General features: G+C 72.3%; 39 protein-coding genes, 1 rRNA gene and 1 pseudogene. 10 read left to right on the top strand and 31 right to left on the bottom strand.

Annotated elements, in window-relative coordinates; all coding sequences use genetic code 11:
* Positions 1-864: MaoC/PaaZ C-terminal domain-containing protein (locus GV126_RS19070; protein ID WP_438947854.1), on the top strand; the 864-nt coding region annotated here is incomplete at its 5' end.
* A 29-nt stretch (positions 865-893) separates the two neighbouring features.
* Here GV126_RS19070 and GV126_RS19065 read toward each other — a convergent pair.
* The 8 genes from GV126_RS19065 to GV126_RS19030 form a co-directional block, all read right to left on the bottom strand.
* A complete protein-coding gene (locus GV126_RS19065) occupies positions 894-1,199 on the bottom strand; it encodes a DUF4229 domain-containing protein (RefSeq protein ID WP_159668297.1) in 306 nt (101 codons plus the stop codon).
* A 254-nt stretch (positions 1,200-1,453) separates the two neighbouring features.
* Positions 1,454-1,978 (bottom strand): GNAT family N-acetyltransferase, encoded by a 525-nt coding sequence (locus GV126_RS19060; RefSeq protein ID WP_159668294.1) that lies wholly within the window; start codon positions 1,976-1,978, stop codon positions 1,454-1,456.
* 51 nt (positions 1,979-2,029) lie between these two features.
* A complete protein-coding gene (locus GV126_RS19055) occupies positions 2,030-2,710 on the bottom strand; it encodes a UdgX family uracil-DNA binding protein (protein WP_159668292.1) in 681 nt (226 codons plus the stop codon).
* Between the two features lie 48 nt (positions 2,711-2,758).
* Positions 2,759-3,922 carry an aminofutalosine synthase MqnE gene (mqnE, locus tag GV126_RS19050; RefSeq protein ID WP_159668289.1) on the bottom strand — a complete coding sequence of 388 codons (1,164 nt, stop codon included), beginning with the start codon at positions 3,920-3,922 and terminating at the stop codon, positions 2,759-2,761.
* A gap of 49 nt (positions 3,923-3,971) precedes the next feature.
* Positions 3,972-4,427: an Lrp/AsnC family transcriptional regulator gene (locus GV126_RS19045; protein ID WP_028420874.1), complete on the bottom strand. Its 456-nt coding sequence runs from the start codon at positions 4,425-4,427 to the stop codon at positions 3,972-3,974.
* A 70-nt stretch (positions 4,428-4,497) separates the two neighbouring features.
* On the bottom strand, positions 4,498-5,169 hold the full coding sequence (locus GV126_RS19040; RefSeq protein ID WP_185946736.1) for a UbiX family flavin prenyltransferase: 672 nt from the start codon (positions 5,167-5,169) through the stop codon (positions 4,498-4,500).
* A 73-nt stretch (positions 5,170-5,242) separates the two neighbouring features.
* The gene (mqnP, locus tag GV126_RS19035; protein ID WP_159668286.1) at positions 5,243-6,136 is read right to left on the bottom strand and encodes a menaquinone biosynthesis prenyltransferase MqnP; all 894 of its coding nucleotides are present in this window, start codon (positions 6,134-6,136) and stop codon (positions 5,243-5,245) included.
* Positions 6,133-7,584 (bottom strand): menaquinone biosynthesis decarboxylase, encoded by a 1,452-nt coding sequence (locus tag GV126_RS19030; RefSeq protein ID WP_159668283.1) that lies wholly within the window; start codon positions 7,582-7,584, stop codon positions 6,133-6,135. Before GV126_RS19030 ends, mqnP begins: the two co-directional genes overlap by 4 nt.
* 198 nt (positions 7,585-7,782) lie before the next feature.
* Here GV126_RS19030 and GV126_RS19025 point away from each other — a divergent pair, with 198 nt between their 5' ends.
* From GV126_RS19025 to GV126_RS19015, 3 genes are all read left to right on the top strand, one after another.
* The gene (locus GV126_RS19025; RefSeq protein WP_159668280.1) at positions 7,783-8,388 is read left to right on the top strand and encodes a DUF6232 family protein; all 606 of its coding nucleotides are present in this window, start codon (positions 7,783-7,785) and stop codon (positions 8,386-8,388) included.
* Positions 8,385-8,738, top strand: a complete 354-nt coding sequence (locus GV126_RS19020) for a hypothetical protein (RefSeq protein WP_159668277.1) — start codon at positions 8,385-8,387, stop codon at positions 8,736-8,738. The genes GV126_RS19025 and GV126_RS19020 overlap by 4 nt, the downstream gene beginning before the upstream one ends.
* 95 nt (positions 8,739-8,833) lie before the next feature.
* Positions 8,834-9,811: an isopenicillin N synthase family dioxygenase gene (locus GV126_RS19015; protein ID WP_159668274.1), complete on the top strand. Its 978-nt coding sequence runs from the start codon at positions 8,834-8,836 to the stop codon at positions 9,809-9,811.
* Positions 9,812-9,826: 15 nt separating this feature from the next.
* Here the strand turns inward: GV126_RS19015 and GV126_RS19010 are convergent, their stop codons facing one another.
* From GV126_RS19010 to hemL, 8 genes are all read right to left on the bottom strand, one after another.
* Complete coding sequence (locus tag GV126_RS19010; protein ID WP_159668271.1) at positions 9,827-10,228, bottom strand: SRPBCC domain-containing protein; 402 nt, start codon at positions 10,226-10,228, stop codon at positions 9,827-9,829.
* A gap of 57 nt (positions 10,229-10,285) precedes the next feature.
* Positions 10,286-11,401 (bottom strand): c-type cytochrome biogenesis protein CcsB, encoded by a 1,116-nt coding sequence (ccsB, locus tag GV126_RS19005; protein ID WP_159668268.1) that lies wholly within the window; start codon positions 11,399-11,401, stop codon positions 10,286-10,288.
* Positions 11,398-13,209, bottom strand: a complete 1,812-nt coding sequence (gene resB / locus GV126_RS19000) for a cytochrome c biogenesis protein ResB (RefSeq protein WP_159668265.1) — start codon at positions 13,207-13,209, stop codon at positions 11,398-11,400. Before resB ends, ccsB begins: the two co-directional genes overlap by 4 nt.
* Positions 13,210-13,212: 3 nt before the next feature.
* Positions 13,213-13,974, bottom strand: a complete 762-nt coding sequence (locus GV126_RS18995; protein ID WP_159668262.1) for a cytochrome c biogenesis CcdA family protein — start codon at positions 13,972-13,974, stop codon at positions 13,213-13,215.
* 6 nt (positions 13,975-13,980) lie between these two features.
* Positions 13,981-14,646, bottom strand: a complete 666-nt coding sequence (locus tag GV126_RS18990; protein ID WP_159668259.1) for a TlpA family protein disulfide reductase — start codon at positions 14,644-14,646, stop codon at positions 13,981-13,983.
* A 66-nt stretch (positions 14,647-14,712) separates the two neighbouring features.
* The gene (locus tag GV126_RS18985) at positions 14,713-16,005 is read right to left on the bottom strand and encodes a polysaccharide deacetylase family protein (RefSeq protein ID WP_159668256.1); all 1,293 of its coding nucleotides are present in this window, start codon (positions 16,003-16,005) and stop codon (positions 14,713-14,715) included.
* Between the two features lie 176 nt (positions 16,006-16,181).
* On the bottom strand, positions 16,182-16,895 hold the full coding sequence (locus GV126_RS18980; protein WP_159668253.1) for a histidine phosphatase family protein: 714 nt from the start codon (positions 16,893-16,895) through the stop codon (positions 16,182-16,184).
* Positions 16,892-18,208, bottom strand: coding sequence for a glutamate-1-semialdehyde 2,1-aminomutase (gene hemL / locus GV126_RS18975; protein WP_159668250.1), 1,317 nt, complete (start codon positions 18,206-18,208; stop codon positions 16,892-16,894). Before hemL ends, GV126_RS18980 begins: the two co-directional genes overlap by 4 nt.
* 629 nt (positions 18,209-18,837) lie before the next feature.
* Here hemL and GV126_RS18970 point away from each other — a divergent pair.
* Together GV126_RS18970 and GV126_RS18965 are read left to right on the top strand one after the other, a co-directional pair.
* Positions 18,838-19,665, top strand: a complete 828-nt coding sequence (locus GV126_RS18970) for an ECF subfamily RNA polymerase sigma factor, BldN family (RefSeq protein ID WP_159668247.1) — start codon at positions 18,838-18,840, stop codon at positions 19,663-19,665.
* Positions 19,666-19,899: 234 nt separating this feature from the next.
* Positions 19,900-21,144, top strand: coding sequence for a DUF5667 domain-containing protein (locus GV126_RS18965; protein WP_159668244.1), 1,245 nt, complete (start codon positions 19,900-19,902; stop codon positions 21,142-21,144).
* A 127-nt stretch (positions 21,145-21,271) separates the two neighbouring features.
* On the opposite strand, the gene GV126_RS18960 is transcribed toward GV126_RS18965, so the two are convergent.
* The 10 genes and pseudogenes from GV126_RS18960 to rrf all read right to left on the bottom strand — a co-directional run bounded on the left by GV126_RS18960 (position 21,272) and on the right by rrf (position 29,693).
* Positions 21,272-22,360 (bottom strand): lysophospholipid acyltransferase family protein, encoded by a 1,089-nt coding sequence (locus GV126_RS18960; RefSeq protein ID WP_159668241.1) that lies wholly within the window; start codon positions 22,358-22,360, stop codon positions 21,272-21,274.
* An 11-nt stretch (positions 22,361-22,371) separates the two neighbouring features.
* Positions 22,372-23,433 carry an NAD-dependent epimerase/dehydratase family protein gene (locus tag GV126_RS18955; protein WP_159668239.1) on the bottom strand — a complete coding sequence of 354 codons (1,062 nt, stop codon included), beginning with the start codon at positions 23,431-23,433 and terminating at the stop codon, positions 22,372-22,374.
* Positions 23,434-23,702: 269 nt separating this feature from the next.
* Complete coding sequence (locus GV126_RS18950) at positions 23,703-23,801, bottom strand: 30S ribosomal protein bS22 (RefSeq protein WP_003948845.1); 99 nt, start codon at positions 23,799-23,801, stop codon at positions 23,703-23,705.
* A gap of 164 nt (positions 23,802-23,965) precedes the next feature.
* Positions 23,966-24,178, bottom strand: a complete 213-nt coding sequence (locus GV126_RS18945; protein WP_004984898.1) for a helix-turn-helix domain-containing protein — start codon at positions 24,176-24,178, stop codon at positions 23,966-23,968.
* Between the two features lie 129 nt (positions 24,179-24,307).
* Positions 24,308-25,123, bottom strand: a complete 816-nt coding sequence (locus GV126_RS18940; RefSeq protein ID WP_159668236.1) for a phosphatase — start codon at positions 25,121-25,123, stop codon at positions 24,308-24,310.
* Positions 25,124-25,446: 323 nt separating this feature from the next.
* Complete coding sequence (locus GV126_RS18935) at positions 25,447-26,619, bottom strand: acetoin utilization protein AcuC (RefSeq protein ID WP_159668233.1); 1,173 nt, start codon at positions 26,617-26,619, stop codon at positions 25,447-25,449.
* A pseudogene (locus tag GV126_RS37695) lies at positions 26,570-28,010 on the bottom strand (MFS transporter). Before GV126_RS37695 ends, GV126_RS18935 begins: the two are co-directional and overlap by 50 nt.
* Positions 28,011-28,076: 66 nt before the next feature.
* Positions 28,077-28,766 carry a VC0807 family protein gene (locus tag GV126_RS18920; RefSeq protein WP_159668230.1) on the bottom strand — a complete coding sequence of 230 codons (690 nt, stop codon included), beginning with the start codon at positions 28,764-28,766 and terminating at the stop codon, positions 28,077-28,079.
* A 105-nt stretch (positions 28,767-28,871) separates the two neighbouring features.
* Positions 28,872-29,516 carry an HAD family hydrolase gene (locus tag GV126_RS18915; RefSeq protein ID WP_159668227.1) on the bottom strand — a complete coding sequence of 215 codons (645 nt, stop codon included), beginning with the start codon at positions 29,514-29,516 and terminating at the stop codon, positions 28,872-28,874.
* A gap of 60 nt (positions 29,517-29,576) precedes the next feature.
* Positions 29,577-29,693, bottom strand: a 5S ribosomal RNA gene (rrf, locus tag GV126_RS18910).
* Between rrf and GV126_RS18905 the strand changes: the two genes are divergently transcribed.
* Positions 29,682-30,923, top strand: coding sequence for an outer membrane protein assembly factor BamB family protein (locus GV126_RS18905; RefSeq protein WP_159668224.1), 1,242 nt, complete (start codon positions 29,682-29,684; stop codon positions 30,921-30,923). The genes rrf and GV126_RS18905 overlap by 12 nt on opposite strands.
* A 91-nt stretch (positions 30,924-31,014) precedes the next feature.
* On the opposite strand, the gene ilvD is transcribed toward GV126_RS18905, so the two are convergent.
* The 3 genes from ilvD to GV126_RS18890 all read right to left on the bottom strand — a co-directional run bounded on the left by ilvD (position 31,015) and on the right by GV126_RS18890 (position 35,098).
* Positions 31,015-32,868, bottom strand: a complete 1,854-nt coding sequence (ilvD, locus tag GV126_RS18900) for a dihydroxy-acid dehydratase (protein ID WP_159668221.1) — start codon at positions 32,866-32,868, stop codon at positions 31,015-31,017.
* A 133-nt stretch (positions 32,869-33,001) separates the two neighbouring features.
* Positions 33,002-33,826, bottom strand: coding sequence for a sugar phosphate isomerase/epimerase family protein (locus tag GV126_RS18895; protein ID WP_159668218.1), 825 nt, complete (start codon positions 33,824-33,826; stop codon positions 33,002-33,004).
* A 339-nt stretch (positions 33,827-34,165) separates the two neighbouring features.
* Complete coding sequence (locus GV126_RS18890) at positions 34,166-35,098, bottom strand: Ppx/GppA family phosphatase (protein ID WP_159668215.1); 933 nt, start codon at positions 35,096-35,098, stop codon at positions 34,166-34,168.
* A 247-nt stretch (positions 35,099-35,345) separates the two neighbouring features.
* Here GV126_RS18890 and GV126_RS18885 point away from each other — a divergent pair, with 247 nt between their 5' ends.
* Positions 35,346-36,263 carry a DUF3109 family protein gene (locus GV126_RS18885; RefSeq protein ID WP_159668212.1) on the top strand — a complete coding sequence of 306 codons (918 nt, stop codon included), beginning with the start codon at positions 35,346-35,348 and terminating at the stop codon, positions 36,261-36,263.
* A gap of 328 nt (positions 36,264-36,591) precedes the next feature.
* Here the strand turns inward: GV126_RS18885 and GV126_RS18880 are convergent, their stop codons facing one another.
* Positions 36,592-38,187 (bottom strand): BACON domain-containing protein, encoded by a 1,596-nt coding sequence (locus GV126_RS18880; protein WP_438947853.1) that lies wholly within the window; start codon positions 38,185-38,187, stop codon positions 36,592-36,594.
* A 311-nt stretch (positions 38,188-38,498) separates the two neighbouring features.
* Here GV126_RS18880 and radA point away from each other — a divergent pair, with 311 nt between their 5' ends.
* Both radA and disA read left to right on the top strand, forming a co-directional pair.
* Positions 38,499-39,908, top strand: a complete 1,410-nt coding sequence (gene radA, locus GV126_RS18875) for a DNA repair protein RadA (protein WP_159668210.1) — start codon at positions 38,499-38,501, stop codon at positions 39,906-39,908.
* A gap of 126 nt (positions 39,909-40,034) precedes the next feature.
* On the top strand, positions 40,035-41,159 hold the full coding sequence (disA, locus tag GV126_RS18870) for a DNA integrity scanning diadenylate cyclase DisA (protein WP_028420945.1): 1,125 nt from the start codon (positions 40,035-40,037) through the stop codon (positions 41,157-41,159).
* A gap of 205 nt (positions 41,160-41,364) precedes the next feature.
* On the opposite strand, the gene GV126_RS18865 is transcribed toward disA, so the two are convergent.
* Entirely contained in the window at positions 41,365-42,180 is an 816-nt protein-coding gene (locus GV126_RS18865) for a hypothetical protein (RefSeq protein WP_159668207.1), read from the bottom strand.
* Between the last annotated feature and the right edge of the window lie 241 nt (positions 42,181-42,421).

Raw genomic sequence — 42,421 nt, 5'->3', positions numbered from 1 at the left:
CCCCCCGCCCGCGCCGCCGCCGCCCCCGCCCTCGCGCCGCTGCTCGCCCGCGGCGCCCTGCGCTCGCCGCTGCGGCGGCCCCGGCCCGACGCGCCCTACCCGCGCACCCGGCTCGTGCTGCCGTCGGTCCGGGCCGACCTCGCGCGGCTCGCCGCCTACGAGCGCATCTGCGGCTTCGCCGCCGAGGACGGCACGCTGCCGGTCACGTCCCCGCACGTGCTCGGATTCCCGCTGGCCATGCGGCTGATGAGCGGCCGGGACTTCCCGCTGCCGCTGCTCGGCCTGGTGCACACCGCGATCGAGATCACCCGGCACGCCGCCCTGCCCGCCACGGACGCCTACGACCTGAGCGTGCACGTGGCCTCTCTGGCCGCGCACCGGCGCGGCACGCAGGCCACCGTCGTCACCGAACTGCGTGCGGACGGCACCGTGGTGTGGGAGTCGACGAGCAGCTACCTGGCCCGCCATCGCACCGAGGACCCCGGCCGGGCCCCCGCCGCGTCACGGGACCGCGGCCGGGAGGAGCCGCCGCCGCCCGCCGTGGACCGGTGGCGGCTCGCCGGGGACGTGGGGCGGCGCTACGGCGCCGCGTCCGGGGACCGCAACCCGATCCACCTCTCCCCGCTGACCGCCCGTCTGTTCGGCTTCCCGCGCGCGATCGCGCACGGCATGTGGAGCGCGGCCCGCTGCCTGGCGGCCCACGGCACGCCACAAGCCGCCGTCGTCCGGGCGGAGTTCAGGGCGCCGGTGCTGCTGCCCGCCACGGTCGTCTACGCCGCCGACGGCACCGGCCGCTTCGCGCTGCGCTCGGCCGACGAGCGGCGGACCCATGTGGTGGGCGAGGTGCGCCCGCGGCCGGCCTGAGCGCGGGACGTGCCGGCCGGTTCAGGCGGTCAGGACGCCTGGGACTGCGCCTCGGCGCGCGCCCGGTCGTCCGCCAGGTCCTCGACGCCGGCGCTGGCCTGCATGTTCGCCTTCATCCGCTCCACCCGGCGGGCGACCTGCACCGATGCCCGGTCGCGCTCCTTGCGCAGCACGACGAAGCTGATCGGGGCGGAGATCACCAGGGCGAGCAGGGGGATCCACAGGGCGTTGGAGCCGTTGCGGCCGCTCGGGAAGACACCGGAATAGACGAGTCCCCAGACCACCACGAGGCAGCCCAAGAAGATCCCGAGGCGCATCAGCGTGTAGCGGAGCATCTCTATCCACTCTTCCGTTCCGTGGGGGCGGCCCCCTGCGCGTTCGCGGGCGGCGGGAGGTCCCGAAGGGCACTGTCCAGTGAAGCACGCCCGCCGCCCGCACCCGCAGCGGGGTGGCGAAAGTCGCATCAAGGGACACAAAGCCTCAGGTCAGCGGCGAACCCGGGCGGGGCCGACCGCGGCCTCGGCTCAGCGGCGACCCCGGGCGCGGGGGCCTCGACTCAGCGGCGACCCCGGGGGCGGGGGCCGCGGCATCAGGAAAGCGGCAGCAGCATCAGCACGTCGTCCCGGTCGTCGCCCGGCGCCACGCGGATCGCGCCGGGCACCCGGCCGACCTCCTTGTAGCCGCAGGAGGCGTAGAACCGCTCCAGGCCGAGTCCGCCCCGGCAGCTCAGCCGGATCGCCTCGATGCCGTCGAAGCCGCGGGCCGCGTCGGCCGCCGCCGCGAGCAGGTCCCGGCCGTAGCCCTTGCCCTGGTGGCGGGGGTGCACCATCACCGTGTACAGCCAGAGCCAGTGCTTCATCAGCCGGTGGCTGTTGAAGGTGAGGAAGGCGGTGGCGGCGACGCGTCCCTCCTCGTCGTGGCCGACCAGCAGCCGGGCGCGGCCCTCGGCCATCGCCACGAAGTGCCGCACCAGCTCGGGACGTATCTCCTCGCGGGTCACCGGGGCCACGAAACCGACCGCGCCGCCCGCGTTCGTCACGTCGGTCCACAGGTCGAGGATGCCGTCGCGCAGCTCGCGGTCCACGGAGGGGTCCAGCGTAAAGGTAAGGGGCATGGCGCGAGTGTATCCATTACCCCTTCGGTGGCGGAGCCCCGGCCGCCCTCCTTACGACAGAACCCCGGCCGCCACCTTCAGATCCGCCACCAGACCCCGGTACGCCGCTTCGCGGTCCTCGTCCCGCGCCCGCAGCACCGCCGACGGGTGCACCGTCGGCACCAGCAGCTCGCCGCGCCCGTGGATCTCCCGCTCCAGCACCGTCCCGCGCACCTCGGTCACCCGGAACGACGAGCCCAGCAGCGCCTTGCCGGCGGTCGCGCCCAGCACGACGATCAGCTCGGGTTCGACCAGGGCCAGCTCGGCCGCCAGCCACGGTCCGCACGCGGTCATCTCCCGCAGGGTGGGCGCCTTGTGGATGCGGCGCTTGCGCGGCTCGGCCCGCGTGAACTTGAAGTGCTTGACCGCGTTGGTGACGTAGGTCTCGCCGGGGTCGATGCCCGCCTCGGCCAGCGCCCGGTCCAGCAGCTTGCCGGCCGGTCCGACGAACGGCGTGCCCTGCCGGTCCTCCTGGTCGCCGGGCTGCTCGCCGACGAGCATCACCCGGGCGTCCGCGTCGCCCGCGCCGAACACGGTCTGCGTGGCGTCGCGGTGCAGCGGGCAGCCCCGGCAGCCGGCCGCGGCCCGCCGCAGTCCGTCCAGGTCGGCGCCCTCGGGGACGAACGGCGCGGCGGTGTAGGCGTCCTCGGGCGCCCGCGCGCCCGCCGCCGTCTTCGCCTTCGTGGTGGCCATGCCGGGCGGGTACCCGCCCGGCGGCCGGCCTCACCGTGCGTGCGCCAGTCACACCCGCATGGGCTGGGGCGCCTCGCGGCGCTCGGGGTCCGGGCCGTCGTACTCCCGGATGATCTCGTAGCGGGTGTTGCGCTCCACCGGGCGGAAACCGGCGTCGCGGATCAGCTCCAGCAGGTCCTCGCGGGTCAGCTTGTTCGGGGTGCCGAAGTTGTCCGCGTCGTGGGTGATCTTGTACTCGACGACCGAGCCGTCCATGTCGTCCGCGCCGTGCTGGAGGGCCAGCTGGGCGGTCTGCACGCCGTGCATCACCCAGAACACCTTCACGTGCGGGACGTTGTCGAACAGCAGCCGGGAGACCGCGAAGGTCTTCAGGGCCTCCGCGCCGGTCGCCATCGTCGTGCGGGCCTGGAGGCGGTTGCGGACCTTGCCGTCCTTCATGTCGACGAAGTCGTGCTGGTAGCGCAGCGGGATGAACACCTGGAACCCGCCGGTCTCGTCCTGGAGTTCACGCAGCCGCAGCACGTGGTCCACGCGGTGGCGGGGCTCCTCGATGTGCCCGTACAGCATGGTGCACGGGGTCTTCAGGCCCTTCTCGTGCGCCAGCCGGTGGATGCGGGACCAGTCCTCCCAGTGGGTGTCGTGGTCCACGATGTGCTGCCGGACCTCCCAGTCGAAGATCTCCGCGCCGCCGCCGGTCAGCGACTCCAGGCCGGCGTCGATCAGCTCGTCGAGGATCTCGCTCGCGCTCAGCCCGGAGATCTTCTCGAAGTGGTGGATCTCGGTGGCGGTGAACGCCTTCAGCGACACGTTCGGCAGGGCCTTCTTCAGCTCCCTGAGCGAGCGCGGGTAGTAGCGCCACGGCAGGTTCGGGTGCAGGCCGTTGACGATGTGCAGCTCGGTGAGGTTCTCCCCCTCCATCGCCTTGGCCAGCTTCACGGCCTCCTCGATGCGCATCGTGTACGCGTCCTTCTCGCCCGGCTTGCGCTGGAAGGAGCAGTACGCGCAGGACGCCGTGCACACGTTGGTCATGTTGAGGTGACGGTTGACGTTGAAGTGCACGACGTCGCCGTTCATCCGCGTGCGCACCTCGTGCGCGAGGCCGCCCAGCCACGCCAGGTCGTCCGACTCGTACAGCGCGATGCCGTCCTCACGGGTCAGCCGCTCACCGGAGCGGACCTTCTCCTCCAGCTCGCGCTTGAGCCCGACGTCCATGCGAACACCTCTCTTCGATACAGACTGGGACAACCGTACGCCTGACGTGTCAGACCTCTTCGGGCAGCTCGCCCACCCGGTTCTCCCACTTCGTGGACAGCACGATCGTGGTGCGGGTCCGCGAGACGCCCTTGGTGCCCGACAGCCGGCGGATGATCCGCTCCAGTCCGTCGACGTCGGTCGCGCGGACCTTGAGCATGTAGGAGTCGTCACCGGCGATGAACCAGCAGTCCTCGATCTCGGGCAGGTCCTTCAGCCGCTGGGCCACGTCCTCGTGGTCGGCGGCGTCCGAGAGCGAGATGCCCACCAGGGCGGTGACGCCCAGGCCGAGCGAGGCGGCGTTCACGGTCGCCCGGTAGCCGGTGATGACACCGGCCGCCTCCAGCCGGTTGATGCGGTCGGTGACGCTCGGTCCCGACAGGCCGACGAGACGCCCCAGCTCCGCGTAGGAGGCCCGGCCGTTCTCCCTCAGGGCCTGGATGAGCTGCCTGTCCACCGCGTCCATGCGATCGAAGCCTTCCGCTGAGAGATCCGATGAGAGATCTGAGAGATGTTGTTCGAAGGTGTGGGGGGTGTCAGTCCGTGCGGGCGCCGCCCAGTTCACCCTCCCAGCGGTGGTAGAGGCGGTGGGGCACGCCCACCGCGTCCAGCGCGCGGCCGGCGACGAAGTCCACCAGGTGCTGGATGTGCGTCGCGCCGGCGTAGAAGGCGGGCGAGGCGGGCAGGACGGTGGCGCCCGCGTCGTCCAGGGCGACCAGCTGCCGCAGCGTCTGCCCGGTCAGCGGGGTCTCGCGAACGGCCACCACCAGCGGCCGGCCCTCCTTCAGCGTCACGCTCGCCGCCCGCTGCAGCAGGTCCTTCGACAGCCCGAGGGCGACCCCCGCCACGCAGGCCGTCGAGGCCGGCACGATCAGCATGCCCTTCGCCGGGTACGACCCGGAGGACGGCCCGGCCGCCAGGTCACCGGCGCTCCAGTGCCGTACGCCCGTGATGTCCGTGTCGAAGGTGCCGGGCTTGCCGTCGGCGCCGAGGGACAGCCATGCCCGCAGGTCGTCCCGCCAGTGGGCGTCCCGGAAGGAGATGCCGGTCTCGTCCAGCAGGGTGAGCCGCGAGGCGCGGCTGACGACCAGGTCGACGCTCTCCCCCGCCGCCAGCAGCGCGCGCAGCACAGCAGCCGCATACGGGGTGCCGGACGCGCCGGACACCCCCACGATCCAAGGCTTGCGCTGCGTTTCCCCTGCGTTCACATCTTGAGCGTACCGGTGCGGGCCACCGGCCTCAGGACCGGCCGGACACCGCCGCACCGGTGGGGCACGGTACTCAGACGCTCAGCCCGCGCACCAGCAGATCGAGCAGCGCGCACACGAAAAGAGCGATGCCGATGAAACCGTTGACGCTGAAGAACGCCCGGTTGAGGCGGGAGAGGTCGTGCGGGCGGACGATGGAGTGCTCGTAGACGAACGCGCCCGCGACGACGACCAGGCCCAGCCAGAAGAACGCGCCGGCGCCGGTGGCCAGCGCGTACCAGACGAACAGCGCCGTGGTGATCGTGTGGCAGGCGCGGGCGCCCCAGATCGCCGCCGGGATGCCGAAGCGAGCCGGGACCGACTTCACGCCGATGCGGCGGTCGGTCTCGACGTCCTGGCAGGCGTAGATCAGGTCGAAGCCGCCGATCCAGATGCCCACGGCCAGCCCGAGGACCACCGCCTTCCACGACCACGTGCCGCTGATCGCCAGCCAGCCGCCGACCGGGCCCATCGCCTGGGCCAGGCCCAGGATGGCCTGCGGGAAGTTCGTGAACCGCTTGCCGTAGGGGTAGACCACCATCGGGATCACCGCGACGGGGGCGAGGGCCAGGCAGAGGGGGTTGAGCAGGGCCGCCGCGCCGAGGAACACCACCAGGGCGATCAGCGCGCCGGTCCAGGCGTGGCGGACCGACATCGCGCCCGTGACCAGTTCGCGGTGCGCGGTGCGCGGGTTGCGGGCGTCGATCTCCCGGTCGATGATCCGGTTGACCGCCATGGCGAACGTGCGCAGGCCCACCATGCAGACGGTGACCAGCAGCAGCCGGCCCCAGTGGATGTTCCGGTCCCACTCGTACATCGCGGTCAGGGAGGCGATGTAGGCGAAGGGCAGCGCGAACACCGAGTGCTCGATCATGACCAGGCGCAGGAAGGCCCGGGTCCTGCCGGGCTGGATGACTGCGGTCGTCACAGGCCGTACTCCTTCCACCGGCGGTCGACCTTCGCCGCCGTCTCCGGGTCGGAGACCACCATCTCCGGCCAGCCGCCGTCGCGGGTGTAGCCCTCCTCGGGCAGCTTCCTCGTCGCGTCGATGCCCGCCTTGCCGCCCCAGAACTGCTGGTAGGAGGCGTGGTCGAGGTGGTCGACGGGGCCTTCGACGACCGTGAGGTCGCGGGCGTAGTCGGTGTTGCCCAGGGCCCGCCAGGCGACCTCGTGCAGGTCGTGCACGTCGCAGTCGGCGTCGACGACCACGATCAGCTTGGTCAGCGACATCATGTGCGCGCCCCAGATGGCGTGCATGACCTTCTGGGCGTGCTTGGGGTACTTCTTGTCGATGGAGACGATCGCGCAGTTGTGGAAGCCGCCCGCCTCGGGCAGGTGGTAGTCCACGATGTCCGGCACGATGATCTTCAGCAGGGGCAGGAAGAAACGCTCCGTCGCCCGGCCCAGCGGGCCGTCCTCCGTCGGCGGTCGGCCGACCACGATCGACTGCAGCAGCGGGCGCCGGCGCATCGTCACGCAGTCGATGGTCAGGGCGGGGAAGGGCTCCTGCGGGGTGTAGAAGCCGGTGTGGTCGCCGAAGGGGCCCTCCGGCAGCGTCTTGCCGGGCTCCAGCCAGCCCTCCAGGACGACCTCGGCGTTCGCCGGGACCTGCAGCGGGACGGTCTTGCAGTCCACCATCTCGATCCGCCTGCCCGCGACGAACCCGGCGAACAGGTACTCGTCGATGTCCCCGGGCAGCGGCGCGGTCGCGGCGTACGTCACCGCCGGCGGGCAGCCGAAGGCGATGGCGACCGGCAGCCGCTCGCCGCGCCGCGCGGCCACCTGGTAGTGGTTGCGGCTGTCCTTGTGGATCTGCCAGTGCATGCCGATGGTGCGCCGGTCGTGGCGCTGCAGCCGGTACAGCCCGAGGTTGCGGATGCCCGTCTCGGGGTCCTTGGTGTGGGTCAGGCCCAGGTTGAAGAAGGAGCCGCCGTCCTTGGGCCAGGTGAACAGCGCGGGCAGGGCGTGGAGGTCGACGTCGTCGCCGCGCAGGACGACCTCCTGGACGGGGGCCTCCTTGACCTTCTTCGGCGGCACGTGCGCCATCGAGCCGAGCTTGCCGAAGGCATCCCGCACGCCGACGAACCCGTGCGGCAGCTCGGGCCGCAGCAGTCCACCGATCTTCTCGCCGATCTCGTCGTACGACGTCAGGCCGAGCGCCTTCAGCAGGCGCCGGTCGGTGCCGAAGACGTTCATGGCGAGCGGCATGGCCGAGCCCTTGACGTTCTCGAACAGCAGGGCCGGTCCGCCGGACTTCTGCACCCGGTCGACGATCTCACCGACCTCCAGGTAGGGGTCGACCTCCACCTTGACGCGCTTGAGGTCGCCGTCGCGCTCCAGTGCCCTGAGCAGCGAGCGAAGATCGTCGTAAGCCATGCGTCCCAGTATCGGCCACGCCCCGCGCCCGCCGCGGCACCGGGGCCCCGCCCCGCCGCGGCGGTGTCGCGCGGCCAACGCCCCACCGCCGTACCGGGTTTCACATGGTCACCGGACTTGCACGCACGGCGACGAGTGGGGTTAATGAGGGTCACTCAGTGACGGGCATCACCAAGAACCCAGACCTCAGGGGGACCTGTGGAAAGAACCGAACCACCAGGGCACTACGACATCCCGCCGCCGCCCCCGGTCCCGCCGCAGGCCGCCCGCGGCATCGACCTGCGGGTGGACAAGCGACTGCTGTGGGTCGACGGCGCGGCCTATCCGCTGCGGAACATCACCCGGGTGTACACGTTCACCCTCACACCCCGCCGCAAGGACGCCGCCCTGCTCTTCCTCAAGCGCCTCGGGATCATCCTGTCCGTGGCGTTCGCCCTCACGATCCTGGGCGGCGTCACCGGCCTCGCGAGTCAGGACATGGCCGGCACGATCATCACGCTGGTCTGGCTGGGGTCCGCGGCGGCGATCGTCTTCAGCGTGGTGGAGCTGGTGAGCGTCCTCGGGGCTCCCACGCAGTACGTCCTGGCCGTGGAGACGTCCGGACCGTCCATCGCCATGGTGACCAGCCCGCAGCCCCAGTACCTGGACCAGCTCGTGGGGACCATCGTCCACGCGATCGAGCACCCGGACACCCAGTTCCAGGTGCGGGTGGACCGCCTCCTGGTCAATCCCCGCAACTACTACTTCGGCGACAACGTGAACATGTACGGCGGCACGGGCAACGTGGGGGTGGCGAGCGCATGAGCGGCGACAACTACTACTTCGGCGACACGGTGAACATGCACGGCGGTCGCGGCAACACCGGCATCGTCAAGCACCAGGCGGCCCCGGCGGATGCCGCCGCCTCCCCCGCCCTGCAGCAGGCGGTGGCGGAACTGCTGCGGCTGGTGCGGGAGCTGCGCGCCAGTGTCCCGCCGGCCAGTGCGCAGGCCCTCGACGACTCCCTGCCGGACATCACCGCCGACGCCGCGGTGCCCCCGCAGCAGCGGCACCGCGCCCTGCTGGCCGTCGCGGGCATCGCCGCGACAGTCGGGGCGGTGGGCCAGCCGGTGGTGGAGGCGGTCAACAGGATCCTCGCCCTGCTCGGCCCCTGACGGCCCGCACCGCCCGACCCCGGGCGCCGGACACGCTCCCGCGCGCCCGGTGCGGGCCCGTTGCCGCCGCGTCCCGGCGCCCGCACAGTAGGGGCATGGACCAGGCACCGGCCCGTGCGCCCATCCCCACCGTCGACCTCGGACCCTGGCTTCGCGGCGGCCCCGAGCAGCGCCGCCGGATCGCCCGCACCGTCGACGAGGCCTTGCAGGTCGCGGGGTTCCTGCTGGTCACCGGGCACGGGATCGACACGGCCCTGCGGTCGCGGATCCGGGCGGCGGCCCGGGAGTTCTTCACGCTGCCCGTCGCGGTGAAGCGGCGTTACGAGGCCGAGGTGGGCGGGCGCGGCTGGCTCGGCCCGGGCGCGGAGGCCAACGGGTACGCGGAGGGCACCTGGACGCCGCCGGACCTGAAGGAGTCGCTGACGTTCGCCACGCGGGAGCCGTTCGGCGATCCGGCGATCGACGCCGAGTGGTACGCGCCGAACGTCTGGCCGGCGGAGGTGCCCGGGCTGCGCCCGCTGTGCGAGGAGTACCTGGATGGGATGGCCGGGCTGGAGAAGCGGCTGCTGGCGCTGCTCGGCGCGGCCCTCGGGCTGGGGCCGGACTTCTTCACCCGGCACATGACCCGGCCGACGTACGGGTTCAACATCAACTGGTATCCGGGGACGGACGTCGTCGGCCCGGCCGAGCCGGGGCAGTTCCGCATCGGGCCGCACACCGACTTCGGGACGGTGACAATCCTGGACCGGCAGGCCGGCAAGGGCGGACTGCAGGTGTTCACCGACGCGTGCGGCTGGGCCGACGCGCCCTACGACCCCGAGGCCCTGACCGTCAACATCGGTGACCTGATGGCCCGGTGGACCGGCGACCGGTGGCGGTCGGGACGGCACCGGGTGCTGCCGCCGCCCGCGGACGCGCCGGCCGAGGAGCTGATGTCGCTGGTGTACTTCGGGGAGTGCACGCCGGGCACGCGGGTGGAGTCGGTGCCCGCGCCGGTGGGCCGGGTGGCGTACGAGCCGGTGGACTCGCACGTGTACCTGCGGCGGAAGCTGGACGAGATCACCGTGGAGTGAGCGCGATCGCCGCTCCTAGGAGCCGGCCAGCTGCTCGATCAGCCGTTCGAAGCGGGCCCGCCAGCCCGCCTCCGACTCCTGCTCGCCCCGGAACTCGTGGGTGAAGCGCAGCACGCAGGCGCTCTCGCCGTCCCGTTCCAGGTGGAAGCGCAGGCGCCCGCCGTCCTGGAGGGTGTACTCGGCGATCCGGTCCACGTCCCACGCGGTGATCCGGCCGCTGCCCAGGCCGCGCAGGGTGACCGCGCCGCCGAGCCGGGGCTGGAGTTCGTCGGCGGCGGTGAACCATCCCGCGAGCCCGTCGGGGGTGGACAGCGCCGGCCAGACCTTCTCCATGGGCCGGGGAAGCCGCACCAGGAAGTGCAGCAGGTGGGTGTTCCCGTGGGTCTGGCTGATGCCCTGTTCGATGGATCCGGTCATGACACCAGCGTGCCGCGCCGCCGCGCCCGGTGCACCCGTGCCCGGACGGCGGGGCGCTCACACGCCCGCGTAGGAGTGCTTGCCGCCGACGAAGATGTTCACGCCGTAGTAGTTGAACAGCCAGCAGGCGAAGGCGATGAGCGCGATGTACGCGGCCTTGCGGCCCTTCCAGCCGGCCGTCGAGCGGGCGTGCAGGTAGCAGGCGTAGGCGACCCAGGTGATGAAGGCCCAGGTCTCCTTGGGGTCCCAGCCCCAGTACCGGCCCCAGGCGGACTCGGCCCAGATGGCACCGGCGATGATCGTGAACGTCCACAGCGGGAAGACGGCGGCGTTCACGCGGTAGGAGAACTTGTCCAGGGACGCGGAGGCGGGCAGCCGCTCCAGCACCGAGGTCGCGAAGCGCCCGGGCTTGCCGCCCGCGGCGACCTTGCTCTCGTAGGCGTCCTTGAACAGGTACAGCAGGGTGCCGACCGCGCCGACGTAGAAGACCGCGCCGCACAGGATCGCGGTGGAGACGTGGATGTACAGCCAGTACGAGTGCAGCGCGGGGACCAGCTGGTCGCTGGCCGTGTACAGGACGGTGACCGCGAGGCCGAGGTCGAGCAGGACCGTGGTGGTCAGGAACAGGCCGAGCCAGCGCACGTTCTTCTTCAGGGCGAGCAGCGCGAGGTAGACGCCGACCGCGACCGTGGAGAAGGTGATGTTGAACTCGTACATGTTGCCCCACGGCGCCCGCTCCACGGACGCGGCGCGGGTGACGACGCCGCCCAGCTCCACCAGGAAGGCGAGCGCGGTCAGGGAGATGGCGATCCGCCCGTACAGGTCGCCCTGCTCGTCCCCGCCGTGCGCGCCGGGCCCGTCGGGCACGTCACGCGAGCCGGCCGCGGACCGGACGACGACCTTGGGCCGCTCCAGGACGGCGGTGCCGCCCGCGGACTTCACCGTGACCGCCGGGCCCTGGGCCGTGGCGGCCGCCTTCTTCTCGTTCTTCTCGGCGGTCAGCGCGGCGGCGGTGCGGCCCACCTTGCTGCGGCTGCCGAAGAGCCATTCGGCGATGTAGGCGAAGAAGGCCAGGGTGTAGACGGCCATCGCGGAGTAGATCAGCGTGTTGCTGATGTGCGCGAGATGTTCGTTGGTCGCGACGGCCAACTGGATCGGTGCGGCGAGAGTCACTTCTTTGGCTCCCCTTCGGCGGGTACGGGGGTGACGGCGTCCGGCTCCCGGTCGGGGGCGGCGTCGGGATCGGAGTCGGAGTCGGGGTGGGTCGGTGCCGTGTCGTGGACCAGGGCGGCCAGGTCGCCGATCTCCTCGGGGAGCTTGGCGGACTCGCTGCGGCCGAGGCCGGCGACCTCGACGACCGTCAGGCCGTCGGCACCCCGCACGGCGCGCACCCACACGCGGCGGCGCTGGATGAACAGCGAACCGGCCAGTCCGGCGAGGGCGGCGACGGCGCCGGTCAGGGCCCAGCCCTGGCCGGGCTGCTGCACGATCTGGAAGCCGGCCCACTCCTTGATGTCCTTGTCGAAGGTGATGGAGCCGGCGCCGTTCGGCAGCTTCATGGTCTCGCCGGGCAGCAGGCGCGCCTTGAGGATGTTGCCCTTGGCGTCCTTGAACGGCTTCAGGGCGGGGTTCTTGGTGTCCAGCTGGTACACGTTCTGCGGCACGCCCGCGTCCACGCCCAGGTCGCCGTGGTAGGCGCCGAGCGCCAGCACGGGGAAGTCCAGGCCGGGGAACTGGGAGAACATCGAGCCCTGGCCGGCGCCCGCGAAGGTGGGCACGAAGAACGCGGCGAAGCCGAGCTGCTCGCTCTTGCCCTGCGGGTTCGTGTAGCCGTCCATGACCTTGATCGCGCCCTGCGAGGTCTCGTTGGAGTCCAGCGGCAGCAGCGGCACGGCCTGGTGGTAGACGACCTTGCCCTTGCCGTCGCGGACGGTCACGGTCGGGGCGTAGCCGTGGCTGACGAGGTAGACCTTGGCGTCGTCGATCTCCAGCGGGTGGTTGACCTTGATGGTCTTGTGCTTGGTCGCGCCGTCGGCGCCCACGCTGTAGTCGACGGCGGCCTGGAAGGTGCGCGCGGTGCCCCTGTTGGGTCCGCTGCGCTCGTAGGTGGCGGTGAACTTCTTCAGGGTGAAGCTGAACGGCACCAGGTTGTCGTCGTCGAAGAGGTTGCCCGACTTGAAGTCGTCGTACTGGGTGAGGGTGTTCGCGAAGCCGTCGCCCTCGACGATGAGCTTGTCGCCCTCGGTCTTGAACAGCTGGCCCCAGGCGAAGGCGATCAGCATCACGATCAACGCGATGTGGAAGACCAGGTTGCCGGCCTCGCGCAGATAGCCCTTCTCCGCGGCGACGGCGTCCCCGGCGGTGTGGGCGCGGAAGCGCCGCCGCTTGAGGATCTTCAGCGCGGCCTCGCGGACCTCCTCGGGCGCGGCCTCGGTGCGCCAGGTGGCGTAGGCCGGCAGCCGGCTCAGCCGCCGGGGGGCGCCCGGCGGGCGGCCGCGCAGCTGGCCGACGAACTGCCAGGTGCGCGGGACGATGCAGCCGATGAGGGAGACGAACAGCAGGATGTAGATCGCGGAGAACCACACCGAGCTGTAGACGTGGAACAGGCCGAGCTTGTCGTAGATCGGCCCGAGCGTCTTGTGGGACTGCTTGAAGGTCTCGACCTTCATCGCGTCGCTGCCGTTCTGCGGGATCAGCGAGCCCGGGATGGCGCCGAGGGAGAGCAGGAACAGCAGCAGCAGCGCGACCCGCATGGAGGTCAGCTGCCGCCAGAACCAGCGCACCCAGCCGACGGCCTCGCGCACCGTCCAGGTGAGCCAGCCGGTCAGGCCGGGGGCGCGGGTGCCGCCGAAGGAGCCGGGGACGGCCGTCTCGGTGGGGGCGGTGGACAGCTGCGCGCCGGCCGCGCCCAGGTCGTCCGCGCCGGTGGGCGGGGCGGTCCGGGGCGCGTCGGCGCCGGTGTCCGGTGTCGTCTTGCTCATGGATCAGATCCCCACAGTGAAGCCGGTGGACCAGGTCTGCATCTGTTGCACCAGCCGGTCCCAGGCACCGGTCAGCAGCAGCAGGCCGGTGACGATCATCATCGTGCCGCCGATGCGCATCACCCACACATAGTGGCGCTTGACCCAGCCGAAGGCGCCGAGGGCCTTGCGGAAGGCGACGGCGGTGAGCACGAACGGGATGCCGAGGCCGGCGCAGTAGGCGACGGTCAGCAGGGCACCGCGTCCGGCGCTGGCCTGGTTGGAGGACAGGGCCACGACGGAGGCGAGGGTGGGGCCGATGCAGGGGGTCCAGCCGACCCCGAACAGGGCCCCGAGCACGGGCGCGCCGACCAGTCCGGCGGCCGGCCGCTTGTGCAGGCGGAACTCCCGCTGGGTGAGCCAGGGCAGCATCCCCATGAAGAACAGCCCCATGAGGATCATGATCACGCCGAGCACCTTGGACAGGGTGCCCTTGTAGTCCTGCAGGGTCTGCCCGAAGAACCCGAACAGCGCGCCGCCGGAGACGAACACGACCGTGAAGCCGAGCACGAACAGGGTGGCGCCGGTGGCCATCCGGCCGCGCCGGGCCTCGGCCAGGTCGGTGCCGGTGACCCCCGTCACATAGGACAGGTAGCCGGGCACGAGCGGCAGCACGCACGGGGAGAAGAAGGAGACGAGCCCGCCGAGCACGGCGACGGGCAGCGCGAGCAGGAGGGCTCCGCTGAACACCGTCTGGTTGGGGTCAGTGGCTGCGGCCAGTAGCACGACGGCTCACTTCTCCGCGACGACCGGGGCGAGCATCTTGCGCAGCTTCTCCTCGCTGAGCGCCTGCAGGGCGCGGGCGGCGATCTTCCCGTCCCGGTCGATGACCAGCGTGGTCGGGATGAGCTGCGGGTTGAGCGTGCCCTTCTTGAAGCGGAGCATGAGCTTGCCGACGGGGTCGTACAGGCTCGGGTACGGCACGCCGAAGCTCTTCTCGAACTGCTGGGCCGGCTGGGGGCTGGTGTCGCGGGTGTTGATGCCGACGAACTGCACGCCCTGGGGGGCGGTCTCCTTGGCGACCTTCACCAGGTTCGGCGCCTCGGCCCGGCAGGGCGAGCACCACGAGCCCCAGACGTTGAGGACGACGACCTTGCCCTTGTAGGAGGCGAGGTCGAGCTGCTTGCCGTCGATGGTCTTGCCGGACAGGTCGGGGGCGGGCTTGCGCTCGCTCTTCTTCACCGTCGCGATGCCGTCGGAGCCGGTGATGAAGTGGGTGTTGCCCGAGCCGCCGGAGGTGCCGCCGGAGCCGCACGCGGTCAGGACGAGTGCCGCGGCGGCGGTGCCGGCGGTGAGCAGGGCGGCGCGGCCGCGGGCACGGGCGGTGCGCGTGCGGTGCGGACGGGACGTACGGTTCGCCCGGTTCGAGCACTGGGGGGCGCGGCTGGCGGCACTCATGTGAAAAGTTTCGCATGCCTGTTCCGGGGATCTTGCGCACCCCCCTGCTGGGCGGAAAACCGCATTTCAGGCGGCGCTGTGCACCCCTTGCCCGCCGCGCGTGCCGGTGGCCGGTGTCTCCTTCAGGAACTCCTTCCAGCCACCGGCCGGCCGCTGCCCGACCTCCAGGGTGCGCAGCTTGGCGAGGACCTCGGGCTTCTGCACGTCCAGCCAGTCGACGAACTGCCGGAAGGAGACCAGGCGCACGTCCGCGCCCTTCTCCTTCTCCCGCGCGATGTGCTTGAAAGCCTCCTCGACGGAGTCCATGTAGATGCCGCCGTTCCACTGCTCGAAGTGGTTGCCGATGAAGAACGGCGCCCGGTTCGTCTCGTAGGCCCGCTGGAAGCCGGCGATGTAGGCCTGGGCGGACTGGCGGCGCCAGGCGGGGTAGTGGTACGCGGGGGCCTTGGTGGAGTTCACGGACTGGTTGGCCAGCATGTTGTAGTCCATCGAGAGGACCTCGAAGGAACGGCCGGGGAAAGGTATCTGCTGCAGCGGGAGGTCCCATATGCCCTGCCGCTTGACCGGCCACACCTGCCGGCCGCCGGGCGAGGAGGCGTCGTAGCGCCAGCCCAGCTCGCGGGCGGTGGGCAGCAGCTGGTTCTGGCCGAGCAGGCAGGGGGTGCGGCCGCCGACGAGTTCCTTGTCGTAGTCGAACGGCAGGGAGGGCAGCTCGTGCCAGCCGGTGTTGGTCCGCCACTGCTTGACGAACGCCTTCGCCTGCTCGATCTCGCTGCGCCACTGCGCCGGCGTCCAGTTCGCGACCGTGCCGTGGCCGGAGCAGAAGTGGCCGTTGAAGTGGGTGCCGATCTCGTGGCCCTCCAGCCAGGCGCGGCGGACGTTGGCGAGGGTGGCCTTGATGTGCTCGTCGGTCAGGTAGCCGATGTCGGAGGCGCCACGGGGGTTGTTCGGCGGGTCGTACAGGCGCTTCTTCGCCTCCGGCAGCAGGTACAGCCCGGAGAGGAAGAAGGTCATGTGCGCGCCGTGCTCCTTGGCCAGGTCCAAAAAGCGCGGGAAGAGGCCGTTGCCGACCTCGCCGGCGCCGTCCCAGGAGAAGACGACGAACTGCGGCGGGGTCTGCCCCGGCTCCAGCGGCACGGGCGCGGCCGGCTGGTGCGGCTGCTTGCCGGTGAACGCCGTCGAGCCGTCCCCGATGGGCCGGGCGGGCTGCACCGTGCTCCGGCCGTGCGCACCCGCGCCGGAACCGTCGGCGCGATCGGAACCGTCCGAGGAGTGCAGACCGCCGCAGCCGGCCAGTCCGACGGCGGCCGCGGTGCCCGCGCCCAGGCCGAGCATTCCCCTCCGGGAGAAGGTGCGCATGAGATCCCCGATTCGTCACGTCCTCTGATGTGGTCACCCACACAGAGGACGCGACGAAGCCGGAGGTTGCCCGCTGCGGTACGAATATCGCAACGATAGTAAGAAAGGTGTGCGAAGGTGACGGAAGGCTCACCGTTCCCTTACGGTGCGTGGCCGCCGCACCCTCGACGGTGCGGCTACGCCCCGAACGCCTTCCCCTGCCCCTTCACCGGCTTGGCGCCCGCCAGCAGATGCGCCGGCACCAGGTCGCGGGCCGGCTCGGTGTAGCCGACGGAGACGATCCGGTCGCCCCGGTACGTGAACGTCGTCAGCGAGGCCAGCGTGCACTGCCGCTTGCGCGGGTCGTGCCACAGCCGCCGCCGCTCGACGTAGGAGCGCACGATCCAGATCGGCAGCTGGTGGCTGACCACCACCGCCTCGTGCCCGCGCGCGGCGTCCTTCGCCGCGTCCAGCGCGCCCATCATGCGCACCACCTGGTCGACGTACGGCTCGCCCCAGGACGGCTTGAACGGGTTGACCAGGTACTTCCAGTTGGCGGGCTTGCGCAGCGCGCCGTCGCCGACCCCGAAGGTCTTGCCCTGGAAGATGTTCTCCGCCTCGATCAGCCGCTCGTCGGTGGCGAGGTCCAGGCCGTGCGCCTTGGCGATGGGCGTGGCCGTCTCCTGCGCCCGCTCCAGCGGCGAGGCGACGACGTAGGTCACGTCCCGGGAGGCGAGGTGCTCGGCGACCCGCTCGGCCATCCGCCGGCCCAGGTCGGACAGGTGGTAGCCGGGCAGCCGCCCGTACAGGATCCCCTCGGGGTTCTCCACCTCCCCGTGCCGCATCAGGTGGACGACGGTGATGTCGTCCTTCTTCTGCGTCGGCCGGTTCTTCTCCGCGTGCTCGCTCATGCCGTCGCCTCCGCGGCCGCCCGGGCCGCCGCCGGCAGGGCGTCGGCGATCCGCTGCAGGGCCCGCTCGTCGTGCGCGGTGGAGACGAACCAGGACTCGAACGAGGACGGCGGCAGATAGACGCCGTGCGCCAGCATCGCGTGGAAGAACGCGGTGAAGCGGTACGACTCCTGCGCCTTGGCGTCCTCGTAGTTGCGCACCGGCCGGTCGGTGAAGAACACCGAGAACATGTTGGTGGCGTTCTGCAGGGTGTGCGCCACGCCCTCCTTGGTCAGCGCCTCGGACACCATGGCCTGCAACTGCTGCGAGACGTCGTCGATCTTCGCGTAGGCCGCCTCGTCGAGCAGGCGCAGCTGGGCCAGGCCCGCGGCGGTGGCCACCGGGTTCCCCGACAGGGTGCCCGCCTGGTAGACGGGTCCGGCGGGCGCGAGGTGCGCCATGACGTCGGCGCGCCCGCCGAACGCCGCGGCCGGGAACCCGCCGCCCATCACCTTGCCGAAGGTCATCAGGTCCGGCTCCACGCCGTCGACGCCGTACCAGCCGGCCCGGCTGGTACGGAACCCGGTCATGACCTCGTCGGAGATGTACAGCGCGCCGTTGTCCCGGCACAGGTCCTTCAGCCCCTGGTTGAACCCGGGCAGCGGCGGCACGACGCCCATGTTGCCGGGCGAGGCCTCGGTGATCACACAGGCGATCTCGTCCGGGTGCGCGGCGAAGGCGGCGCGCACGGCGTCGAGGTCGTTGTACGGCAGCACGATCGTGTCCGCGGCCTGCGCGCCGGTGACACCGGGCGTGTCCGGCAGCGCGAACGTGGCCACCCCCGACCCCGCGGAGGCCAGGAGGGCGTCGACGTGCCCGTGGTAGCACCCGGCGAACTTGATCACCTTGGTGCGCCGGGTGAACCCGCGGGCCAGCCGGATCGCGGACATGGTGGCCTCGGTCCCGCTGGAGACCAGCCGCACCTGCTCCAGCGGCGCGACGCGCGCGACCATCTCCTCGGCGAGCGCGACCTCGCCCTCACCGGGCGTGCCGAAGGACGTGCCGCGCGCGACCGCCTCCTGCACGGCGGCGATCACCTCCGGGTGGCTGTGCCCGAGGATCATCGGACCCCAGGAGCACACGAGGTCGACGTACTCCCGCCCGTCGGCGTCCGTCAGGTATGCGCCCTTGCCGGACACCATGAACCGGGGCGCACCGCCCACGGCACCAAAGGCACGCACCGGCGAGTTCACGCCACCGGGCGTGACGGCCGCCGCACGGTCGAACAGCGCCTGCGAGACGGGGGCTTCGTATGGATATGGCAGTTCGCTCATGACCTGCGACTTCTCCGATTCCGCGGGGTTTTCTCGGATGACGTGGATCCGGGACGGGCAGTGACCCAGTTCAGGGTAGGCCAGCGGGGACGGAGAGGCGGGGGTGGAGGCCCTGCGAGGGGGCGCGCGCCGGCACCGTCAGTGGTTAAAAGGAGCCGCCCCCCCCCCGCCCCCCGGCGCGCCCCCCCGCCACTGACACCGGGCGACCGACTCCTACGCCAGGGACGGCCGCGCGCCTCCTTGCCGGTGACGGCCGCGCACCCCTTCCCCTCTGACGGCCGCGCGCTTCCCCGCAGAGGACGGCCCGGCGGCACACCCGGATCGACGGTCGAACGACGGAACGTACCCAGACGTCACCCTGGCCACTCCTCTTGGCGGTACACCGCCACAACACGCCCGCGTTCCATACCGACACCGAACCGGATCGATCAGCAATCGGTCACTCTCCGGTGTTCAGCCGTACGTCATTCGGTTACGGAAGCGACGTAATCGATGATTTGAGCAACTCGGTGTAGCAGAGCCTGTACGAAGCGTTATTCTCCTCAGACGCAAACCGGTACCCCTCCGTCGCCACGACGGGTGAACGGTTCCGCACTGCACGTGATGGAAGCTCTGCCTCTGGGAGTCCCGTGTACCCACACGTCGGGGTTGACGCCTCGGGCCTGGCTACGCTCCGCGCAACGGTCCTGGACCTGCTGCGCGGCCTCGTCCCCACCGCGTACGCCGGTCCCGCATTCGCCACCGCCGCCCCCGCAGGCCGCCCCTGCTACGCGCTGGCCGAGAGCATGCGGCAGGTCCCGGCGCGCAGCGCCGTCGTCGACGGGCGGCGGTCGGGCGACGGGCGCGCGGTGGGCAGACGAGGGCGCCCGTCCGCCGCGGCGACCGCCCGCCGCCCGGCGGCGGACAGCGACAGCGCCCGGATGATGGACCTCGTCGAGCGCGCCCAGGCCGGCGAAGCCGATGCCTTCGGCCGCCTCTACGACCAGTACAGCGACACCGTGTACCGGTACATCTACTACCGCGTCGGCGGCAAGGCCACCGCCGAGGACCTGACCAGCGAGACCTTTCTGCGGGCGCTGCGCCGCATCGGCACCTTCACCTGGCAGGGCCGCGACTTCGGCGCCTGGCTCGTCACCATCGCCCGCAACCTGGTGGCCGACCACTTCAAGTCCAGCCGCTTCCGCCTGGAGGTCACCACCGGCGAGATGCTCGACGCCAACGAGGTCGAGCGCTCCCCGGAGGAATCCGTCCTGGAGTCGCTGTCCAACGCCGCGCTGCTGGACGCCGTACGCCGGCTCAACCCCCAGCAGCAGGAGTGCGTCACGCTCCGCTTCCTCCAGGGGCTGTCCGTGGCGGAGACCGCCCGGGTCATGGGCAAGAACGAGGGCGCCATCAAGACCCTCCAGTACCGGGCCGTGCGCACCCTGGCCCGCCTCCTCCCGGACGACGCCCGCTGAGCCGCCCACGCTCCGCGGCATTCAACTCACTGTCCGTACCGGCATGTTGACGCACCGCACGGATCCTTTTCCGTCCGTAACCGAAGTGCCGAGCCGCTCGTTGAGCGGGATACAGGCTCCCTGTGGTCACGCCTTGGCCCACGCTGATCACTCGTCCGGGTGGCAGCGGTCGCGGGCGTGCAACCCTCAGGTCCCCTGGGGAGTCGACCGTCTTGACGAGAGGAGGTGCCGCCAGTGATCGCGAACGTATCGGCGCACCGGCGGGCGAACGCCTTCGCCCAGGCCCTGGAGGAGCTGTCCGACCGGGGCACGGCGGCCGAGCAGTCCGAGGGACCGGCGCCGGCCCCGGCAGCGGCGGACGAGACCGAGCAGGGCCGCCTGGTGGCCCTTGCCGCCGGTCTCGGCGCCCTGCCCAGACCGGAGCTGGACCCCGAGGTCAAGGTCGTCCAGCGGGCCCGCCTCGTGGCCGCGATGGAGGCCATGCTGCAGGAGGGCACCGCGGCGGGCGAGGCGAGTGACCCCACCGTGCCCGGACAGCGGAGGGCCAAGGGCGCCCACCGGGCGAGCAGCCTGGGGAAACTGCGGCCGCGCACACGGCTGACCAAGGGCCTGGCCGCCGGCGGGCTCAGCGTCGGCGTGGCCGCGGGCGCCTTCGGTGGCGTGGCCGCGGCCAGCTCCGACGCCCTCCCCGGTGACTCGCTGTACGGCCTCAAGCGCGGCATCGAGGACTTCAAGGTCACCTACCTGACCGACGGCGCCGACGAGCAGGGCAAGGCCTACCTCGACCTGGCCTCCACCCGGATGAGCGAGGCCCGCCGGCTGCTGGAGCGCGGCCGCAGCGGCCACCTCGACCACGAATCCCTGGGCGAGATCCGCCGCACCCTGACCGGCATGCAGAAGGACGCCGCCGAGGGCCACCGCCTGCTGCACGAGGCCTACGAGCGCGACCCCGACTCCCTGGGCCCCATCCAGACCCTGTCCGCCTTCTCCCGCACCCACCGCCGGGCCTGGGGCGCGCTGCGCGAGAAGCTGCCGGTGCAGCTCGGTGACGTCAGCGAGCAGGTGTCGTCCGTGTTCGACGCCATAGACGAAGAGGTCGCCCCGCTGCAGTCGCTGCTGCCCCAGCCCCCGGCCCACACCGGCGGCGGCACCCGGCAGCACGACGCCGGGCCCGGCTCGCCCTCCGGCTCCTCCTCCGCGGACCACTCCGCCCGGCCGAGCACCGGCAGCGGCACGCCCTCGGCCGGCCACCGGTCCGGCAGCGGCAGCCCCAGCACCTCGGCGGGCTCCGGCGAGGAGAGCGGCGACGGCCTGCTCGGCGGCACCACCGGCGGCCTGCTCGACCCGCCCAAGGCGAGCGACAGCGCCTCGCCGTCCGAGAGCAGGCCGCCCGCCCACGGCGCCCCGGACGTCACGATCCCGCCGCTCCTGCCGGGCCTGCTGCCCGGCCTCGGCATCGACAGCGAGGACGCCAAGTAGCCGTACGAGCGTCGTCCGTACGAGAGCCCTACGTACGAGAGCCGTACGACAGCACGACGGCGGGGGCGCCCCTCTTCCCGAGGGGCGCCCCCGTCGTCCGCCGTCACGGCACGCCTCAGAGAAGCACTCAGAAGAACACGGACCGGCGCTGCACCAGCAGCTTGTACAGCGTGTGCTGGATCTGTTCGCGGACCTGGTCGGTCAGGTTGAACATCAGCATCGGGTCCTCGGCCGCCTCCGGCGGATAGCCGTCCGTCCGGATCGGCTCGCCGAACTGGATCGTCCACTTCGTCGGCAGCGGGACCGCGCCGAGCGGACCCAGCCACGGGAAGGTCGGCGTCAGCGGGAAGTAGGGGAAGCCGAGCAGCCGGGCCAGCGTCTTGGCGTTGCCGATCATCGGGTAGATCTCCTCCGCCCCGACGATCGAGCAGGGGATGATCGGCACGCCCTGCCGCAGCGCCGTGGAGACGAAACCGCCCCGCCCGAAACGCTGCAGCTTGTAGCGCTCGCTGAACGGCTTCCCGATCCCCTTGAAGCCCTCCGGCATCACCCCGACCAGCTCGCCCTGGCCCAGGAGGCGTTCGGCGTCCTCGGTGCAGGCGAGCGTGTGGCCGAGCTTGCGGGCCAGTTCGTTGACCACGGGCAGCACGAAGACCAGATCGGCGGCGAGCAGCCGCAGATGGCGCCCGGCGGGGTGGTGGTCGTGCACGGCGACCTGCATCATCAGGCCGTCCAGCGGCAGCGTGCCCGAGTGGTTGGCGACGATCAGCGCGCCGCCCTCCTTCGGGATGTTCTCGATGCCCTTCACATCCACCCGGAAGTACTTCTCGTACAGCGGCCGCAGCAGCGACATCAGCACCTGGTCGGTCAGCTCGGCGTCGTAACCGAAGTCGTCGACCTCGTACTCCCCGGTCAGGCGGCGGCGCAGGAACGACAGGCCGCTCGCGATGCGCCGCTCCAGCCCGCCGTCGTCCTCGCCGTCGGGCCGCGCCTGCGGCGCCGGCTCCTGCCGCGCGTCCGGCTGCCGGGCCGCCTCCCCCTGCGGGGTCTCGGCCGGTGCGGGCCGGTGGACGGCCGACAGCGGCTGCACCTCCCCGGCCGCCGCGGGCTCGGCCCCGGTGCGCCGGGTGCCCGCACCCCGGCGCCGCGCCTGCCTGGCCCCGGAACCCGACCGGGACCGGTCGTCGTCGAACGGAATGACCTTGGCGTCCGCCATTGCTGCGCTCCTCAGTCGGCGCTCTGCGTCGGGGGGTGACCGCTGCCCCGCAGGGACAGCGCGGCGATCCGGTCGACGGCCCCCGCAAGGGCCTCCGGCGGGAGCAGTCCGGCACCCTGGGCGCGGGCGAAGTCCGCGAACGTCTCCGCGGTGGTGTACCGGGGTGAGAAGCCCAGCGTGCGCCGCATCTCGTCCGTGTCGACCACCCTGCCGTGGGTGAGCAGCCGGATCTGCTCGGGTGAGAAGTCCGTCATCCCCAGCGTACGCACCAGGGAGCCCGCCCACGTGACGGCGGGCAGCAGCAACGGCACCGTGGGGCGGCCCAACCGCCGCGAGCACTGCGAGAGCAGCAGCACGCCGTCCCCGGCGATGTTGAACGTGCCGCTGTTGAGCGTGCCCCGGCGCGGCTCGTGCGCGGCGATGCGCAGCACCTCGATCACGTCGTCCTCGTGCACGAACTGCAGCCGCGGGTCGTAGCCGAACACCGTCGGCAGCACCGGCAGCGAGAAGTAGGAGGCCAGCGGGGTGTCCGCGGTGGGCCCGAGGATGTTGGCGAACCTCAGCACGCACACGGCCACGTCCGGCCGCCGCCGCGCGAAGCCCCGGACGTACCCCTCGACCTCCACGATGTCCTTGGCGAAGCCGCCGCTGGGCAGGGACTTGGCCGGGGTGGTCTCGGTGAACACCGCCGGGTCGCGGGAGGCCGAGCCGTAGACGTTGGTGCTGGACTTGACCACCAGCCGCTGCACGCTCGGGGACTTCTGGCAGGCGCCGAGCAGCTGCATGGTGCCGATGACGTTGGTCTCCTTGACCGTGGCCCGGCTGCCACCGGCCAGCGCGGTGCCGGTGACGTCCATGTGGACGACCGTGTCGGCGCCGGACTCCGCGAGCACCCGGGCGATGGTGGGCTGCCGGATGTCCGCCTGGACGAAGTCCGCGGCGCCCAGATGGTGCTCGGGCGGCACCGCGTCCACGGCGACGACGCGGTCCACCTGCGGATCACGCTGGATCCGCCGGACGAACCGGCCCGCGAGCGAGCGGGCCACCCCGGTGACGAGCACGACCTGTCCCAAGACCAGCGCCCTCCTTCACGTCGCACACCGCGTTCCCCGTGTGCGGCCAACCTATCGGGTCGGCGTCGCGCTGTGATGAGCGTCGACTGCGTGACGTGACGAACACCGCCCGTACGGTGACCGGCCCGGCCACCGCCGCCCGGGACGAATGACCGTCACGCCACCCCCGGGCGGGGCGGGCCGCGGTACGAACGTGGCCCCCCACCTCACGGGTGGGGGGCCACGGACACGCTCTCGCGGTGTCGCGCACTAACGTGCGGCGACCGGCGTCACTTCTTGTTGCGACGCTGGACGCGGGTGCGCTTCAGCAGCTTGCGGTGCTTCTTCTTGGCCATCCGCTTCCGCCGCTTCTTGATAACAGAGCCCACGACTACCCTCGCTCACTTCTCATCACTCGGTGTTTGGGCGCCATGGGCCCACACGACCTTCGAGGGGTCAGCCTACCCGCCCGAGCGCTGAGGTCGTTAATCGAGGCGTCCGGAGGGACCCGAACTGTTCCGTAATGCCCGATACGGATCCCTCCTGATCGTCGTCAGGCGGTTTCCACCCCCACGTAGCTCTCGCGGAGGTACTCGTGAACCGCTTGCTCCGGGACGCGGAAGGACCTTCCCACCCGGATCGCGGGCAGATGACCGCTGTGCACCAGGCGGTACACGGTCATCTTCGACACTCGCATCACCGAGGCGACCTCCGCCACGGTGAGGAACTGAACCTCGTTCAGAGGCCTCTCGCCAGCTGCAGCCATGTCACACCTGCACCTTCCGCACTCGACGGCCACCGGCTTCCCCTTCCGGTGACTCTTCGTCGCTGCGTGCTCACTCCCCAGACTAGGGGCGGGTGATGCGAGTGGGGAAGAGGTGCACCCATCACCGCCCTACCGTGACAGACGCGCTCGATTGAGTACGTAGCGGATGAGCGGACGGTAGGAGGCGGCCCGCACACCGTCATCAAGCGGAACGACCACGGACACGCGCCCCTCCGCCTGCCCCACGAACAGGGCGGGGTCGTCCGTATCACCCAGACCCACGGCCTCGAACCCCAGCTGACCTGCTCCGCAGACCCATCCGTGGTCCCCGATCACCAGCTCCGGCAGCGGCCCGCCGGCGTCCGCGGCCGCCTGCAGCGCCAGCCGAACCGGGAGCGGCGAATGCGTGTGCGCGCCGGGCTCACAACCGGTGCGTTCGGCGCCGGACGGCCGCACGAGGGCCACTCCGCGGACGTAGTCGATGAGGAACGTGCGTAGACCGAACCGGGTCGTTATGTCGACACAGCGACCCTGCGCGGGGGTGAGAACGCTACATCCCGCCGCCGACAACGCGCCCGCCAACGCGGCGTAGAAGCCGAGCAGCCGGTGCGGGTGCCCGGTGCCGAGGAGCACGGGCGCGCCGCTGCGGGCCACCGCACCGAGCCGGTCGGCGAAGGCCGCCAGGGCGGTCAGCGTCAGCTCAGGATCGATCACATCCTGGCCGACAGTGTGACGCGGATCAGCCGAGACCCCGCACTTTCGCGCCATCAACTCGATCACATCCCGCTGCTCCCAGGCCCGTTCGGGATCGATCCCGATCAGCAGCCGGGGGTCCCGGGCCGCGAACAGCCGGTAACTGCGCAGGCTCGTCTCCCGCGTCGTCGCCACGACCCCGGCGAGACGCGCCCGCAGCAGATGCGCGCGCAGCGCGGCGGTGCTCACCACGGTGCGATGGTGACGGACGGCTCACGGCCGAGGGACGGAAACCGGGGAACACCGCTCGGTCGGCGTAACGGGACGGGGCACGACGGCCGTGACGGGTGTGAGGTCCCTGACAGCGGTGATGGCCGTGACGGCGGCCACGGGGGTCCGCGGCGAGGTGCGGCGCGACGTCCCGCGCGGCCTCGGGTGCGGCATCCCGCGGCATCCCGCGGCGTCCGGCGCAGGGCTTGCGCGGCGTCCGGCGTCAGGGCTCGCCCGGCCACGTACGGGCGGCGTCCGGCGACGGGGCCGGCGCGGGGACGTACCGCACGCCTCCCGTCCGCGCTCTACGCCAACAGCCCCCGCAGCGGGAACACCGCCCGCCGCGTCGCCAGGATCGCCTGGTCCAGCCGGTCCGCGGGGTCGTACCCCGCCTCCCACGCGGACCACGGGACCGGCCACCGGCCGTCCGTCATCCGCATCGGCCCCAACTGCCGCGTCCGCGCGTACACCTGCTGCCGCCAGCTCTCCGGGATCACCGTCTCCGGCTCGACCGGCCGCCCCGCGGCGATCCCCACCAGGTGCGTCCACGACCGCGGTACGACGTCCACGACCGCGTACCCGCCGCCGCCGAGCGCGACCCACTTGCCGTCGGCGTACTCGTGGGCCAGGTCGTGGCAGGCCGTCTGCACCGCCCGCTGCGCGTCCAGCGACACCGCAAGATGCGCCAGCGGATCCTCGAAGTGCGTGTCCGCCCCGTGCTGGGTGACCAGCACCTGGGGCCGGAAGTCGGCGACCAGCTCGGGCACCACCGCGTGAAACGCCCGCAGCCACCCCGCGTCCCCGGTGCCGGCGGGCAGCGCCACGTTCACCGCCGACCCCTCCGCACTGTCGGCCCCGGTCTCCTGCGGCCACCCCGTCTGCGGGAACAGCGTCCGGGGGTGCTCGTGCAACGAGATCGTCAGCACCCGCGGGTCCTCCCAGAACGCCGCCTGCACCCCGTCGCCGTGGTGCACGTCGACGTCGACGTACGCGACCCGTTCGGCGCCCAGTTCCAGCAGCCGCGCGATCGCCAGCGCCGCGTCGTTGTAGACGCAGAACCCCGAGGCGGCCCCCGGCATCGCGTGGTGCAGGCCGCCGGCGAAATTCACCGCGTGCAGCGCGTCCCCGCGCCACACCGCCTCCGCCGCGCCCACCGACTGGCCCGCGATCAGCGCGGAGACCTCGTGCATCCCGGCGAACGCCGGATCGTCCAGGGTGCCCAGCCCGTACGACTGGTCGGCCGCCACCGGATCCGCCGACGCCGCCTTTACGGCCTCGATGTAGTCCTCCCGGTGGACGAGCCGCAGCGTCGACTCCCCGGCGGGCTTGGCCGCCACCACGTCCACCTCACGGTCGAGCCCGAAGGCGCCGACCAGTTTCCGGGTCAGGGCGAGGCGGACCGGATCCATCGGATGGCCCGGCCCGAAGTCATACCCCGTTACTGCCTCGTCCCACATCAGCTGTGCGCGGCCGCTCATGACCGCCACCGTATCGGTCCGGCGAAGCCGCGAACGACCTGGCGTACACCAGCGTCACCAGCACCAACGCCATCGGCACGAGCATCGCCCCGCGATAGCTCCACGCGTCGCCCAGCGCGCCCACCAGTGGCGAGCCCACCAGGAAGCCGACGTAGTTGAAGACGTTCAGCCGCGCGATCGCCGCGTCCGACGCGCCGGGACCGTGGGCGTCCAGCGCGCGCCGCCCGGCCGCCGCGAACGTCTGCGGCACCAGCACGCACAGCCCGAGCCCCAGCAGCGTGAACCCGAGCATCCCCACCCAGGGCCCCACTCTGCTACGCCGCTCGCGCTCTGTAGCTTTGTCCTGCCGTCCACTTCTCCTAGTGTACCTTACGTACACCGCTCCTCCTGCTTTGTTACGTTTTTTTTTTTTTTTAAGTGACCCGGCCCCCCCCGAGATCTCCACGGAGGGAGTCGCCGCCGGCGTCAGTTGTTTAAAAGAGCCGGCCCCCCCCCCGCCCCCCGCCCCCCGCCCCGAACCGCCGCACCCCCAGGTCCCCGAGGGACCGGCCCAGCAGCGTGGTGACCATGTACACGTTGTACGGCACCGTCGCCAGCTGCTCCGAACTGCCCAGCGTGTCCTGCAGATACTTCGCGCTCCAGTTCGACACGGTGGAGTCCCCGATGTACGCGAAGGTCATCACCAGGCACAGCGGCAGCAGCAGCCCGAAGGCGACACCACGGGCCGCCCGTCCCCCCTCGGCGGACACGCCACCCCCCACGGCCGATACGCCACCGCCCTCGGCGGACACAGCGTCGTCCGCGGCGGTCACGGCGCCGACCGTGCCGCCGGCCGGACCGTCGACGTACCACCGGCTGCCCACCAGCGTCGCCGGCAGCAGCACCGCCACCGCCGGCAGGTACGACACCCACAGCGCCAGATGCCAGTGCGCCCCCGCCCAGGCCAGCGACGCTCCCACGATCCCGCCCAGGCTGTAGGCCGCGTGGAAGCCGAGCATGATGCTGCGGCCGTACGCGTGCTGCAGGCTCACCCCGAGCATGTTCATCGACGCGTCCAGCGCGCCCACGGCCAGCCCGAACACGGCCAGAGCCGCGGCCAGTTCGGCGATCCGGTTCCCGGCCCCGACCCCGACCAGCGCCACCATCGCCACCGGCTGGGACCAGCGCAGCACCCGGCTGGGCCGGATCCGCTTCACCAGCTGCTCGGTGGTCACGCTCCCCACTCCGGCGAGGATCGGGACGGCGGCCAGGAAGACCGGCAGTACGGCGTCCGAGACGCCGTAGCGGTCCTGGACCGCCGGGATGCGCGTGACGAGGAGGGCGAAGACGGCGCCCTGCGCGAAGAAGCCGAACGCCAACGAGGCCCTGCCGCGCCGCAGCACATCAGTCATGGCGGCGAGCGTAGGGCCCCGGGCTACCGGTGGGTAGATCCAGTCGAAGCTGAATTCCGCTCAGCTTCACCCGGCCATCGCGGGCGCCGGAGCGGACGCGGACGTCGCGGGGCGGGCGGCCTTGGTCTCGGCGAGAAGCATCCTCGCCATCGGGCCGGCGGCGAGCGCCCCGCTGACGAAGAACCCGAGTGCCATGGCCACCACCATGATCACATTGCCCAGCCACACCATGGTGTCGACCGGCAGCGTGTAGGCGCCCACCACCCGCACCACGCACTCACCGAGCAGCACCAGGCCCCACACCAGCGAGAAGACCTTCTCCGCCCGCCGGAACCGCGTCGAGCCGGCCGTCAGTCGTGCCCACGCGGCCTCCCGCGCGGCGTCGCCCTTCACCAGCCAGGGCTTCATCACCGCGGTCATCATGGGCCTGCCGAGCGCCACGGACACCAGGACACCGATGCCGATCGCGCTGCTGACGCCGCTGTCCTTGGCGAGCATCAGCCGCGGGTCCCCGGCGACGAGGCTCAGCAGCAGTCCGACCACGTTGACGAACAGGATGAGGACGGCGAGCGCGTTGACCTTGCGCTCCTTGACCGCACACCATCCGGTCCGCAGGGCCGGCACCACGCTGCTCCACCCCAGGGCCGCGAGCGTGCTCATTCCGGCGGCGTCCTTCAGCAGGTAGTACCCGCCGACCGGCACCGCGACATCCACCAGCAGGGGGGCGAGGTTCGCGCGCTTCGTGTTCGTCGTCATGCCCTCAAGCTTCGTGGCCGAGGGGGGTCCGCCAGTAGGAACGATCGTCCGGAGGTCCGCATGACAATTGTCAGCACCCGCCTGTGCGCCCGGTCATGACGGGACTCATATCAGCAGGTCGGGCAACTCCTCCATGGACGAGAAGAGTTGACCCGCGCCGGTGAGCCGTTCGGCCGGTGTCATGGCGGTGAAGCCCAGCACGTCCATCCCGGCCGCCACGGCCGCCCGCACGCCCAGCGGGGAGTCCTCGACGACGACACAGCGCGCCGGCTCGACCCCCATCCGCCGCGCCGCGTGCAGGAACAGATCGGGCGCCGGCTTGCCCCGCCCCACGTCCTGCGAGCTGAAGATCCGCGCGTCGTCGAACCACCGGTCCAGGCCCGTCGTCCGATGCCCGACCCGAATGCGCTCATGACTCCCGGACGAGGCGACACAGTACGGCGTCGCGTCCGCCGCCAGCTTCTCCAGTACGCCCGTGATCCCCGGCACGGGCTTCAACTCCCGCTCGAAGGCGGCGAAGACCCGAGCGTGGAAGACGTCGTCGAAGTCGTCCGGGAGCCGCTTCCCCGTGCGCTCCAGGACGAGGTCGTGCACCCGGTGCATGGCCGACCCCATGTAGTCGCGGATGGAGTCCTCGTACGAGGTGGGGTGCCCCAGCTCGGTCAGGTACTCGGCGAGCAGCCGGTTGGAGATCGGCTCACTGTCGACGAGGACGCCGTCGTTGTCGAAGATGACGAGGTCGTAGCGCATGGATTCAACCCTAGACGCAGAAAGGCCCACGCCGTACGGCGTGGGCCTTTCTCAAGAATTGTTCGGCGGCGTCCTACTCTCCCACAGGGTCCCCCCTGCAGTACCATCGGCGCTGTAAGGCTTAGCTTCCGGGTTCGGAATGTAACCGGGCGTTTCCCTCACGCTATGACCACCGAAACAGCGCTGGCGGCCGGGGCGGTCGGTCTGCTGGTGGCCGGCGGAGTCGGGGTGTGGGCCGGGGTGGACGGCACGGTGTCCGTGGGGGCCGGTCCTCGTACCGCTCCGGCCGCGTTCGACGCGTGGGCGGTCAAGCCGGTGACCGACCGGGCGGCCGCCCTGCCGCAGTGCACGTACGGCAGTTCCTCCGGCAGCTCCTCGACGATCTCCTCGGCCCTCTCCTCCGGTGGTCCCTCGGCCGTCTCCTCCGGTGGCTCCTCGACCGGAGGCGATCCCGGCCTGTTGTTCTGCGCGCAGTCCGGTTCGGTGGTCGCGCTCGTACCGTCCGACGGTGCCGTGCGGTGGCGGCGGACGGTCGCCGGTGCGGGCCTGCAGGCGCCGGTGCTCTCCGGCGGCCTGGTGTACGTCCCCACCGCGGACGGCCGGCGCCTGGAGGCGTTCGACCCGTCCTCGGGGCACCCGCGTGCGGGACTCGACCTGCCCGCGCAGAGCGGATGGCGGTTCGTGGGCGGCACGCTGGTGGTCGCCCGTGCCGACGGGACGCTCACCGGGGTGGACAGCGTCTCGGGCCGGACCCGGTGGAGCCGGCGGATCGCCGGGTACAGCCTGCCGTCCCTCACCTCGTTCCCCGGGGACGCCCTGGCCTACGTGACCAGCTCCTCCGCCGACGGGGCGCACACGCGGATCACCGCCGTGGACCCCGAGACGGGCGCCGTGCGCCGGCAGGCCACGCTGCGGGGATACCTCCAGCCCGTCGGCGCCCACGACGGTTCCGTCTTCCTCCTCGATCTCGACCGGGTCTACGGCGAAACCGAGGCGGTCGTCCGCTACACCGGCCGGACCGGGGCGGTGCGCCGGGTGGCCCTGCCGACGCGGATGCCGAGCGCGCAGGCCGTGGTGCGGGGCGATGTCGTCCACCTGCTGGGTGCCGGGGGGACGCTGCGGGCCGTCGACATGGGCGCGGGCCGGCAGGTGTGGCAGTTGGAGACGGCGGTGAGCCAGGGGTCGGCGCCGGTGTGCGACGGCCGGTACGTGTACGTGGTCGCCGCGGACGGCCGGCTGCTGGCGGTGGACGCGCGAACGGGCCGGCTCGCCGGGCAGACGCGGCCGCGGCTCGGCGGCCGACCGGGCGCCCTGGCCGCGCCCGTGCTGGCCGGCGGTCACGTCTACGCGGGCGCCCCCGACGGCACCGTCTTCGCCGTGGACGGGCAGGACCCTTCGGGCTGGTGAGCCCCCGAAGACCGGTGATTCTCCGGAGAAACGACAGGGCCGCCCCTAGGGGCGGCCCTTCGGCAGGTGGCGGGGAGATCCCGCGGGCACCTCAGCCCAGCTTCGACACGTCCCGCACCGCGCCCTTGTCGGCGCTGGTGGCCATGGCGGCGTAGGCGCGCAGGGCCGCGGAGACCTTGCGGTCGCGGTTCTTCGGGGCGTACGTGCCGTTCAGGGCCTGCTCGCGGCGGGCCAGCTCCGCGTCGTCCACCAGGAGTTCGATGGTGCGGTTCGGGATGTCGATGCGGATGCGGTCGCCGTCCTCGACGAGCGCGATCGTGCCGCCGGAGGCCGCCTCCGGGGAGGCGTGGCCGATGGACAGGCCGGAGGTGCCGCCGGAGAAGCGGCCGTCGGTGACCAGGGCGCAGGCCTTGCCCAGGCCGCGGCCCTTGAGGTACGAGGTCGGGTAGAGCATCTCCTGCATGCCGGGGCCGCCCTTGGGGCCCTCGTAGCGGATGACGACGACGTCGCCCTCCTTGACCTGCTGGGTCAGGATCTTCTGGACGGCCTCCTCCTGCGACTCGCAGACGACCGCGGGGCCCTCGAAGGTCCAGATCGACTCGTCCACGCCGGCGGTCTTCACCACGCAGCCGTCCACGGCCAGGTTGCCCTTGAGGACCGCCAGGCCGCCGTCCTTGGAGTAGGCGTGCTCGGCGCTGCGGATGCAGCCGCCCTCGGCGTCGGTGTCCAGGGCCTCCCAGCGCTCGGACTGGGAGAAGGCCTCGGAGGAGCGGGCGCAGCCCGGGGCGGCGTGCCACAGCTCGACGGCCTCGGGGGACGGGGAGCCGCCGCGCACGTCCCAGGTCTTGAGCCAGTCCGCCAGGGACGGGCTGTGCACCGCGTGCACGTCCTCGTTGAGCAGGCCGGCCCGGTGCAGCTCGCCGAGCAGGGCGGGGATGCCGCCGGCGCGGTGCACGTCCTCCATGTAGTACGTGCGGTCCTTGGCGACGTTCGGGGCGACCTTGGCCAGGCAGGGGACGCGGCGGGAGACCTGGTCGATCTCCTCCAGGCCGAAGGGGACGCCGGCCTCCTGGGCGGCGGCCAGCAGGTGCAGGATCGTGTTGGTGGAGCCGCCCATCGCGATGTCCAGGGCCATCGCGTTCTCGAAGGCCTGGTAGGTGGCGATGTTGCGGGGCAGGACGGTGTCGTCGTCCTGCTCGTAGTAGCGGCGGGTGAGGTCCATGACCGTGCGGGCCGCGTTCTCGTACAGGGCGCGGCGGGCGGTGTGGGTGGCCAGGACGGAGCCGTTGCCGGGCAGGGCCAGGCCGATCGCCTCGGTCAGGCAGTTCATCGAGTTGGCGGTGAACATGCCCGAACACGAGCCGCAGGTCGGGCAGGCGTTCTCCTCGATGCGGAGGATGTCCTCGTCGGAGATCTTGTCGTTGACGGCCTCGGACATCGCGTCGACCAGGTCGAGGGTGCGGACGGTGCCGTCGACCAGGGTGGCGCGGCCGGCCTCCATGGGGCCGCCGGAGACGAAGACCGTCGGGATGTTCAGGCGCAGGGCCGCCATCAGCATGCCCGGCGTGATCTTGTCGCAGTTGGAGATGCAGACCAGCGCGTCGGCGCAGTGCGCCTCGACCATGTACTCGACGCTGTCGGCGATCAGGTCGCGGGAGGGCAGCGAGTACAGCATGCCGCCGTGGCCCATCGCGATGCCGTCGTCGACGGCGATGGTGTTGAACTCGCGCGGGATGCCGCCCGCCTCGCGCACCGCCTCGCTGACGATCCGGCCGACCGGCTGCAGGTGGGTGTGGCCGGGCACGAACTCGGTGAAGCTGTTGGCGATCGCCACGATCGGCTTCCGGCCGATGTCCGCACCGGGTACACCGGAGGCGCGCATAAGGGCGCGGGCGCCCGCCATGTTGCGGCCGTGGGTGACTGTGCGGGACCTCAGCTGGGGCATCGTCGCTCGCTCCTTCGGAGAGTTCTGACTCCGTCGAGCCTACGCCCGTCATCCAGGGGGCGGGACAGGTTGTCCGCGATGCGGGACGCGTGTCTCGGGCGTCCGGTGGCCGCGCGCCCCGGCGGGGCGCCGGTCAGCGGCCCGGGACGCGCACCGGCGAGGCCAGGTGGAGGCGGGCGAACGCCAGGGCCCCGGCGAGGTCGGCCTCGCGCCCGGCGCCGGGCATGGCCCGGCGGGTGTTGACCTCGACGACGACATGGCCGCCGTAGCCGGACCTGGCGAGGCGTTCCAGCACCTCCGCGCAGGGCTGGTCGCCGCGGCCGGGCACCAGGTGCTCGTCCTTCGCCGAGCCCTTGCCGTCGGCGAGGTGGACGTGTCCGAGGCGGTCGCCCATGCGGTCGAGCATCCGCAGCGCGTCGGTGCGGGCGGTGGCGGCGTGACTGAGGTCGATGGTGAAGTGCCGGTAGTCGTCCTGGGTGACGTCCCAGGCGGGGGCGTAGGCGAGCATCTCGCGGTCGCGGTAGCGCCACGGGTACATGTTCTCCACCGCGAAGCGCACATCGGTCTCGTTCGCCATCCGCTGGATGCCACCGACGAAGTCCCGGGCGTACTGGCGCTGCCACCGGAACGGCGGGTGGACGACGACCGTGCTCGCGCCGAGCTTCTCCGCGGCCGCGCGGGCGCGCTGCAGCTTGGTCCAGGGGTCGGTGGACCACACCCGCTGCGTGATGAGCAGGCAGGGGGCGTGCACGGCGAGGATCGGTATGCCGTGGTAGTCGCTGAGCCTGCGCAGCGCGTCGATGTCCTGGCTGACCGGGTCGGTCCACACCATGACCTCGACGCCGTCGTAGCCCAGGCGCGCGGCGATCTCGAAGGCCGCCGCCGTCGACTCCGGGTACACGGAGGCCGTCGACAGGGCGACCTTCACATCCGGAATGCGCACGACGGGTTCCACCACGAGGGACAGGTTACGGGGTGCCGTGGGCGGGTGCGGGGGCCTGTGGACGGTTGTGGTGTTCGTCATGGACGGGCGCGGGTCCCCGCGGGGCGGACGCCTTGCGAACGGGCGGGGCGGACGCCCTTGCGAACCTGTGGGACGCACGCTGACGAACCTGCGGGGCGGACGCCCTTGCGAACCTGTGAGGACGCACGCTGACGAACCTGTGGGACGCACGCTGACGAACCTGTGGGACGCACGCTGACGAACCTGCGGGGCGGACGCCCTTGCGAACCTGTGAGGACGCGCGCCTGACGCACCTGCGGGGCGCATGCCCTACGACCTTGCGGGGCGCGTGCCCTACGACGTCTCCATGTGGTCCAGGCGCCGGAGGATCACTCCCTCGCGCAGGGCCCACGGGCAGATCTCCAGCCGTTCCACGCCGAACAGGTCCATCGCGGCCTCGGCGACCAGGGCGCCGGCCACCAGCTGGCCCGCGCGGCCGTCGGAGACGCCGGGGAGCTCGGCGCGCTCGTCGGCGGTCATGGCGGCCAGGCGCGGCACCCAGGCCTCCAGGGACTCCCGTTTCAGTTCCCGCTGCACGTACAGGCCCTCGGCCGAGCGCGCCGCGCCGGCGATGCGGGCGAGCTGCTTGAACGTCTTGGAGGTGGCGACCACGTGGTCGGGGGCGCCCAGGCGGCTGAAGTCGCCCACCGTCCGTGCGATCTCCGTGCGCACATGGCGGCGCAGTGCCCTGACGTCCTCCGGGTCGGGCGGATCCCCCGGCAGCCAGCCCGCGGTGAGGCGGCCCGCGCCCAGCGGCAGCGACACGGCGGCGTCCGGCTCCTCGTCGATGCCGTAGGCGATCTCCAGGGAGCCGCCGCCGATGTCCAGGACCAGCAGTTTTCCGGCGGACCAGCCGAACCAGCGGCGGGCGGCCAGGAAGGTGAGCCGGGCCTCCTCCTCGCCGCTGAGCACCTGCAGCCGTACGCCCGTCTCGGCCTGCACGCGCGCGAGGACGTCGTCGGCGTTGCCTGCCTCGCGCACGGCGGACGTCGCGAACGGCAGCAGATCCTCCACGCCCTTGTCCTCGGCGGCCTGGAGCGCCTCGCGCAGCACGGCCACGAGCCGGTCGACGCCCTGGGCGCCGATCGCCCCCTCCTCGTCGAGGAGCTGGGCGAGCCGCAGCTCCGCCTTGTGGGAGTGGGCGGGCAGCGGGCGCGCGCCGGGGTGCGCGTCGACCACCAGCAGATGCACCGTGTTCGAACCCACGTCCAGGACACCGAGTCTCATGGAGGGAACGCTACTGCCACCGGGCCCGCATGCGGACCGTACGCGGACCGGCGGGACGGGATGAGGACCGGGCGCGGACCGGACGAGGACCGGGCGCGGACGGGACGAGGACCGGACCGGGATGGGAGGACCGGGCGCGGGCCAGGCGGGGACCGGACTCGGTTCCGGGCGGCGGGTCGGACGACAGGTTCGGACGACGGGTTCCGGGCGGTCCCGCCCGAGGTGGCGGGCGTCTTACCCTGGACGCGTGCCAAAGACGAAAAAGGCGAAGTTCGAAAAAGCTGGCAAAACGGATAAAGCCGGTAAGCCGGCCGGCTCGGCGGACGCCGCGACGCCGCTGCCCGCGCCGAAGCGGGCCCCGGACTCCGGCGGGCCCCGCGTGTCCGACGAGCCCGACGAGAAGGGGCTCGACTTCCCGCGCGCGTGGGTGGAGTTCCCGGACCCGGCGGACGACGAGCAGGTCTTCCGCTGCGATCTGACCTGGCTCACCTCCCGCTGGAACTGCATCTTCGGCAGCGGCTGCCAGGGCATCCAGGCGGGCCGCGCGGACGACGGCTGCTGCACGCTGGGCGCCCACTTCTCCGACGAGGACGACGAGCAGCGGGTGGCCGAGCACGTCGCCAGGCTGACCCCGGACATCTGGCAGAACCACGCCGAGGGCACGAAGCACGGCTGGGTGACCGAGGACGAGGAGGGGTCCCGGCAGACCCGTCCCTTCCAGGGGTCGTGCATCTTCCAGAACCGGCCCGGCTTCCCCGGCGGCATGGGCTGCTCGCTGCACATCCTGGCGCTGAAGGAGGGCCGCGAGCCGCTGGAGACCAAGCCGGACGTGTGCTGGCAGCTGCCGATCCGGCGGACGTTCGAGTGGATCGACCGGCCCGACGACACGCGGGTGCTGCAGGTGTCGATCGGCGAGTACGACCGGCGCGGCTGGGGCCCCGGCGGGCACGACCTGCACTGGTGGTGCACGTCGGCGACGTCGGCGCACGGCGCGGGCGAGCCGGTGTACGTCTCCTACCGGGCGGAACTGACCGAGCTGATGGGCAAGGCCGGCTACGACCGCCTGGTCGAGCTGTGCGAGGCGCGCCTGGCCTCGCAGCTGCCGCTGGTGGCGCCGCATCCGGCGGACCCGGCGCGTCCGGCGCGTCCCGCGGATCCGGCCTGAGCACGGTGGCGGCCTGAGCGCGATGGCGGCCTGAGCACGGTGGCGGGCCGCCGAGGGTCCCCGCCCAGCGGCCGATCCGTCCGCGGCCTGCCCCGAACAGCCTCCCCGAGGACGAACGGCGGCTAGCCGGCCGTCGGGGTCGGCGCGCCGCTGTCGTCGGCCGGCGGCGTGGAGGTGCCCGGGTCCGGAGAGGGCGTGTCGGGGGTGGGTGACGGCGTGCTGCCTGCCCCCTATACAACTCTGGCGCTTGCGGCGACTCCTGTCCCGCAGTTTCATTGCAGTGCCGTCGGCCTCATCCTTAATACTCCCTTATGTCTAACCCACCGGGTCACCCCGCCCCAGGGCCGCGGCCCTGGGGCGGGGTGACCCGGTGGGCGGGGCGGGAGGCGCCGGGCGCCGTGCCGTAGCCGCTGATGGTGACCACCGCGCCGGCCGGGCTGATCGCGACCGACGCGCGCCAGGGGCCGGAGGGCTCGCGCAGCGGATCGACGTACACCCGGATCGTCGTCGAGGTGCCCGGTTGGAGGGTGCCCGACGAGCGGCTCAGGTACAGCCACGCCGCCCCCGTCGTCGCCGACCAGTGGACCGGCGCGGCCCCGGAGGCGGTCAGGGTGACGAAGGTGGTGTCGCCGGTGCCGGTGGCGGTCACGGTGAGACGGCCGGCGCCGTGACCGGCGTCCGCCACACCGGTGACCTGCACGGACACGTCGTGCACGGCGCCGTTGCCGCTGCGCCCGGCGTCGGGCGCGGCGCCGCTGCCGGTGTCGTTGCCGGTGTTCTGGTAGCCGCCGGCCTCGTCCCCGCTCAGGGCACCGGAGCCGGGCGACTCGCGCGCGGCGGCGGACGGGCCGCCCTGCCCCTCGCCGGTCGGGGTGCCGCGGTAGGCGGCCCACAGGGCGAGCACCGGGGCGGCGACCACGGTGGCGACGACCGTCGTGGTGACGGCGCGTGCGCGCAGCCGGTCCCGGCGCGCGGCCCGGTCCTTGGGATCCATGGGATAGCCCCGCCGGTCGAAGCGCGGGGCGGCGGCCCGCGCGCGCGGGTGGTGCGCCAGGGCGGCGTGCAGGGCCGCGCGGGGCGCCTGGAGCACGGGCAGTTCGGCGGGGGTGACCGAGGCGCCGGGCCAGCGGCCGGGCACCGCGCGCTCGGCGCTGCGGCGGCAGCGCGGGCAGTCGTCGACGTGCCGGACGAGTTCGCGCCGCAGCGCGGGGCTGAGCACGAGCCGGCTGTCGCCGGTGAGCGCGGCCACGCCCGGACAGCCGCCGGTCTCGGCGACGGCGAGCGCCGCGCGGGTGCGTTCCACCTCGCACGCCGCGGAGGCGAGCAGTTCGCGGGTGGCGGCCAGGTGCGTGCCGAGGACGGCGGCGACCTCGTGGGCGGCGAGTTGGTGGCGGACGGCGAGTTCGAGCGCCTCGCGCTGCTCGGGGCTGGTGCCGGCGGCCTCGGGCCAGGCGAGCCGGGCGAGTTCGCGCTGCCGTTCCTGCTGGACGTCTTCGGGCGGGGACGCGGGGGTGGCGTCCCCGGACCGGTCCTGCCGGTCGCCGCCCGGTCGGCCGGCGCTCGGTCGGCCGGCGCTCGGTCGGCCGGCGGCGTGCGTGGCCCGGCGTCTGCGCTTGGCGTCGGCCAGTTTGCGCAGGCACGACCAGCGGGCCAGCGCGTACAGCCAGGCGCGCCGGTCGGCCGGGCTCGGGGCGAGGCGCTGCCCGCGCCGTTCGGCGAGCACGAGGGCGTCCGCGAGGGCGGCGACGGCCTCGTCGTGGTCGCACAGCACGGACAGGCAGTAGGTGAACAGGCCGTCGAGATACGGCTCGTAGGGCGCCGGCGAGCGCCGCGCCAAGGCGTGCGCGGCAGCGCGGTCGCGCGCCTCGCGGTGCGCCCGGTGCGCGCCGGTCGTGCGGGTCGAGGTCTCCGGACTGCTGCTCATCACCCGTGCGACCGTAGGCGGCGAGCGATCGCCCGTTCTTCCCCGTTGCGCTGTTTTAATCCATACGGGTGAAACGATCCCTCATAAGGGGATGGCAGCCTTCCGGATAAACGGATGACTGTATTCCGTCCGGGTGACCGGGACGACCGTGCGACCGGGTGACCGGGCGACCGGGTGGCTGGGTGGCTGGGCGCCGGGCTCCGGCAACGGCGTCGCCCGCACCGCGACCGGCCGTGTCGTGGTGCCCGCGGCCGCCGGTGCAGTGCCCGCGGCCGGCGGGGTTGTCAGTGGCGGCGGCTACGGTTTCCCCCATGGCTGCCCGTACCAAGACCACCAAGGACCGCCCGTCCTACCGCTGCACGGAGTGCGGCTGGCAGACGGCCAAGTGGCTCGGCCGCTGCCCCGAGTGCCAGGCCTGGGGCACGGTCGAGGAGTACGGCGCGCCCGCGGTCCGTACGACGACGCCCGGCCGGGTCACCACCTCCGCGCTGCCCATCGGCCAGGTCGACGGCCGCCAGGCCACCGCCCGCTCCACCGGGGTGCCCGAGCTGGACCGGGTGCTCGGCGGCGGGCTCGTGCCCGGCGCGGTCGTCCTCCTCGCGGGCGAGCCGGGCGTCGGCAAGTCCACGCTGCTGCTGGACGTGGCCGCCAAGGCGGCCGACGACGAGCACCGCACGCTGTACGTGACGGGAGAGGAGTCCGCGAGCCAGGTCCGGCTGCGCGCCGACCGCATCGGCGCCATCGACGACCACCTCTACCTCGCCGCCGAGACGGACCTGTCCGCCGTCCTCGGCCACCTGGACGCGGTCAAGCCCTCGCTGCTGATCCTCGACTCGGTGCAGACGGTGGCCTCCCCCGAGATCGACGGCGCGCCCGGCGGCATGGCCCAGGTGCGCGAGGTGGCCGGCGCGCTGATCCGCGCCTCCAAGGAACGCGGCATGTCCACGCTGCTCGTGGGCCACGTCACCAAGGACGGCGCGATCGCGGGCCCGCGCCTGCTGGAGCACCTGGTGGACGTCGTCCTGCACTTCGAGGGCGACCGGCACGCCCGGCTGCGCCTGGTCCGCGGCGTCAAGAACCGCTACGGCGCCACGGACGAGGTGGGCTGCTTCGAGCTGCACGACGAGGGCATCACGGGCCTGGCCGACCCCAGCGGCCTGTTCCTCACCCGCCGGGCCGAGCCGGTGCCCGGCACCTGCCTGACGGTCACCCTGGAGGGCCGCCGCCCGCTGGTCGCCGAGGTGCAGGCGCTCACCGTCGACTCCCAGATCCCCTCACCCCGCCGCACCACCTCCGGCCTGGAGACCTCCCGGGTGTCGATGATGCTCGCGGTGCTGGAGCAGCGGGGCCGGATCAGCGCGCTGGGCAAGCGGGACATCTACTCGGCGACGGTCGGCGGCGTGAAGCTGTCCGAGCCGGCCGCCGATCTCGCCGTCGCCCTGGCGCTGGCGTCGGCGGCGAGCGACACCCCGCTGCCGAAGAACCTCGTCGCGATCGGCGAGGTGGGTCTGGCGGGTGAGGTCAGACGGGTCACGGGCGTGCAGCGCCGCCTCGCGGAGGCCCACCGCCTGGGCTTCACGCACGCCCTGGTGCCCGGGGACCCGGGGAAGATCCCGCCCGGGATGAAGGTGCTGGAAGTGGCCGACATAGGGGACGCGCTGCGGGTCCTGCCGCGCTCGCGTCGCCGAGAGGCCCCGCGGGAGCAGGAGGACCGCCGGTAGACTTTGCCCTGGTCTCGCCCGTCCGTACGACCGAGTGTGCGAAACGGGAGCGCCGGAAGAACCTGCGACGAGTGAGCCCGTAGGAGCGCCCCGGAGGCGAACGAGCATTCAAAGCGGAGGAGTGCAGTGGCAGCCAACGACCGGGCAGCAGCTCCCGGAAAGTCCGGCGGGAGTTCCGGCGCCGATGGCCTGATGCGCGCCTCCCTGAGTGCCGTGGCGCCCGGCACGGCCCTGCGGGACGGCCTGGAGCGGGTCCTGCGCGGCAACACCGGCGGTCTGATCGTGCTCGGCTCCGACAAGACCGTGGAGTCGATGTGCACGGGCGGTTTCGTCCTGGACGTGGAGTTCACGGCGACGCGGCTGCGCGAGCTGTGCAAGCTGGACGGCGGCATCGTGCTGTCCTCGGACCTGTCGAAGATCCTGCGGGCGGGCGTGCAGCTGGTCCCGGACCCGACGATCCCGACCGAGGAGACCGGCACCCGGCACCGCACGGCGGACCGCGTCAGCAAGCAGGTCGGCTTCCCCGTGGTCTCCGTCTCGCAGTCCATGCGCCTGATCGCCCTGTACGTCGACGGGCAGCGCCGGGTGCTGGAGGACTCCGCGGCGATCCTCTCCCGCGCCAACCAGGCCCTGGCCACCCTGGAGCGCTACAAGCTCCGCCTGGACGAGGTCGCGGGCACCTTGTCGGCGCTGGAGATCGAGGACCTGGTCACGGTCCGGGACGTCTCGGCGGTCGCCCAGCGCCTGGAGATGGTGCGCCGCATCGCCACCGAGATCGCCGAGTACGTGGTGGAGCTGGGCACCGACGGCCGTCTCCTGGCGCTCCAGCTGGACGAGTTGATCGCGGGCGTGGAGCCCGAACGCGAACTGGTCGTGCGGGACTACGTCCCCGAGCCCACGGCCAAGCGCTCCCGCACGGTCGAGGAGGCCCTCGCCGAACTGGACAAGCTCTCCCACGCCGAACTGCTGGAGATGTCCACCGTCGCCCGCGCCCTGGGCTACACCGGCTCCCCCGAGGCGCTGGACTCGGCGGTCTCCCCGCGCGGCTTCCGCCTGCTGGCCAAGGTGCCGCGGCTGCCCGGAGCGATCATCGAGCGCCTGGTCGAGCACTTCGGCGGCCTGCAGAAACTGCTCGCGGCCAGCGTGGACGACCTGCAGACGGTGGACGGCGTGGGCGAGGCCCGGGCCCGCAGCGTCCGCGAGGGCCTGTCCCGCCTGGCGGAGTCGTCGATCCTGGAACGGTACGTCTAGAGCGCCTCGCTCACGCCCCGCGCGCCTGCGGTGCGTACGCGCCGCACCCGCACCGGCCCCATGCCGGCTTGCGACACACACCGCGTCCGCACGGCCTCAAGTCCGCCTGCGGTACGCACCCGCGCCCGCACCGGCGCCGCACCCACGTCCCGGACGCCCGGGCAGAACGGTCGGACCCCCGGGCAGTAACGGTGGGACGCCCGGCTCAGTCCGCCGACAGCACGAACGACGTCTGCAGCTTGCCGTACCCCGGCACCTTCGCCTCCACCAGGTACGTTCCGGCGCCCGCCGATCCGGCCGGCGGCGTCGCGCACCGCGGAGCGCTCGGCTTGCGGTCCCAGCGCACCGTGTAGGTGACGTAGCTGCCGCCCGGCACCCGGTACAGCCGGCTTCCGGCCGTCTTCGGACAGTCCGCCGACGACCAGTAGGGGGTGGTGCTGTCCGCCTTGTTGATCGTCACCACCGCGGCCTTCGGCCCGAAGTCCACCTTGCAGTCGTGGGCGGAGGTGTTCTTCGCGACCAGCTGGAAGGTGGGCGTCTCGGTGAGCGCGTAGGTGTTGCGCACGCTGCGCAGGCTCAACGTGACCGTCCCGGCGGTGCAGTCGGGGAGCGTGGAGCCGGCCGGCAGGGCCGCGCCGGCGACGCCGCCGGCCTGGTCGCCGGTGTCCGAACCCCCGGCGGAGGAGCCGGAACCGGCGGCGGAGCCGTCCCCGCCCGAGGCACCCGGGGGGCCCGAGGCGTCGTCCGAACCGGAGCCCGCGCCGCCGGACTCGGCGCGCCCGCCGGGGTGTTGGCTGATCGCGGGGCCCGACTGGGACGGGCCCGGCGTGATGGGGGACGGGGTGGGGTGCTTGCCGTCGGAAGCGCCGCCGCTGTTCTTGTGACCGCCGCCTCCGCCGCCCGAGGTGAGGACCCAGGCGATCAGCAGGGCCACCAGAGCGACCACGGACAGCAGGACGACCCTCCGTCGCCAGTAGATGGAGGAGGGAAGCGGCCCGACCGGATTGCGCAGAGATCCCACGCCCAAACTGTACGAGAGATCGCCGCCATCACCCGCCCCACCCGCCGCGCCGAGCACAACTTTTCCGGATCATCATTTCGGCAACACCGGTACCGCAAACCGCTCTTGTGAGTGGAGTGAGCACCCGGACACGGTCCGCGACGACACCGGCCCGCGCCGGATGACGCGGCCGTCGACTCCTCCGTGGCAGGATCGGAAGCGCCATGACTGCGCCCACACTGCCCCCGCACAGCACTCCCAC

It is taken from the genome of Streptomyces mexicanus, assembly GCF_902506575.1.
Classification (GTDB): Bacteria; Actinomycetota; Actinomycetes; order Streptomycetales; family Streptomycetaceae; genus Streptomyces; species Streptomyces mexicanus.
Note: the sequence above shows the minus strand (reverse complement) of the source record. Positions and strands in the feature narration are given on the sequence as shown.

Bases quoted from the DNA above. Each gene is read 5' to 3' on its own strand.
- GV126_RS18985 (WP_159668256.1), bottom strand. From the start codon at position 16,005: ATGCGCACCTTCTCCCGGAGGGGAATGCTCGGCCTGGGCGCGGGCACC.
- mqnE (WP_159668289.1), bottom strand. From the start codon at position 3,922: ATGGACGTCGGGCTCAAGCGCGAGCTGGAGGAGAAGGTCCGCTCCGGT.
- GV126_RS18905 (WP_159668224.1), top strand. From the start codon at position 29,682: ATGACCACCGAAACAGCGCTGGCGGCCGGGGCGGTCGGTCTGCTGGTG.
- GV126_RS18960 (WP_159668241.1), bottom strand. From the start codon at position 22,360: ATGGCGGACGCCAAGGTCATTCCGTTCGACGACGACCGGTCCCGGTCG.
- GV126_RS18890 (WP_159668215.1), bottom strand. From the start codon at position 35,098: ATGAGACTCGGTGTCCTGGACGTGGGTTCGAACACGGTGCATCTGCTG.
- GV126_RS19010 (WP_159668271.1), bottom strand. From the start codon at position 10,228: ATGACCGGATCCATCGAACAGGGCATCAGCCAGACCCACGGGAACACC.
- GV126_RS18990 (WP_159668259.1), bottom strand. From the start codon at position 14,646: ATGAGTGCCGCCAGCCGCGCCCCCCAGTGCTCGAACCGGGCGAACCGT.
- GV126_RS18915 (WP_159668227.1), bottom strand. From the start codon at position 29,516: ATGCGCTACGACCTCGTCATCTTCGACAACGACGGCGTCCTCGTCGAC.
- ilvD (WP_159668221.1), bottom strand. From the start codon at position 32,868: ATGCCCCAGCTGAGGTCCCGCACAGTCACCCACGGCCGCAACATGGCG.
- GV126_RS19020 (WP_159668277.1), top strand. From the start codon at position 8,385: ATGAGCGGCGACAACTACTACTTCGGCGACACGGTGAACATGCACGGC.
- resB (WP_159668265.1), bottom strand. From the start codon at position 13,209: ATGAGCAAGACGACACCGGACACCGGCGCCGACGCGCCCCGGACCGCC.
- GV126_RS19065 (WP_159668297.1), bottom strand. From the start codon at position 1,199: ATGCTCCGCTACACGCTGATGCGCCTCGGGATCTTCTTGGGCTGCCTC.
- GV126_RS18980 (WP_159668253.1), bottom strand. From the start codon at position 16,895: ATGAGCGAGCACGCGGAGAAGAACCGGCCGACGCAGAAGAAGGACGAC.
- hemL (WP_159668250.1), bottom strand. From the start codon at position 18,208: ATGAGCGAACTGCCATATCCATACGAAGCCCCCGTCTCGCAGGCGCTG.
- GV126_RS18935 (WP_159668233.1), bottom strand. From the start codon at position 26,619: ATGAGCGGCCGCGCACAGCTGATGTGGGACGAGGCAGTAACGGGGTAT.
- GV126_RS18880 (WP_438947853.1), bottom strand. From the start codon at position 38,187: ATGAGCAGCAGTCCGGAGACCTCGACCCGCACGACCGGCGCGCACCGG.
- GV126_RS19030 (WP_159668283.1), bottom strand. From the start codon at position 7,584: ATGGCTTACGACGATCTTCGCTCGCTGCTCAGGGCACTGGAGCGCGAC.
- GV126_RS19060 (WP_159668294.1), bottom strand. From the start codon at position 1,978: ATGCCCCTTACCTTTACGCTGGACCCCTCCGTGGACCGCGAGCTGCGC.
- GV126_RS18945 (WP_004984898.1), bottom strand. From the start codon at position 24,178: ATGGCTGCAGCTGGCGAGAGGCCTCTGAACGAGGTTCAGTTCCTCACC.
- radA (WP_159668210.1), top strand. From the start codon at position 38,499: ATGGCTGCCCGTACCAAGACCACCAAGGACCGCCCGTCCTACCGCTGC.
- GV126_RS19055 (WP_159668292.1), bottom strand. From the start codon at position 2,710: ATGGCCACCACGAAGGCGAAGACGGCGGCGGGCGCGCGGGCGCCCGAG.
- GV126_RS19045 (WP_028420874.1), bottom strand. From the start codon at position 4,427: ATGGACGCGGTGGACAGGCAGCTCATCCAGGCCCTGAGGGAGAACGGC.
- GV126_RS18920 (WP_159668230.1), bottom strand. From the start codon at position 28,766: ATGACGACGAACACGAAGCGCGCGAACCTCGCCCCCCTGCTGGTGGAT.
- GV126_RS19015 (WP_159668274.1), top strand. From the start codon at position 8,834: ATGGACCAGGCACCGGCCCGTGCGCCCATCCCCACCGTCGACCTCGGA.